46 protein-coding genes (2 of these 46 cut by a window edge) are annotated in these 57,671 nt (G+C 66.8%); 8 read left to right on the plus strand and 38 right to left on the minus strand.

Translation table 11 applies throughout. The annotated features are described in order from the left end of the window. The 15 genes from ACGFNJ_RS14465 to eccA form a co-directional block, all read right to left on the minus strand. Positions 1–130: the 5' portion of a hypothetical protein gene (locus ACGFNJ_RS14465; protein ID WP_393447264.1), read on the minus strand. The gene continues 554 nt to the left of window position 1, outside the view; 130 of the gene's 684 nt are visible here — the first part of the coding sequence; its start codon is at positions 128–130; its stop codon lies beyond the left edge, outside the window. A 10-nt stretch (positions 131–140) separates the two neighbouring features. Further along, a complete protein-coding gene (locus ACGFNJ_RS14470) occupies positions 141–1,175 on the minus strand; it encodes a hypothetical protein (protein ID WP_393447266.1) in 1,035 nt (344 codons plus the stop codon). 66 nt (positions 1,176–1,241) lie between these two features. Beyond that, positions 1,242–1,616: a helix-turn-helix domain-containing protein gene (locus ACGFNJ_RS14475; RefSeq protein ID WP_393447268.1), complete on the minus strand. Its 375-nt coding sequence runs from the start codon at positions 1,614–1,616 to the stop codon at positions 1,242–1,244. Between the two features lie 11 nt (positions 1,617–1,627). Next, positions 1,628–3,331 (minus strand): type VII secretion protein EccE, encoded by a 1,704-nt coding sequence (gene eccE / locus ACGFNJ_RS14480; protein WP_393447270.1) that lies wholly within the window; start codon positions 3,329–3,331, stop codon positions 1,628–1,630. Further along, a complete protein-coding gene (gene mycP / locus ACGFNJ_RS14485) occupies positions 3,328–4,683 on the minus strand; it encodes a type VII secretion-associated serine protease mycosin (RefSeq protein ID WP_393447272.1) in 1,356 nt (451 codons plus the stop codon). The genes eccE and mycP overlap by 4 nt, the downstream gene beginning before the upstream one ends. After that, on the minus strand, positions 4,683–6,194 hold the full coding sequence (eccD, locus tag ACGFNJ_RS14490) for a type VII secretion integral membrane protein EccD (RefSeq protein WP_393447274.1): 1,512 nt from the start codon (positions 6,192–6,194) through the stop codon (positions 4,683–4,685). The genes mycP and eccD overlap by 1 nt, the downstream gene beginning before the upstream one ends. Further along, positions 6,191–7,537 carry an AAA family ATPase gene (locus tag ACGFNJ_RS14495; protein ID WP_393447276.1) on the minus strand — a complete coding sequence of 449 codons (1,347 nt, stop codon included), beginning with the start codon at positions 7,535–7,537 and terminating at the stop codon, positions 6,191–6,193. Before ACGFNJ_RS14495 ends, eccD begins: the two co-directional genes overlap by 4 nt. A gap of 29 nt (positions 7,538–7,566) precedes the next feature. Then, on the minus strand, positions 7,567–8,397 hold the full coding sequence (locus tag ACGFNJ_RS14500) for an ESX secretion-associated protein EspG (protein WP_393447278.1): 831 nt from the start codon (positions 8,395–8,397) through the stop codon (positions 7,567–7,569). A gap of 55 nt (positions 8,398–8,452) precedes the next feature. Further along, positions 8,453–8,749, minus strand: a complete 297-nt coding sequence (locus ACGFNJ_RS14505; protein ID WP_393447280.1) for a WXG100 family type VII secretion target — start codon at positions 8,747–8,749, stop codon at positions 8,453–8,455. A gap of 44 nt (positions 8,750–8,793) precedes the next feature. Then, the gene (locus ACGFNJ_RS14510) at positions 8,794–9,123 is read right to left on the minus strand and encodes a hypothetical protein (protein WP_393447282.1); all 330 of its coding nucleotides are present in this window, start codon (positions 9,121–9,123) and stop codon (positions 8,794–8,796) included. A gap of 61 nt (positions 9,124–9,184) precedes the next feature. Then, a complete protein-coding gene (locus ACGFNJ_RS14515) occupies positions 9,185–10,489 on the minus strand; it encodes a PPE domain-containing protein (protein WP_393447284.1) in 1,305 nt (434 codons plus the stop codon). 27 nt (positions 10,490–10,516) lie between these two features. Beyond that, positions 10,517–10,837: a hypothetical protein gene (locus tag ACGFNJ_RS14520; protein ID WP_393447286.1), complete on the minus strand. Its 321-nt coding sequence runs from the start codon at positions 10,835–10,837 to the stop codon at positions 10,517–10,519. A 122-nt stretch (positions 10,838–10,959) separates the two neighbouring features. After that, entirely contained in the window at positions 10,960–14,976 is a 4,017-nt protein-coding gene (eccCa, locus tag ACGFNJ_RS14525) for a type VII secretion protein EccCa (RefSeq protein WP_393447288.1), read from the minus strand. Next, on the minus strand, positions 14,973–16,529 hold the full coding sequence (gene eccB, locus ACGFNJ_RS14530; RefSeq protein ID WP_393447290.1) for a type VII secretion protein EccB: 1,557 nt from the start codon (positions 16,527–16,529) through the stop codon (positions 14,973–14,975). The genes eccCa and eccB overlap by 4 nt, the downstream gene beginning before the upstream one ends. 24 nt (positions 16,530–16,553) lie before the next feature. Further along, positions 16,554–18,308, minus strand: a complete 1,755-nt coding sequence (gene eccA / locus ACGFNJ_RS14535) for a type VII secretion AAA-ATPase EccA (protein WP_393447292.1) — start codon at positions 18,306–18,308, stop codon at positions 16,554–16,556. 646 nt (positions 18,309–18,954) lie between these two features. Here eccA and ACGFNJ_RS14540 point away from each other — a divergent pair. Then, positions 18,955–20,193: a hypothetical protein gene (locus ACGFNJ_RS14540; RefSeq protein ID WP_393447294.1), complete on the plus strand. Its 1,239-nt coding sequence runs from the start codon at positions 18,955–18,957 to the stop codon at positions 20,191–20,193. 43 nt (positions 20,194–20,236) lie between these two features. Here ACGFNJ_RS14540 and ACGFNJ_RS14545 read toward each other — a convergent pair whose 3' ends face one another. Both ACGFNJ_RS14545 and ACGFNJ_RS14550 read right to left on the minus strand, forming a co-directional pair. Beyond that, entirely contained in the window at positions 20,237–22,159 is a 1,923-nt protein-coding gene (locus tag ACGFNJ_RS14545) for a hypothetical protein (RefSeq protein WP_393447296.1), read from the minus strand. Positions 22,160–22,165: 6 nt separating this feature from the next. Further along, a complete protein-coding gene (locus tag ACGFNJ_RS14550; RefSeq protein ID WP_393447298.1) occupies positions 22,166–23,140 on the minus strand; it encodes a C40 family peptidase in 975 nt (324 codons plus the stop codon). Between the two features lie 216 nt (positions 23,141–23,356). Here ACGFNJ_RS14550 and ACGFNJ_RS14555 point away from each other — a divergent pair, with 216 nt between their 5' ends. After that, the gene (locus tag ACGFNJ_RS14555) at positions 23,357–24,325 is read left to right on the plus strand and encodes a hypothetical protein (RefSeq protein WP_393447300.1); all 969 of its coding nucleotides are present in this window, start codon (positions 23,357–23,359) and stop codon (positions 24,323–24,325) included. A 281-nt stretch (positions 24,326–24,606) separates the two neighbouring features. On the opposite strand, the gene ACGFNJ_RS14560 is transcribed toward ACGFNJ_RS14555, so the two are convergent. From ACGFNJ_RS14560 to ACGFNJ_RS14605, 10 genes are all read right to left on the minus strand, one after another. Then, on the minus strand, positions 24,607–26,481 hold the full coding sequence (locus ACGFNJ_RS14560) for a hypothetical protein (protein ID WP_393447302.1): 1,875 nt from the start codon (positions 26,479–26,481) through the stop codon (positions 24,607–24,609). A 233-nt stretch (positions 26,482–26,714) separates the two neighbouring features. Continuing rightward, positions 26,715–28,598, minus strand: a complete 1,884-nt coding sequence (locus ACGFNJ_RS14565) for a type VII secretion target (RefSeq protein WP_393447304.1) — start codon at positions 28,596–28,598, stop codon at positions 26,715–26,717. A 63-nt stretch (positions 28,599–28,661) separates the two neighbouring features. Beyond that, entirely contained in the window at positions 28,662–31,052 is a 2,391-nt protein-coding gene (locus ACGFNJ_RS14570; RefSeq protein WP_393447306.1) for a hypothetical protein, read from the minus strand. 5 nt (positions 31,053–31,057) lie between these two features. Continuing rightward, positions 31,058–31,366: a hypothetical protein gene (locus tag ACGFNJ_RS14575; RefSeq protein WP_393447309.1), complete on the minus strand. Its 309-nt coding sequence runs from the start codon at positions 31,364–31,366 to the stop codon at positions 31,058–31,060. A 32-nt stretch (positions 31,367–31,398) separates the two neighbouring features. After that, positions 31,399–31,752: a hypothetical protein gene (locus tag ACGFNJ_RS14580; RefSeq protein ID WP_393447311.1), complete on the minus strand. Its 354-nt coding sequence runs from the start codon at positions 31,750–31,752 to the stop codon at positions 31,399–31,401. Continuing rightward, positions 31,749–32,483, minus strand: a complete 735-nt coding sequence (locus ACGFNJ_RS14585) for a hypothetical protein (protein ID WP_393447313.1) — start codon at positions 32,481–32,483, stop codon at positions 31,749–31,751. The genes ACGFNJ_RS14580 and ACGFNJ_RS14585 overlap by 4 nt, the downstream gene beginning before the upstream one ends. After that, positions 32,480–32,827: a hypothetical protein gene (locus ACGFNJ_RS14590; RefSeq protein WP_393447315.1), complete on the minus strand. Its 348-nt coding sequence runs from the start codon at positions 32,825–32,827 to the stop codon at positions 32,480–32,482. Before ACGFNJ_RS14590 ends, ACGFNJ_RS14585 begins: the two co-directional genes overlap by 4 nt. Then, complete coding sequence (locus tag ACGFNJ_RS14595) at positions 32,824–34,314, minus strand: PPE domain-containing protein (RefSeq protein ID WP_393447317.1); 1,491 nt, start codon at positions 34,312–34,314, stop codon at positions 32,824–32,826. The genes ACGFNJ_RS14590 and ACGFNJ_RS14595 overlap by 4 nt, the downstream gene beginning before the upstream one ends. 23 nt (positions 34,315–34,337) lie before the next feature. Further along, the gene (locus tag ACGFNJ_RS14600) at positions 34,338–35,903 is read right to left on the minus strand and encodes a hypothetical protein (RefSeq protein ID WP_393447319.1); all 1,566 of its coding nucleotides are present in this window, start codon (positions 35,901–35,903) and stop codon (positions 34,338–34,340) included. Between the two features lie 41 nt (positions 35,904–35,944). Beyond that, a complete protein-coding gene (locus tag ACGFNJ_RS14605) occupies positions 35,945–36,436 on the minus strand; it encodes a hypothetical protein (RefSeq protein WP_393447321.1) in 492 nt (163 codons plus the stop codon). A gap of 768 nt (positions 36,437–37,204) precedes the next feature. On the opposite strand from ACGFNJ_RS14605, the gene ACGFNJ_RS14610 reads away from it, so the two are divergent. Continuing rightward, positions 37,205–38,182 carry a C40 family peptidase gene (locus tag ACGFNJ_RS14610; RefSeq protein ID WP_393447323.1) on the plus strand — a complete coding sequence of 326 codons (978 nt, stop codon included), beginning with the start codon at positions 37,205–37,207 and terminating at the stop codon, positions 38,180–38,182. Between the two features lie 15 nt (positions 38,183–38,197). On the opposite strand, the gene ACGFNJ_RS14615 is transcribed toward ACGFNJ_RS14610, so the two are convergent. The 9 genes from ACGFNJ_RS14615 to ACGFNJ_RS14655 form a co-directional block, all read right to left on the minus strand. Beyond that, positions 38,198–38,920 carry a hypothetical protein gene (locus tag ACGFNJ_RS14615; RefSeq protein ID WP_393447325.1) on the minus strand — a complete coding sequence of 241 codons (723 nt, stop codon included), beginning with the start codon at positions 38,918–38,920 and terminating at the stop codon, positions 38,198–38,200. Between the two features lie 238 nt (positions 38,921–39,158). Then, on the minus strand, positions 39,159–41,672 hold the full coding sequence (locus ACGFNJ_RS14620; RefSeq protein ID WP_393447327.1) for a hypothetical protein: 2,514 nt from the start codon (positions 41,670–41,672) through the stop codon (positions 39,159–39,161). 26 nt (positions 41,673–41,698) lie between these two features. Next, a complete protein-coding gene (locus ACGFNJ_RS14625) occupies positions 41,699–44,230 on the minus strand; it encodes an ATP-binding protein (RefSeq protein WP_393447329.1) in 2,532 nt (843 codons plus the stop codon). Then, the gene (locus ACGFNJ_RS14630; RefSeq protein ID WP_393447331.1) at positions 44,227–44,754 is read right to left on the minus strand and encodes a hypothetical protein; all 528 of its coding nucleotides are present in this window, start codon (positions 44,752–44,754) and stop codon (positions 44,227–44,229) included. The genes ACGFNJ_RS14625 and ACGFNJ_RS14630 overlap by 4 nt, the downstream gene beginning before the upstream one ends. After that, a complete protein-coding gene (locus tag ACGFNJ_RS14635; protein ID WP_393447333.1) occupies positions 44,751–45,014 on the minus strand; it encodes a hypothetical protein in 264 nt (87 codons plus the stop codon). Before ACGFNJ_RS14635 ends, ACGFNJ_RS14630 begins: the two co-directional genes overlap by 4 nt. A gap of 22 nt (positions 45,015–45,036) precedes the next feature. Further along, positions 45,037–45,957: a conjugal transfer protein gene (locus ACGFNJ_RS14640; RefSeq protein ID WP_393447335.1), complete on the minus strand. Its 921-nt coding sequence runs from the start codon at positions 45,955–45,957 to the stop codon at positions 45,037–45,039. A 153-nt stretch (positions 45,958–46,110) separates the two neighbouring features. Next, positions 46,111–47,238 (minus strand): GAF domain-containing protein, encoded by a 1,128-nt coding sequence (locus ACGFNJ_RS14645; protein ID WP_393447337.1) that lies wholly within the window; start codon positions 47,236–47,238, stop codon positions 46,111–46,113. A gap of 113 nt (positions 47,239–47,351) precedes the next feature. Beyond that, positions 47,352–48,242 carry an ROK family protein gene (locus ACGFNJ_RS14650; protein ID WP_393447339.1) on the minus strand — a complete coding sequence of 297 codons (891 nt, stop codon included), beginning with the start codon at positions 48,240–48,242 and terminating at the stop codon, positions 47,352–47,354. A gap of 63 nt (positions 48,243–48,305) precedes the next feature. Beyond that, positions 48,306–48,785: a hypothetical protein gene (locus tag ACGFNJ_RS14655; RefSeq protein ID WP_393447341.1), complete on the minus strand. Its 480-nt coding sequence runs from the start codon at positions 48,783–48,785 to the stop codon at positions 48,306–48,308. A gap of 268 nt (positions 48,786–49,053) precedes the next feature. Here ACGFNJ_RS14655 and ACGFNJ_RS14660 point away from each other — a divergent pair, with 268 nt between their 5' ends. After that, positions 49,054–49,761 carry a MerR family transcriptional regulator gene (locus ACGFNJ_RS14660; protein ID WP_393447343.1) on the plus strand — a complete coding sequence of 236 codons (708 nt, stop codon included), beginning with the start codon at positions 49,054–49,056 and terminating at the stop codon, positions 49,759–49,761. Between the two features lie 50 nt (positions 49,762–49,811). Here ACGFNJ_RS14660 and ACGFNJ_RS14665 read toward each other — a convergent pair whose 3' ends face one another. Then, complete coding sequence (locus tag ACGFNJ_RS14665; RefSeq protein ID WP_393447345.1) at positions 49,812–50,789, minus strand: bacteriocin fulvocin C-related protein; 978 nt, start codon at positions 50,787–50,789, stop codon at positions 49,812–49,814. 330 nt (positions 50,790–51,119) lie between these two features. Here ACGFNJ_RS14665 and ACGFNJ_RS14670 point away from each other — a divergent pair, with 330 nt between their 5' ends. The 3 genes from ACGFNJ_RS14670 to ACGFNJ_RS14680 are packed head-to-tail and all read left to right on the plus strand — an operon-like array spanning position 51,120 to position 54,016. Further along, a complete protein-coding gene (locus tag ACGFNJ_RS14670) occupies positions 51,120–52,175 on the plus strand; it encodes a Rieske 2Fe-2S domain-containing protein (protein WP_393447348.1) in 1,056 nt (351 codons plus the stop codon). Further along, positions 52,172–53,575, plus strand: coding sequence for a cytochrome P450 (locus ACGFNJ_RS14675; RefSeq protein ID WP_393447350.1), 1,404 nt, complete (start codon positions 52,172–52,174; stop codon positions 53,573–53,575). Before ACGFNJ_RS14670 ends, ACGFNJ_RS14675 begins: the two co-directional genes overlap by 4 nt. A gap of 9 nt (positions 53,576–53,584) precedes the next feature. Beyond that, complete coding sequence (locus tag ACGFNJ_RS14680; RefSeq protein ID WP_393447352.1) at positions 53,585–54,016, plus strand: SRPBCC family protein; 432 nt, start codon at positions 53,585–53,587, stop codon at positions 54,014–54,016. Between the two features lie 3 nt (positions 54,017–54,019). Here ACGFNJ_RS14680 and ACGFNJ_RS14685 read toward each other — a convergent pair whose 3' ends face one another. Next, entirely contained in the window at positions 54,020–55,219 is a 1,200-nt protein-coding gene (locus ACGFNJ_RS14685; protein WP_393447354.1) for a cytochrome P450, read from the minus strand. Positions 55,220–55,420: 201 nt separating this feature from the next. Here ACGFNJ_RS14685 and ACGFNJ_RS14690 point away from each other — a divergent pair, with 201 nt between their 5' ends. Next, positions 55,421–57,671, plus strand: the 5' portion of a protein-coding gene (locus tag ACGFNJ_RS14690) for an ATP-binding protein (protein WP_393447356.1). Its footprint extends 353 nt past the window's final position; only the first 2,251 of its 2,604 coding nucleotides appear in the window; it begins with the start codon at positions 55,421–55,423; its stop codon lies beyond the right edge, outside the window.

A 57,671-nucleotide genomic window follows, 5' to 3' on the forward strand; every position in this document is an offset into this window, starting at 1 on the left:
CGGACACCACCGGTCCCGACGCGGCGGCCAGCAGCTTCTCGGCAGCCTTCAGCGGTCCACCGCAGTGCGTGCACCTGGACTCGGCACCGGTGTTGCGGTGCGAGCAGTACTGACAGACCAGGTGCGACATGGGCGGCCTGCTAACGTCCGGTGATCATGATCGAGGAGATGGCGACCGTGTTGACGGTCGGGTCACCCTTCGAGGCGAGGACCGTCAGCACGATCTGCGAGGCGCGCACCGGTGGATCCAGCTTCGTGACGACCAGCGTGCGCTGATCGAGGGTCTGCTGGGTGTAGGTGGTGGTCTTGGGATCGGCGAACTGATACGAAACCCGGCTCACCGTACGGTATTTGGACCACTTGTCGACGCCGTCCGCGCTGACGCTGTCCCAGCCGGGCACGATGCCGATCGAATCGATCAGATATTCCTTGTCCAGCTCGATCGTCAGCACCTGACCGTCGATCTTGAACGCGCGCTCGCACGACCAGGCCTTACCCTGCTGTCCCCCGAACGCGTCCATGCCCGGCGTGCTGCCCGCCGGGCACTTCGACACCGCGGACTTGACCGGGAGGAGCGAACTCGCGGTGCCCGCGCCCGACGGCGACGGCGCCGAGGTCACCGGCGCCGCTGTCGGCGTGACGACCGGCAACTGCGCTGCCTCCTGTTTCTCCTTGCCGCCACTGGTCACAAGCACGATGACGAGCAGCAGCGCGAGCACACCGGCCACCGCCAGTGCGACCTTCGGCTTCCGCAGCTGGGTGAGCAGCCGCTGCGCCGACGCCTGGGTCGAGCCGAGACGGCTCGCCTGCTGCTGCGGCTGTTGGGGTGGCTGCGGCCCTGGCTGAGTGGTCGTACTGCGGACCGCCTCGACGAGATCGGGATCGGGATCGAAGTTCGGCTCGAACGGCGCACCGGGGGGAGTGCCGTTGAGCAGTGCGATGATCCGATCGCTTGCCCTCGGCTCGCCGCCCGGCCGTTGCCGCAGTGGCGGCGGCGGCGCCATCGGCTCGGTGCTCGACCCCTCGGGCAACACAGGATCTGGTGCGCTCGCCGCCTCCGGTTCGACCGGCGCGGACTCCGTCGGCGCCGGTGCCCCCGCGGGCTCGGTCAGCAGAGCTTCGAGGACCGCGCCGCGATGACGGAGAAAGATGTCCCCCTGGTCCTGCTCTGACATACCCCGGATCGTACGAGGATCCGAACGCGCACCGTTGCGGCCGATTCCCACCGACGGGAACAGCGTTCAGCGCGCCCAGCTGTCCGTGTTCCGCTCCGAGACCGTCACGAAATACTCTGGCGGAACATTGAATACGCGCGCCAACGCGATGATCAGATCGAGCCGGGGTATCGCCTCACCGTTGATGAGGCGATACAAGCCGGACTGCGATACCGGGACGTCGGGGTGGGCGAGCTCGAGATGTTGCGCGAGCGAATACAGCGTCAACGAGCGCGCGGAACCGTCCTCGGTCGACACCACCGATTCCGCGATCAGCTCGGCGAGGCGTTGCGAGAAGATCGCCGCCGCCTCTTGCCTCGGTGTGAGTTCTTCGTCGCCGTCCTGGTGTTCGACAACGTCGCCTGCACCCGACTGGGGGTCCAATGACACAGTGGTAGACATTACCCATCCCTTCAGCTCGCGCGATGCCCGCCGGACGGCAATTCGGTCCGCGGCGGCCCTGCGCCGTTGGACCCTTGCTGCTCTGCCGCGCCGTAATAGCGCGTCTCGCCCCAAGGCTCGATCAGATTCACCCGCACCGTCCGCATCGGGATACTGACGTCGACGGTCGTCGCGTTGACCTGGTCGATCGCCAGATCCACCGAGCGCTGGCGCGGACCACCCGGATCACTGATGGTGACGGTGGTCTGGGCACCGGAGGCGTGCGGCGGCAGATTGTCGAACACGGTGATCGTCGCGGGCGAAGATTCCTGGTCCGCGGCACCGGTGCGCGGGTCGACGGCCATCCGCAACGAATTCGGATCACCGACCGCGGCGACCAACTGCGACCAGCGCTGCGGGCGCGTCGAGTGCACCTCGACATCCGCGCCGACGACCATGGCGCGCAAGACGAGTTGCTGCGCCACCGGCAGCATGGCGTGCACGTCGACGGTGCGCCGCCGCGGGTTGTAACGCGCGGGATCGAACAACGGCAAGGCCAGGGTGTGTCGCGGCTGTCCGCTGATGGCGCCGAGGATCTGGCCGTTGGGTCCGATCGCGACCGTGAGGTCGGCGCAGAGTTCGGTCCAGGACAGTTCCTTGTGCGCGCGGCCGAAGGGCAGCGCGTGTGCGGTGGCGCCCGAGGGCAGGGTGGCCAGCAGCGCGGTGGATTGCCGTCCGGTAAGCGGCCGGAGGAACTCGGGTGGCTCGGTGGTCACTTCCGGTCCGACGTAGCGGGCGATGGCCCGCGGTTCGGCGGTGGCGCCGGTCAGGCTCACCGCCAGCGTCGTCCAGCCGCGATGCCAGGACCAGCACTCGTCGAGTCCGGCGCCGTCGAGCCGGGACCAATCGACCTGGAAGCTCGTCACGAAACGGCCCGGCGCCGAGGATTCCAGGCAGCTCCACTTCTCCCGCAGATCGGACAGTTCCACGCCGAGGTGCAGCATCCGGCTCGCCTCCACCAACGCGGCCGCGGGCAGCGCGTGTGCGGCGATGCCGCTCTCGCGCAGCCTGCCCGCGATGCGGTGTGCCGCGGTGGCCAGCGCCTTCGGCGCCATCTGCTCGACCGTTCCTCTACGGCTCAACACGGCGAGGTTGCGCTCCTGATCGAGCCGGACCACCAGCCAGGTCAGGCGGTGCCCGACCACCGGATGCGCACCGATCAATTGGTCGTAGAGCATGCTGTAGCTGCCGGTGGGCCTGACCCGCTGGCCGGTGGTCACGATGTCGATGTCGATGGCGACGCCGTAGTGATCGAGCATCGGCAGCAGCGCCGCGATCGGGATCGTGTCCTCGGTGTACACGCTTTTCTCGGCGATCACCGTCGGCAGGTCCAGGTTGGGCGCGAGCTGAATCATCGCGACCAAGGTGGTGCCCGAGATCTTGATACCGCATGTCCCCGCAGCGACTTCCACGTCGCCGACCTGCGCCGTGGCCGTGCGCGCCGCCGCCCGTGCGGTGCGGCCGAATCGGTACTCGATCCAGTCGAGCAGCCAGCGCGCGCCGGTGCGGCTGTTGACCTGGACGATGACCACGGTCAACAACCCTCCGACCAGCACTGCCGCGACCCACCATGGTGTACGCGCCCACACTCCGGACAGCGCGAGGCTGCCGCCGATCACGATCACGGCGACGGGTCCCCGTTCGATCGCACCGGTCTCGACCTTCGGAAGCTTCACCGTCGCCTCCGGAGCGCCGCACTGCCGTAGCTCGCGCCGAGACCGAGCAGCACCGCGCTGCAGATGACCACCGTCGCGGTCAGCGGGGGCCGAATGTCTTTGGCGCGCGGCGGTTCCGGCATCGTCAGTACGCCGGCGCCGGTCAAGCCCGCCGGCGGCTGCGGCGGCGTGCGAAAGCCGAGGGCGGCGACGGGATCGATCACCCCGGCGCCGACGACGTTGTCGATGCCGCGCGCAGGCGCGTGCGCGCTGCTGGTCAAACGGGCGCTGATCTCGGCAGCGGTTTCGTTGGGAAAGCGCGAACGCAGCAGCGCCGCAACGCCACTGACGTAGGCCGCGGCGAAGGACGCGCCGCCGACCGGCACCAGTTTGCCCGGCTCACCGACGCCGTTGATCAGGCCGCCGCCACCGGGGCCGAGCGATTCGATGCCGGTGCCTGGCGCGGCCACCGAAACCCACGGCCCGGTCACCGATTCCGGCATCGGGGCGCCGTTCGCGGTGGTGAAGCCGACGGTCAGCACCTCGGGGGCGAACCACCCAGGCGTGACAATGGTTTTGACGTCGCGCCAGTTGCGTGGGTCGTCCGGCCGGGTCGGGTCGATCCCCGGATTCTGTTCGCAGCGTTGGCCACCGGTGTTCCCCGCACCCGCGACGATCAGGGCGCCGCGCACGTGCACGGCATAGCCGATCGCCGCGGACAGCGTCGATTGGTCGATGCCCGCGCCCGCGGGCACGCAGACCGGCAGCGAGGCCGTGATCACCCCGGCGCCGAGGTTGGCGGCGTGCGTGATGGCACGGGCCAGCGCCCGGATATCAACAGCAAGCCGCTGGTTTTCGTCCGAGATCGACTGTTCGAAGGAGAACGCGCCCGAGCGGAATCGGATCGACAGGATCCTGGCGTCCGGCGCGACGCCGGTGAAACCGTCCGCCGGATCGGCACTCGCGCCGATGATGCCTGCGACGAGCGTCCCGTGCGCATCGCAATCGGACAGCCCATCGCCACCGGCGGTGACGTAGTCACCGCCGCCGACGAGATCGCGCAGGCGCGGATTCGCACTCACCCCGGTATCGATCACCGCGACGGTGACCCCGCCGCCTCGACTCAACGATCTGGCTTGGGCCAGATCGAGCGCCAGTTCGGGGGGTGGCGTGCGGGACAGGTCGCTGTCGGGCAGCACACCGGTCGCCACGCAAGCCTTGTCCTGTTTCGTCGGCGACTCCGGTCCGGGCGCGCCATCGGGCGGCGGCGCACCGACCACCACCTCGGGCGGCACGACGGCCGCCGCGGGCGCAGCCCCTACCGCGAGCACCATGCCCGCCAGTGCCGTCGCGACAGCACGGCCAATGCTCATCAGATCGCCCGCATCGCGGTGTACACGCCCATGATCCACAGGGAGATGACCGGAACAACAAGGATGAAAAGGTATTCGATCAAGTCGGTCACCCGCCGGGTCACCGGTGAGAGCCGCTTGCCTGGCAACGTCACCGCCGCGACGCAACCCGCGCCTGCCACCAGCGCGACGACGAAGACAACGACCAGCCGGGCGAACGGGCTCGTGTACACACCGACAAGCACAGCGGCCGTGCCGATCACGGTGACGGCGGCACCGGACACCAACGCGATCGCCTGCATCCGATCCGGATGCCAGCGCGCCCGCATCGCGAGCAGACCGGTCACCGCGCTCGACAGCACGATCTCCCGGATACCGCCTGGCCCAGCGGCCGCGGCAGCGACGGTGGCGACCGAAAGCACGGTGGCGATCGCGGCGATCAAACCGCGCAGGCTCGTCACCGCAAGCCTGGCGCGGCTCTCGATGCCACCGCCGACGCGCTCCTGCTCGCCGTCGTCGGGTCGCTCGGCCCCGGATTCGGCGTCGAAGATATCGGTGAGCGTGGTCGGCGCGACCTCGGTGCCGGGGTCGGGCAGATCGGGCGGGCGAATCCGCGCGATCACCACCGCGAGCCGCGCCGCGCTCGTCAGCAGCACCAGCGCGACAAGCACCGCAGCGCCTGCCACTTGGCGCGGCGAAACGTTCAGGTAGGTCAAGGGAATCGCGGCGGCTGCCGTCAGCGCGCCGAGCACGGTGATCGCCATCAGCGTGGCGATGCCGAGCCCGGTCACCCGCATCATGACGGCGGCGGCGATCGCGGCGACCACCGCGCCTGCGGCCAGGTTCGCCGCGGCGAACGGGCCTGGCACATCGTAGGCGGGCGGCACCAGCATCGCGCCGCCAGCGAACAGCAGCGGAATCGAGGCCACCGTCAAGCCGAGACAGATCCGGCCCTCGGCCGCGCGGCGCCGCGCCACGACGGCCGCGACCACGCAGGCCATGCCAAAGGCCAACGCGGGCAACGCACACCACAGCACCGAGCCGGTCATGGTCCACGACCAGGACAGCAGCACCGCGATCGCGACCGCGCCCGCGGCCAATGCGGTCAACCCGGTGATCGCCGCGGTGGTCTCGTCGTACTCGGCGAATTCGCGCTCGTTGATCAGCGCGAGCGCATCGGTGATGTCCTCGACGACCGGCGTGAAAACCTCCGCGGAGGCCACGGTCGACAGCATCAGCACGGTGCCGTCGGTGACGTCGTGATCGGCCAGGCTGCGCCACCGCGGCATCGGCGATTCGCCGGGCCGCGCCAGGCTCCACTGCCCGCTCGGCGGGGTGAAGTCGACGTCCTCGTCCTCGATGACCCGGGAAAGCACGGCCAGCAGATCGTCGATGAAGGTCTCGATGGTGAATCGCGTCGGCACCACGACATCGACCTGATAGGTGGACACCATGACGGCGATCCGCGCCCGCGCCACCTCCGCCGATGTCTGGGGCGCCGGAGTCGGGGTCGGTGCGATCGCCGTGCTCATGCCCACCCTCCTCGGTCATTGCCCCCCGCAAGGTAGGCCGGGAACCCGTCGGCCAAGCCCGCGGCGAGCTCTTCGAAGGCAAGCATGGTGTCCTTGTCCAGTAGCCGGAGGTCGACCTCGCCGCCCTCGGCCAGATGCGGGTCGTAGGGCAGCTGGAAGGTCGGGCGCTGCGCGGTGGCGAAGAGTTTCTCGATCGCCTCGACCTCGACGATCGGCTTGCTCCGCTGCGGCTGCACGATCGCGATCACCGAGGTGGCGACCAGATGGTGCATGCCGTGCGAGTTCAGCCAATTGAGGGTGGCCACCGCACCTTTCACGCCACCGACGGTGGCGGGCGTGACCACCACCATCGCCGAACTCGACAGCAGCGCGGCCCCGGTCGCGGAATCCATCAGGCCGGTGCCGCAGTCGACGAGCATCAAGTTGTAGTGCTTGCGCAGAATGTCGACGGCGCTGCGGTACTCCTGTCCGGTCAGCGCCTCGTTGGCCTCGGTGGTCCACGGCGAAGCGAGGGTGGCCAGGTCGGCCGAGTTGACCGATGCGAAGAATTGCACCGCGGAAAAGGCGTCCAGGTTCGAGGACTGCACGAGGTCGCGCAAAGTCAGGCCGTAGGGGTGCGGGGCGGTGCGGGTCGGCAGGTCGCCGAAGTCCGGATTGGCATCGATCGCGATCACGCGATCCGGTCGCAACGCGGCGAAGGTCGACGCGAGTGCGGCCGTGGTGGTGGTCCGGCCGACGCCGCCTTTCACGCTCACCACCGCGATCTGATACGTCGCGGTGAGCTGGCGGCGAATGCGGGTGCGCCGGTCCTCGGTGCGTTGTTCGGCCGGGGAAAGGCCGAGATTGAAGCCGACTTTGTTGAGCGCGCCGCGCATTCCGGCGCTGGACTTCAGCTTGGCTCGGTTGGCAGCGGTGATCTCGGCGAGGAAATCCATCGAAGTCAGCGTGGCGGGCAGGACTTCGACTCCCGGCGCGAGTTCGGTCTCGTGCCCTTGGGTCCATACCTGAGGGCCGGACCTGGCGACCTGCTGTCCGGTCGACGCGTCGTGGGTAGTTGCGGCCCGCCACTGCTCGAAGGCCTGGTGCGGCGGCGGAACCGATTGTCGCGCAGGCGTGTTCGTGCTCGGCGGCGCCGGGTCTCCCGACGGCGCGGGCTGCACCTCTGGCGCAACGGCCGGACCGCCCTGCGGTGGCTGCCCGATCACAGGAGCGCTCGCCTCATGGGCGAACCCTGGCGTCGGCGCTTGGTTCGGGGAACTTTCGTCCGAGGAGAAATAAGCGTCATAACCACTGCGCGACGGCGCGGATTCGACCGCATGCCCATTCGTGCCCTGTCGGCTCATTTGGTCGTCCTTTCCTGCTCCACGGACGTTCATCGAATTCTGCTGGCGCCGTGCCAGCTTCGGCTCGGCAACAGGTCGATCAGCGCCGCGATGCCCGCCGCGAGCGCGGCGTCGTCGCCGGGCGCGTAGGTCGACCTGACCTCACCGTCCATGGCGACGCTCGGCGTCACCACGATCCGCCCGAAGGCGGTGTCCAACACGCTCAGGCACACCTCCGTTTCCACCGAGCCGCCGTCCCAGTGTTCGGCGAGTACTACCTCTGCGCGCCGATGTATCTCATCGAGCGCCCTGGTGAGCGCCGCCGCGGTCTGCGGCCCTGCACCCAATTCGACAAGGGCCGAGCGCCGTTCGTCCGGATCGGCGGGCACCTCGGTGAACTGTGCCAGCGTCGCGGTCATCGGCGTGAAACGCAGTGGCGGACAAGGCCCCAACGCCGCGGCCAAGGCGGCCGACACCGGATCCGAGCCGCCGTGCTCGTGGAACACGGGTTGGATGACGATCTCGTCGTCATGCCGCACCGCCAGCACATGCTGGTCGCCACCACGCACCAGCGACAGCCGCAGCATGGACTGCGCATCGCCGCCGTGGCCGGTAGCCACGACCCGAGCGGACAGCTCGATATCGGGCCGGTACAGGCACCACAGCCAGCGCTCCACCGCCCTGTGCACGCGGCCGTCCGTGATGACGCCGATCTCGACGAGTTCGGCCGTAACGGCCGCGCGCACCCGGTCCCGGTCCTCGAGCCGAAAGATGTTCGGCAACAAGGCAAGCACCGTAGGGTAGGAGTCGATGCCGACGATGTCTTTCAACAACAGAGCGGCATCGACGTTCAGGTCGATCGCGACGGGGTCGGACTTCACACCTGCACCAAAGTTGGAAACCGATTTCAGATGGCCATGTCCCGTTCCAGCATCCTTAGTGATGGTTGAAAAGCTGGGCGGCGCCGAGATCGGTCTGGTGAAAATCCTGAGACGCGGCCGCGACCGCATTCTTCAGCGCGACCATCGACGCTTTCAAATCCGTCGAATCCTGCGTCCACTTGTTCATATCACCTTGGTACCCAGTGGCGCCAGCACCTTTGAAATCCTCCAGAAGCTTTTGTTTGTTCTGGTCTGCTTCCAAAATCTTGCCATCGACAAGGTTTGTCACTGTGGCGAATTCTGAGAGCGCCGCCTCGATTCGAGCATGATCAACTATAATTGGACCAGTCATTGCATTTTCCTTTCAGCTACGCCGGGAACGATATCCGCGACGATCTAGAATCCGGTGTTGACGATGGAGACACCGCTGACGGCGTTGACCTGCGCGCCAGAAGTGGCATCCTGACTATCCACCCGGGTCGCGGTCACACCGAGATTGGTGGCTATTCCGGACATAGTCCCCGTCAACTTGCGGCCGGCGGCATCATTCTGCGCGAACGCCTTCTGCGTATTCGCTCCGGTAATCGGAGTGTTCAGTATCGGACGCAGCTCATCAGCAATGCGGACAATCCGGGCGAGCAATCCGTTCAGCTCTCCGGAAATCTGCTCGGTCTTCGCCCCGGTCGACCTTATTTCGGTCGTATCACCTTGGAGTGTGTATGCCATTTTGATCTTCCTTCCAGATCGGTCTCAACTTCGGCCTCGGTGCACAATCACCGTGGACGTTCTATGGCCGAAACTCGGCATCATCGTCGGGCCCGAGGACACCGAGCAGCATCGATTCCGCCGCCACCGCTTCGATGCCGTCCTCGTCGTCGTATTCGAGGACGCCGAAGGCAGGCGCCTGTTCGAGCGTGGGCACTTCGTACTGCATGCCGGGCACGAACACTCGTCCCGGACCGCGCTCGGTGTCCTCGTGCCGCCGGAGCAATTGCCCGACAGGCGCGGTGGCGCCGGTCGGCGCCATCGGCGGCGCGAAAGGCGCGCCGGCCGGTGGCGGCGTTGCGGCGCCAAAGGCAGTGCCTGGACCCGATGGCCAACTCGGCGGCATCCGGAACCCGGTCGAGGCACCCGACATCGAGCCGAGCCCGCCACGGATCATGCCGAGGGCGGACATGCCGCCCGCGCCGCCGTTCAAGCTGGCGAGGGTTGTGGAGTAGGGCGAGGTGCCGAAGAATCCTTGCTGTGGCGATCCCCCGTCGACCCCGCTCGTGCCGGGATCGGCCAGTGTGTCAGTTGGCGACATCGTGGCCTGGTTCCCGTCCGGAATCGCCTGCTGGGCAAGAGACTCCGGTGACGTTGCCGAATCGGTGAGCGATTCGGCCGCCTTGGACACCGGATCCGCGGCACCGTTCGCGGCATCGTTGACCGCTTGATTGGCGACTTGCTCGGCCGCGGAGTTCGCGGCATTCGTCGCGTCGGTCAGGGCGTTGCCGAGTCCAGCCGGATCGCCGAGCCCAGCCATGCCGAGGTGCGGCGCGCCCATACCGCCTGGCATGACGATATGCGGCGGCGGCGCAGGCGGCGGAATGGTCGCCATCGCGCCCATCACTTGGCTCGCATAGCCATTCATGACCGCAGCCGTTTGCAACCACAAAAGGTAATACACGGTCTCGTTCACCGCGATGGCCGGGGAATTCTGCCCCATCGTATTGGTCACCGTGAGGCCGGCGAAGGCCACCCGGTTCGCCATGATGATCGGCAGCGTCGCCGCGGCGTAGGTCCGTGCCGCCGAATAGGCAGCGGCCACTGTTGTCGCCGCAGCAGCCACCTGACCTGCGACCGAGGACTGCTGCCGCAACCAGTTCGCGTGTCGGTGAAACGCGGCCTGCGCCTTGTCCGACGACTCGCTGTGCCACGAATTTCCCAGGCTTCTGGTGGAGCCATCGGAACCGCCTGCGGCCGCGACGAGGGCGTCGGCCATATTGGCGTACGCGGCGGCGGTGGCGTTCATCGGGAGCTCGCCGGGACCAGACAGCAATCTGATACAGGCGATTTCCGGCAACGTGGCACCGAGTTCGAACGGAAGCATGGCGGCTTGACCCTTAGCCCTCGTGCCCTAAGCCGGTAGCGTCGAGGCCGCGGCGGCGATGGCTGGGCCACCGGCCACGTCGGTGGCGGTGTACGAGGCGGCGACCGGAGTCAGCACCTGAGAACCGGTAGCCAAATGAGCGATGCCCGGGGCGGTCGTCATGCCGAAGAAGCCCGGCTGATAGCCCTGGAGAAATCCTGCGGCCCAGGCGCTCACGACGTCGGCGGCTGCCGGCACGGGCACAGCCGCGACCTGCATGGCACCCGTTGTTGCCGATAAGCTCGCCGCGTTCGCGGCTTGCTGCGCACCGATAATGGGGAGCTGCTCTGGATAGATTTCGAAAGACATGAGGATCGTCCTATCGACTCGCGCCAGCTCGTAATGAGCGATACAAAAGGAACGTTAAGCTATTCCCAGCAGTGGAAAGACTTCCTGACGGCCAGCGCATGGCAGCCTGTCCCACCTGCTCGTCAACCGGTGACCGGTGACCACGCCGCCTGGACGAGATCGCGCCGGGAGAGCAGCGGCTCGACGAAGATGCCCCGGCCGACCGGTTGCTTGGTCGCCTTGACCTCGCCGATCAGCATGCCGTCGAACTTCGAGCCGTCCATGATCAGACCCGACGAATTGAGGTTCTTGACCTGACCGAGCACATTGTCGTACAGCGCCGAATCAGCCTGTGCGATATTGCGCGCCACGATGATGTGCAGACCCGTATCCCGGCCGTCCACGATGATGTCCTTGATCGCGTCGAGCGGGTTGGCCATGCCACGCTGCACCACCATGTGGTAGTCGTCGATGACCACGAAGATCTCCGGACCGCTCCACCAGGAGCGCTCCTTGAGCTGCTGCGAGGTCACCCCGTCGGGGGGTCGCCTGGTGCGCATCTTCGCCGCGAATGCGGGCAGGCCCTCCACGACGTCACGCTCGCTGGTCAAGTAGCCGATCAACAGTTCATCCGGGACCACGTCCAGATGGGTACGGCGGTAGTCGACGAGCAAGACCCTCGCTTGCTCAGGGGTGAACTGAGTTCCGATCGATTCCAACATCGCAGCGAGCACTGTCGATTTTCCGCACCCGGACGTACCGAGGACGACAAAGTGCGGCGAGACACCGAAATCGATGGCAGCGGCGCCGAGATCGGACTCGCGCATGCCGAACGGGACCACCAGCCGCTCGGCCGCAGTCACCGGTTCGGGCAGTTGTGCCCGAATCTCTGCCAAGGCGACCTGCGCGGGCAGCAGTCGCACCTCAGGCGCGCGACGGCCGCGGTAGGTCTGCCCGATCTGCTCGATCGCGGCCGACAAACCCGCACCGGCAGAATCGGGTTCACCGTTGCCATCGATCCGCGGCAATGCGGTGAGCATGTGTAGCGCCTCGGTGGAGATACACCGTCCAGGACGATCCGCGGGAATCGCCGCGACGACGCTGCGGTGCTGCATGAAGACAGTGTCGGTGAGATCGCCGAGGCGCATCTCCAGCCGCGTCTGCACCAGGTCCTTGATCGCTGGTCGCACCGCCGCCCAGCGCGAACTGCTGAGCACGAGGTGGATACCGTAGTTGAGGCCTTGCACCGCAAGGGTTTCCAGCACCGGCATGTATTCGTCGTAGAACGGCCCGCTCACCGCGAAGCCGAGATCCCAGCCGTCGATGACGAGGAAGACATCGCCGAACAGATCGCCACGGGCGGCGAGTTCCGCGGATTCGTGAGCCGAGCCACGCCGACGCCGGAATTCGCGCATAGTGTCGACGCCGAGTTCGGCGAACAGCGCCTGCCGGTGCGCCAGGAGATTCGTGATGAGGGCGAAGGTGCGCCGAATCCGGTCGATATCGCGAGCCGAAGCGACCGATCCCACATGAGGGAGCTTGCGCAGACTCGAGAGACCACCGGAAAAATCGAGGCAGTAGAACTGCACCTGTTCAGGAGTGTGTGTCAGAGCAGCCGACAAGACCAAAGTCTGCAGGGCCGTTGATTTCCCGGACTGCGGTCCACCGACGACCGCGATATGTCCACCCGCCCCGGACATGTCGACCGTCCACACATCCTGGCGTTGCTGGCGCGGCTTGTCCACGATGGCCAGCGGCAGCTGCAGCATGCCCGGCGTCACCGTGGAGACCAGCGCGTCCAGTGTCGGCGGCACGATCAGCGGCGGCAGCCACATCTTGTGCGCGGGGCGTCCGTGTCCGGCGAATTGCTGCAGCGCGGTCTCCATCACGGTCACCGGATCGGCCTCCGGCGCCTCCGGGGCCACCGTCGGCTCCGGCTCGACCCGTTGCGCGGGCCGCACGTCGATGACCTGCCCGGCGGTGAACGCCTGAGGCGGCTTGTACCCGCCGCCGACCCGGCGCGCGCGCTGGGCGCTGACCGCAGCGACCTGCACCGGCGGTGCGTACGGCGAACCGACGTAGGCGGCCTGGAAGCGCTGTAGCTCACCGGCACCGACTCGCAGGTAGCCCGAGCCGGGCTTCTTCGGCAGGTGGTAGGCGTCCGCGGTGCCGATGGCATCACGGGAGTCACTGGTTTGATTGGTGCGCAACGCGATTCGATACGACAGGTGCGCCTCCAGCTCACCCATCCGGTTGGCGGGCACCTTCTGCGAGGACAGCAGCAGATGGATCCGCAGCGAACGACCGAGCCTGCCGATGGCCACGAACAACTTCGCGAAATTCGGGTACTGCTCCAGCAATTCGGCGAACTCGTCGAGGATGATCAACAGCGTCGGCAGCGGTGGCAGCTGGGCCCCTTGCTCGCGAGCCCGCTCATAGTCGGCAACGCTGGCGAAGTTGCCCGCATCGCGCAGAATCCGTTGCCGCCGCGCCATTTCGCCGTTGATCACGTCCTCCATGCGGGTGACGAGATCGGCCTCCTCCTCCATGTTCGTCACCACCGCGGTCACGTGCGACAGCCGGTCGAAGCCGAGGAAGGTCGCGCCACCCTTGAAGTCGACGAGCAGCAGGTTCAACACGTCCGGCGAATGCGTGGCGACGGCCGAAAGCACAAGCGTCCGTAGGAATTCCGACTTGCCAGAACCCGTGGCGCCGATGCACATGCCGTGCGGGCCCATGCCCTCCTCGGCCGATTCCTTGATGTCGACATAGACGACGCTGCCTGCCGGATCGTGCCCGAACGGGATGTTCAACCGGGACCGATCGGCGTCGCGCAGCCGCGGCCAGCGGCGCTCGACCAGGATATGGCCGGGATCGGCGATGCCGACCATCTCCTCCCATGACGTGCCGCCCTTGGCCTGTTCCGCGGCAACGGCTTCCACCACGGTGGACAGCCGATACGGCGACACGCCGCGGGCCACCGCGGTCACCGCGGGGATGGTCATGGTGTCGGCGACGCCGACCCGCCGCTTGCCCCGCGAGGTCACCTCGTGCAGCGAACTGTCTTCGTCCACCACGAATTTCAGCGCACGCGGCAAGGTCTGCTCCGCGGGCCCGAGGCGCAACCAGGTGCAGCCGTCGATACCCGAGATATCGCGGTCGGTTCCGGCTCCGCCGATCTCGACGATCAGCAGAAAATGCTTGCGGTCGAGCGAGGGTTCCGAATTCGCCGAGAACGGACCGCGATTGAGCCCGGCAAGCACCTTGGCCCGCAGTTCCGCGACGGTGCGGTACACCATCCTGCTCGGTCCGATCGCATCGGTGTCACTGGCGTGCTGGGTGTGTGGCAGCCATTTCAGCCAGGACCATTGCGGCGCATCAGGATCCGCGAGCACCGCGGCCACCGCCACCTGATCCGGCCCGTGCAACACCACTGCCTCGGCGACCATCGCCCGCACCAGACCCGCCACCGCCTCGGCGTCGCCGTCGATCCCGACCTGCGGCGCCGACAGCAGATTGATGGCGACCGGCATGCCGCCGACGGTGGAGTACGCCTTCGCGAACTTCGTCAGCTCGACCACGCCGACCGGGTCGAGATCGGACGTCGGCGCCGCCTCCGGCACGATCACCCTGACCTGATTCGGAATCCGGCCGCGGCCCACCCGCACCCGCAGGAACTGCGGGCTGGCGACCTGCACCTCCCACATCCGCTTGCCGCCGATCAGCCTGGCCAACCCGGCCGGGCCGGGATGGGTGTGGCTCAGGTACTCGTGCAGCTCGATCTCGGCTTCCCGCACCGTCTTCCGGTTGTCGGCGACACTGCGCAGGTAGTCCTTGCGTTCCTCGTTGAGGTCGGCGGCCCCACCGCCGCCACCGGCGCCGCCGAACATCGAGCCGCCCATCATGCCCGCCATCGAGACCATCATCATGATCGGGAAGAACAGCATCATCGGCGACATCGCCCCGCCGCCGCGGAACATCATCACCACCATGCCGACCATGGCCGCGACCATGACCACCGGCATGATCATCTTGATCCGCGACGCGGGCACCGGCTTCTGCAGTTCGGTCGGCGGTTCCAGTCGCAACTCGGTGACAGCGGGCGCTTTCGGGCCGCGCTCCATGCGGGCGGGCCGGACGAATCGGCGGGTGCTTGTCACTTGGCCTCACCGCCGAGCCCGGCGACGAGCTTGTTGGACGGGATACCGTCGTGCACCACCCTGGCGTCACGCTGGGACAGCGTCGGCCCGACCGCGAACAGCGAGACGATGCTCCATGGCGCCGCAACGGGTGTGCGCAGCCCGAGCGCCGCGAGCGTCGGATCGGTGCCGGACTGGTTCTGCTCGGTCTCGATCCCGTAGCGGACGCCGCTGTCGGAGATCCAATACAGCGATTCACGCCGCGACGAGGTCGGGTCGGCACCGGTCACCTGCACGAAGCGACCCGTATTCCGTGGCAGATACGCCGAATCGGCGGTGCCACCCCGCGATATCGGCGCGGTCACCGAATCGACAACGCGATCCTGCTCCTCCGCCTGCAAGGGCAGCTGCCTGCCGACGAGCAGTTCGGTCACGGCGTTCTGTTCGGTCCCGGTGCGCGACCAGTGATAGCAGGTCACCCCGGAGCGGGCCGGATCGACGAGCTTGACCGGGTCGGCCGGAAAGGCCTCGGTCCCCGGCCAGGAGCCGGGCCGCAGATTCGCCGCGATCACATCGGGGCCGACAATGCGGCTCGACGCCGTACCGTGCGAATCGGCGTTGCGCAGCATCGCGGCCACCACCGAATTCACCTGCACCACACCGGATTGCGAGACCACATAGTAGGAGGTACCGCGATCGGGGGTGGACACCGTCAGCACCGAGCCGACGGGCGCGCTCGGCCCGGACCGCAGCAACGCCGCCTCGCCCGCACCCGGTATCACCGGCACGCGGATCGGTGGCACCTCGGGGATCGCGCCGATCAGACCCTTGGACACCGAGACAATGGCCGCCGTCGGGTCGATGCCGAGTGCGAGCACCGCAGGCGAATCGCGCAGGTCGATCGACGCGCGCACCACCCCTTTTGCCGCGTCGGCGTACACCAGCCACGTCGTCGAGCTGTCCCGGAACAATCTGGCTTCACCGGGAGCCAGCTCACGGATCGCGTCGCCGTCGGTGGTGAGCGGGCCGCCGATCGCGGTGGTGCGCACCGGCGACAGCGTGACGGTCGGCAGCCCGGTCGTCGGGCTCACCGGCGCGGCCGCACCGAGTTTCGCGGTGTCGCACACCGTCCACGACGATCTCCGGTCGCCCGAATCGACAATGCTGCCCGGCGCACCGGGGATGCCGACCCATGGCCCGCGCGGGAACTTCGCGAGTTCGGCGCGCGACACCCGCACCGGATTCTCCGCCGAGCCGACCACCAGTCGCGCCGAGGTCAGGTTCAACGCGGGGAACATCCGGTCACCGACGCGAACGAACAGCGCGCCGGTATCGGATTCGGCGACGATCTTCGAGTTCGCGATCTTCTTGTCCGGCTTGAAGAATCCGAGCACCGCCGCACCGGCGATGCCGACACAGGCGAGCGCGATCCCGATGGACAACGCGGTGGACCGGCCGCGCGCCGGGTCGTCCATCATGGAGGCGTCGCGGCGCACCAGCGCGTGCTCGATCCGACGCAGCAGGAACCGCCAACCAGAGACCTGGTGTTTGGTCACTACTCGAAAGCGCGCCACCGGTTTTCGTTCCTTCCGCCAGACCTACGTGGTCCGCGCCAGCCCCTCTAGCGCGGTGGTGATGTCGAAGGCGTCGATGGTCATCAGCTCTTGATCCGACATCGACCCGATATCCAGGTTTTCCCTGGTGAAGCGATAGTCGCGCTCGGCCTCGGCCGCCTCGACGACGTTGCGCACGAAACGACCGTTGCCTGCGAGGTCGATCAGGCGCCGGCCGTTCTTGCGCCGCTCCGCCAAGTCGGCGCATCGGGTCCGCAGCACCTCGCGCGCATCCTCGGAGAGGATCGAATCCTTTTTCTGTGCAATGTGATCGGCGATCTGGACGAGCTCGTCGGGGTCGTAACTGGCGAACCGGATCCGTTTGGTGAACCGAGACGCGAGTCCCTCGTTGGAGCCGAGGAATCGATCGATCTCGTCGTCGTACCCGGCGATGACCACCACCAGTTTGTCGCGGTCGTTCTCCATCCGCGCCAGCAAGGTGTCGACCGCCTCCTTACCGAAGGCGTCACCGCCCGAAAGTCCCTCTTGGATCAGGGTGTAGGCCTCGTCGATGAACAGCACCCCGCCCAGCGCCGAATCGATCAGCGCGTTGGTTTTGGGCGCGGTATGGCCGAGATGGGTGCCGACCATGTCGTTGCGCGACACCTCGATCACGTCGGCATTGTCGACGACGCCGAGACCGGCGAAGATCTTGGCGATCACCCGCGCGATGGTGGTCTTACCGGTGCCGGGCGGGCCCGAGAAGATCAGGTGCTGCGACTTGGAATCCACGGCGAGTCCACGCTTGACCCGGACCTGATCCATCAGCACGCCGGACTTCAGCCGATCGACCTGCTCCTTGACCGAATCCATGCCGATCTGCGCGCGTAGCAGTTCGGACGCCTCGGCCAGCAGAGTTTCCCGCTCGGCGCGCGCGGCGGTGGCGGCCACCTCGGCCGGATCGTCGCCGGACTTGGGGTCCCACTTGTCGGTGCGCGAGGAGATGACCTCGGCCGGGGTGATCTCGAGCTGATAGGTCTTGTCCCGGACCGCGCGCTGCCATTGCGGGCGGTCCTGCCACAGTCCCGACCCTTGCAGGCCCTTGAGGACCTTCTCGGCAACCTCGTGATCCCCGTTCTGCCGCAGCAACATTCCCAGCAGGAAGTGCGCGTCCGCCCAGATGTAGGACAGGTTGCCCGACGAGGCCTCCTCCACGATCCGTTGCGCGCGCGGCAGCGCTTCGCCGGATCGACCGAGATGGGCCAGCGACTGGGCCGACATCAACTCTGCCGCGATATCGAGCAACCCGTCCTCGAGCACCGGTTTGGCGGTGCGCATGGCGAGCACTTCGGTCCACTGGCTGGTGCGGAAAAACAGTGACATGCGCACGAATTCGGCGACGTCGTCGCGCGGCACGTCCTCGATGATCGCGGCGGCCTCGCGCCACTCGCCCGCCGACGCGTAGGAGCAGGCCTGGGCGATGGCGATCTGATCGCGATCGGCCATCGCGGCGCGCAGGCCGTACATGCCGATCTCGACCTGGCACCACAATGCACGATCGACGAGTCCCGCGCGCTGCTGATCGCGGTACAGATTGTGCACCGATCGGTAGGCGCCGTAGATCACCTCGGCGGTGACTTCGCCGGACATCGCGCGCCCTAGCCAGGCATCGCACATGTCGGGATCAAGATTGGTGGCCGCCAGGAAGGCGGCTGCCGCGTGCTCGTCGTTGCGTACCCCACCGGCGACCAATCCCAGACTTTGCACACCCGTGTAGAACGCGTCCTCAGCCGCTGTCAACTCGGACTTCCCTTCAGACGATCTCGGGCTTGACCATAGCTGTCCGACGAGGGCGAACGGACCAGGCCATTCCCAGCAGAGGGAAGGATTGCGGAGCCGTTCACGAGGGCGAATCCGGTAGCTAATGTGACGTTATTTACCGGGCCGTTATTTATATTACCGCCAACTAGAGGTATAGTAGATCTCGTCGGCGGTTCCCTGAAGGCTCTGGCCGCCGACCTTCCCTAGTGCGGCGACTGACCACATGCCTCGGTCAGTCGCCGCACTTTCGTGGTTGGATCGACCCCGCCGAGCGACCCAAGTTCCCATTGTGCGACCGGGTTGCACGCAGCGTCCCCCCAGCAGTGGGGACACGGGGCCGACCATCGGCAGCCGAATTCCCGCACCGGCGCGACGATCTCACCCCTCGCTGGACGCGCGATCTATTTACCGTTATTTACCAGGACGCTATTGATCGTGCCGTTGTATATAGTTAAAGTTGACCTCGGGAAGGCGGTATCCTCATCCCCGCCCTCCCCTCTCAGTGACGACCAACCTGGAGCGGAGTGGTCGTCATGTGCCCGGGCAGAGGATCGTTGTCAACCCACCCCCTCGACGCGGTCCTCTGCCTGTGGCGATCGAACATCTTGTCGCGTTAGAGGAGCGTATGCCCGAGCCACGTGCTATCCGCCCGCTCACCTCCAGCGAACGGACGTTCGTCCGCCTCGGCACGGTGGTCGGCTACTCGGCGTTGGTACGCGGCGACCTAGATCCATGGCTGCTCGCTCAGGCATACGAGGTCCTCACCCGCAGCTACCCGGCGCTCACCGCCCGCCTGCAGTCGGTCGGTCACGACGTCGTGCTCGTCGAAACCCCGGGCCCGCACCACGGCGTCACGGTCCGCGCGGGCGACACCGACGACCCACTGGCCGGCGCCCGCATTGATCCGCAGTACGCGTTGTCCGGGTTGCACATTGTGAAGAACGCCGAACGCACCGCGGTGACGCTGCTCGTGCATCACGCCATTGCGGACGGCAGGCACGCACTGGCCATGGTGGCCGACTTCTGGTCCTGCTACACCGATCTCGTGGCAGGCAGCGCGGTCACCAACGGGCCGTATGCGTTTCCGACTTCGTTCGAGGCGCTCTCGGAAGCGCGCGGCATCGCACCGATGTCCGACGAATCACCGACCGCGACAAGGCTTGCCGTCGTGCGTCCGGCACCGACCGTGCCGAAACCGCCGACGGTGTGCTCGGCGCGGCTTCGACTCGACAGCGCGGACACCTCGGCACTGATCACGTTCGGCCATCGCCGCGGACTGACCGTCAACGCCATGCTGTCGGCCGCGATCCTGCGCACCGAGGCGGCGATCCAGCGCGTTCCGGTCACCACGCTGACCTATTTCTATCCCGTGGACATGCGCACCCGCATGCTGCCTACCGTCGAAAAGACCACGGCGACAAACGTGCTCGGCTACGCGATCTACGAGCCTGCGCGTGCCCGCCAGGCCCTGGTCGGCCTGGCGCGGGCGGTGCACCATCGATTGCGCGCCGGGCTGCTCGACGGCAGCGTGCACCGGGCAGGCCTGCGTTTTCCGGCCGCCCTCGAAGCCGGGATCGCCGGGACCGGACCGAGCCGGGTAGTTTCCTCGACCAACTGGGGCGTGCTGTCCGAGCCGCGCCACCCGTCGGGGCTCGAAATCGTGGACTTCCGTGGCATATTCGGGAAGGCGGCAGCGCAGCACGCACCGGTTGCCGCAGCCGAGCGTGAAGTCGCGAACTACGTCATCATCACCTTCCGCGGCCGATTGAGCATCGAGGTGACCGTGGTCGGGGCCGCCGACGACAAATCGGCGGCCCGGCGAGTGGCGACCATGGAGGACGAGCTCGCGTACCTGATCGGATAGTCGGCGGGCACGCGAGCCGCGGATCACCCGGGTTCGACGCCGATCATCGGCGCAGGCCCTCCGACACGGTCACCGCAGAACGGGCCAGAGCCGCAGCAGTCGATTCGTCTCCGCCGGTGCGGTTTTCGGGTCCTTCGGACTCAGCCGGTTCCCCCGACTCTTCGGGTCCCCTGGACTTCGCCGGCGCATCAGACCTTTCCGGCGCATCAGACTTTTCCGGCCCCTTGGACCGCGCCGACCTCTCAGACCCACCCGACTTCGCTGGTGCATCGGACTTTTCGGGCCCCTCAGACCGCGCCGGTCCATCAGAATGCTTCGGCACGTTGATCTTTGCCGACGCATCGGACTTCGGCGGTCCCTCAGACCTTGCCGGTGCGCTGACCTTTGCTGGTACATCGACGTTTTCGGGTGCGTCGCCCCCAGCGGTCTTACCGCCGCCTGGCGCAAACACCTTCGCCGCGTCGGGTTCGCGATCGGGCTTCGACCACGGGGTGCGGCCCGATCCGGCATCGGAGGGCGCGGTGACCGGTGGCGGGGTCGGCGTCTTCGCGGCCTTGCCCTTCGATGTCGGCCTGACCGCGCGGGCCCATGGCGTAGCAGGACCGGACGCACCACGACCGCCCGGCGATTGCGGTGCACCCTGTTGCGGCGAGCCCTGTTGTGATGCACCGTGTTGCGGCGCGGTGTGGGCTGTGCTGTCGACAGCGCCCGGCGTTCGACCACCTGCATCAACGGACTGAACGAATTGTCCACCAATGACATTCGGCGTGCCAGCGCCGACGGGGGTGGTGAGTGGTCCGATGGCGTGTTCACCCTGCGAAAGGGACCCGGAATGATCCGGCCTTGTCGAGCCTCCGGTCGGCGCATCCTCGCCAGACCCGAGACCGCGGCCGGTCGCCGACTCGTCAACCGCGCCGGACACCAACGGCTGACGATCGGACAGCCCCGGCCCGACTGGCGAACCACTGTGCGCCGCAGCAGATTCCATATTCGGTCCGAGCCCGGCGGGCGCTGCCGTGTGCGGGGAGCCCGCGGCGGATTCGGCGGGGCGTGCGTCGCTGCCCAGGTGTGTGAGATCAGGCGACCGTTCGCCGATCGGCGCCACGTCGGTGTCGATCGACGCCCGCGGCAGCTCGGGGCTGCTGTTCAGCAGTGCAGCCATATCGGGAACGTTGAGCAACGGCAGATCGAGCGGCAAGCGCAGCGGCGGGCCGGACACAGCGTCGGGCGAGACGACTGGGACGTCCGCACCGCTATACATCGAGAAGTCCAGGGTCGCCACCGAATCGGCGAAGGTGGCGGCATGCTGCAGGATGTCGTCGGCATGGGCGTCGAGGACGCCTGCGTAGCGAAGGACCTCATCGGGTTCGATGTACAAAGCCTGCTTGGACGAACTGTCCGGCACGTCCAAGATATCGCTGGCCGCGTTGTACGCCAGTCCCTTGATCATGTCGTCGATCGCCTTCTCGAACGGCTCGAGCGCCTTGGAGACGACCTCGGCCAGGACGTACGCCACCACGGACTGTTCCACCTGAGTAGTGATTTTGCGTGCCGCCATCGAGAGCAAGGGGGCCAGCGGGCCTCCGCCTGGAGTGACGAGCACCGCCAGATAAGTACCCGCCAGCGCGGCGATTTCGGCGATCGCCACCACTTTGATCAGACTGATGGCATTGGCCGCCATTTCCAATGCCCGCGCGACCATCCGGCACGCCTGATCGAGGTCGGCCATGTGGGTGCTGCTCATCCGGCCCCAACTGGACAGCAACGCCGAATACGAGTGTCCGGAATAGACGGAGCCCATGTCGGTGATGGTGCCGGTCGCTGCCTCGTGGGTGTTCGCGACATTCTGAGCGAAGGTGCGCACATGCTCCGCGAGCTTGAGTACGTCGTCCTCGTTCACGTCCGGCCACGGCACGCCCATCATGTTGAGGACGAACGCTACCTCTTGCGGAAGATCGATGGCCACCCCTGGCTACACCTGTCTTCCGTTGCCGGACCCCAACACTCGAACGACCACGGCATCGGCGGGCATCTGCGACCATTTGACCGGAACACCGAAAGTCGGCGCCTCGATGACCATGCCGCCGCCCGCGGCGAGCTGTACGTGCTCCGGCCCCTTCCTACTCCACGAGCTGGCCGGGAACACGAGATCACCGGGTTGCACATCCTGCGGATGCACCCGAACTCCGCTGTGTATCTGGTCGTAGGTGGTGCGCGGCAGGATCACCTCACCGTTCGTGGCCTGGGCGATCGCGTACCTGGTCAATCCGGAACAATCGAAACCGTCGCCGGTAGGACCGTTCAAATTTCCGCCGCCCCAGACGTATTTCGTGCCGAGATAGGCCTCGGCGGCGCTGACGGCCGCTCCCCCCACGGTGCCGTCGGAGGGGATCGGAGGGCGGCGACGAGGCCGCTGCGGTGAACCGAGCCGCGGCCGGTTGCGGCTGCGTGCTCTGCTAGTGCTTACGGCCCGGCGCGGCGCGGGTATCACTGCTTTCGGCACGGCAGGCGGCATGATCCGCGCCGCCTGCCGCTGTGCCGCGGCCACATCGGCATTCACCTGTTTGGTGGCGTTACCGATGGTGCTCTGCGCGGCGGCGAGCAGTGCGGGCCCGGTGAAACGGGAATCACCGATCGAAGCGATGGCCTGGACCCTGGAGTCGAAATCGGCGATGTGATGGGCCAGTTTGCCGCGGCCGGTGGCGGTGCCGTCGCCGGTCGAACCGACCGCAGTGTGGACGACACCGTCCCGGTCCGCTTGCGACGCGGCGACGGCGGCCTGCATGTCCAGCCGACCGGCATAGTTATTGACGTTGACACCTGTCATCGACGCCAGGTCGGCGGTGCGGGACTCGGACTGGGTTGCCGACACGTCGGCAAGGGCTGGTTGCCCGGACCCGTAGAGCCCGAGCATCGTTCGCAGCAGAGCCTGCAGGTCGCCAGTCACGTCCGGCGACATTCGGCCGTCTCGCTCGTGCGCATCACGAAAGCCTCCAGATTCCGGTCTACATATTGTGCGGCCAGTGAAAAGTCACCGCTTCCCAATTCTGGGGACCAAACAAGAAACCGGACGGCATCCATGCATTGAACGCCGGATTCTGCTTCCCATTATCGGGAAGCAACGACAATCGAATGAGGAAATTCCGGGAGGTGGATATCGGCAATGGTGACTAATCCGACCACCGCTGCCGATCCTGCTGGTGCGCAGACGCTGTTCAGCGGAAACAGCGCGTCGAGCGCCTGCACGGTGTACACACCGAAAGGTGCATCGCCAAGGCTGGTGCAGTTCACCGAAAGTTGTTCAGCCGCCATTCAACGTGCGGTCGCACTGTGGGGCCGCGCACAACCGAGCCCACCGCCACGCGCCGCGCAACTGCTTCCGGCGACGGCTTACCAGAACCCCGGGGACGGCGAGTCGACCATCGAATATCTCGACGCACTCGCGAATGCGGGCGCCCGCCGCACCGCGCTGCTCGGCATGGACCAGCAGGTCGCGACCACCTCGGTCGTCGTCGCCGGTGGCGGGGACCAGGCACTACGCGACATTCAGAAATACGTCGCCGACCTCAACGCCGCACTCCTGGCCGCCGAGCCCGGGCTGGTTGCCGCGGGCACCGCTCAGGCCCGTGCCGCGCTCGAGGCGCCGCTCATGACGCAGATCGCCGCCACGGTGCAGAAGGTGTTCCAACGGGTTTCGTCGACCTACCGAATGAACACCCAGATCGCGGGGGACTCGAATACGAAGGACAGCAGGCCGGGCCTGCTCGGCGACATGTCGGGGGCAGGCGGTGCTTCGGGGGCAGGCGGTGCCGGCGGCGGTCCCGACATCCTGTCGTCGCTGCTTCCGCTGCTCGCGATGATCCCGATGGCCGCGACTCCGTTGCTGTCGATGGTGCCTGAATTGCTGAAGCAACACGAGAACGCACAAGCCGAGGCCGACAAGAAGGGTGCGCAATACAAACCCGGAGATCCGGCCGCCCCGAATGCTCCGAAGTCGGCTGATCCTGCTGCGCCGCATACGGATTCCGCACCATCGCCCGCACCGGGCACCGACAAGACGGGCGCTCCGCCAATACCGGGCGATCAACCACGCCGCGCGAATCAACCCGCCCAACCTGACGTGCGTGCCTGAAGTATCCGGTGCCGCAACCCTGCGAGCAGGCTCGATCGGTCACCCGATACCACATGCGCGATTTCGCCGCCGGACCGCGCACCGATCCGTAATCGGTGTGCCGATCCGCGAAATCCGCCCTACGGGTGCAGGATTCGCACGCAATGTGTGAGATCGAACCTGCCGATCCGGATTCGTACCCCGAGACGTGAGATCGAATCTGCCGATGTGGGGTTCGCGTACCGAATGCGTGGATCGAGTCTGCCAATGCGCGGAAGCTGTTGCGCTCCTGCGCGATTCGGTCACTTACGCGGCGGCGGGGTCGGTGCGGCAGGCGCCGACGGCGGGGCAGGCGTAGGCGGTGCGACGGCGTTGATGTTCGGCGGAGCGGTCGGCTTCTTCGCCGGTTCCTCGTCGCCGTCGACACCCGCCGGGTGGAAGAATCCGGCGAATTCATACGGCCCACCACCTGCGGCGGGCGGATTCTGCAAGTCCAGCGGTATCAGTTTGCCGTGCGTGACCAATTGGATGGTATCGCCGTTCACCACCACGATGCCCGAAAGCTTTTCTCCGGTAGTTGCATTCGTCCATTGCACAACATCGCCGGTCGCGGGAGTCCCGTCGACCTTCGTCCACGGCTTGTCCGCGGTCTCCTGCCCCGAGGTGTTCGAGTAGGCGTCGCGCGCGTCAATTCCGTTCGGGTCGTTGAATTCTTTGTTCACCGCGAGTGCCACCGCTTCGGGAACATTCTGTTTCACGTTCTCCACCTTCATCTCCACCATGGGCTTCCGTCCCGCGGGCGGTGGTGGCGGTGGGGTGGCAGGCGCAGTAGTGACCGGCCCCTGGGGAGCGGTGTCGCTCACGGGCGCGCCGGGCGGCGCCTCGCCCGGATTTCCGGGATTCGGTTGGTTCGGATCGTTCGGGTTGGGTTTGCGCTGTTGCTCGGGATTCTGCGGGCGCAAATTGCTCATCAACTGCTGCAACATGATCGGCAGCATCGGAAGCATACCCATCAACGCCTGGAGCGGATTCGCCCCTTGGCCACCGGGAGGCACGCCACCGTTCCCGTTCGGCGAAGGGGCCGAGGATGCTCCGCTGAGCTCTTTGAGCAACGCATCGAGGCCCGCCGTCGGCTTCTTCGTCGGGTCCGCACCGGGGGCCAGGTCCTGGAACAGGGGCTTCATGTCCTGAAGTGGCGCAGTGGAACTGAGGAAATCAGTCACGGAGGGCAAGGGCGCGTTTCCGGTCCCCGGGTCGCTGCCGGTGCTGCCGGGAGGCACGTTCTTGTTCACCTCCCGCTGCTTCTCGGCGATGAAAGCGTTGGCGGCGTCCAGTTCCTTCTTGGCATTACCGACCGCCTGATAGAGCAGGTCGACCGCCGCGGACGCCGCGGCGGGCTTCATCTCCTTGCCGGTGATCACCGCCTCGGGGTCGAGGTGACTCAGCTTGTCGTTCAGCTCGTCGATGATCCCGTCGAGCTTGCCCCGAGTCTCACCGATCTTCTGCGGTATCTGGTCCAAGGAAAGCACCTGAATCTGCGCATTACCCTGTTGCAGCTGATTCTTCACACCGACGATGTAATCGCCCTTCTTCGAATACTGTTCGACCAGTTTCCCGGTATTTTTCTCCTTGCGTGGATCAAGCAAGCCTTGGCCGGTCATCATCTTGAACAGCTCATCGGTGTCGCCCTGCTTGAGTGCGCCGATTGTGTCGTAGCTCTTCCGGAAGAAGGCAGTGACCGCCTCGCATAACGACCTCAACCATGGCGGCGAGCCAGTCGGGACGTGGACAGTGGGGGCACCGTAGTGCTTCTTGCCATCCGCCGCCGCGATGACGTGAATCTCTTTGCCCGCTTTGTCGAGAATGACAAGCTTGCCTTTGTCGGTCAGCTGCAGGCTGCCGACGTTCTCGAGTTTCAGACCGTTCTGCCAGATCGAGTAGCCACCGTACGGACCGCTGACACTGATATCGAGGGCCCCGTCCGACCGGAAGAACAGCGAGCCGCCCTTGCCGTTGGTGGCCGTATCCCAGATGCGGCCATCGGGACCTGACAGCACCAGGTTCCCGTCCACCATCTTCAGGCTGTAGTCGCCATTCTTCAGCCCGTCGGCAGGCAGGGCATTGCCCGCAGTCAGTTTTGTCGGGTCGCTCGGAGCTAGCGCAACCGCCGCCGCCACCCCCGCCGTCGCCGGGGGCGGCGGCGGTTGCGGTGCCTGTCCCGTCTGCGTCGTAGGCGTCTGCGTCGTTGTCGTCGCAGGTGGGGGTGGTGGCGGTGCTGTCCCGGTCGTCGTCACGGACGGCGGTGCCGAGGTAGTCGTCGCAGGTGGCGGCGGTGCCGAAGTGGTCGTCGCAGGTGGCGGCGGTGCCGAAGTGGTCGTCGCCAGTGGCGGATTGGTGGTTCCCGTCTCCGTCATTCAGCTCGGCTTCCGTTCGGCGGAGTCACCACGGGCGCGCTGATCACTCCCGCTGGCGGCCCCGCGGTGACGCCGGGCGCGGTGACCGCGCCTACGTCGACCGCAACGCGGGTGTCCCGCGCGGTCTCGGCCGCGGCCACTGCCACGGGCAGCTCGACGAACTTCGTGTGCCCGACGATCTGTTCGTGCGCGTACACGGCATCACGCAGGGTTTGCCGGGTCGGCTCGGCGGCGAGCATGAGCACCAGCTCATTGCATCGACGCTCGAATACCAAGGCGCGCAATGCCGAAGCCTCGTCGTCGATCCGCAACGCGCCGACGTCGACTCGGCCGACATCCACCCGCAGCGACAGCATCGAGGCCATCAACAAACCGTCCGCGTCGCGCAGGTCCTCCCACAACTGGTGTGGCACCGGCTGTTCGGCTTGCGCCAACCCCAGGATCTGCTCGCGCAGCCGCCGCGCCTCGAGCGCCTCCACGGCGGGCGCACCGGCACGTCCCACCCTGGCGTGCGCGTCGTAGGCGAGTTCGGTGCGCCGCGCCCTCAGCGCCGAATCTGAGATAGACGCAGCGAGTTTCAGTGAATCGACGGTTCCAGCAATGCCGAGCCGGTCGGACATGTCCACGGCCGGTTGGCGCAGATCCGCGATGTCGGCGGGGCCGACCATGCCCTCGACGGCGACCTCGGGCAGCTGAGCACGCAAGCCCGGATCGATGGGGCCCGACGAGGCCAGCGCCGACAGGGCGGCATTGGCCTTCGGTCCCCACACCACGCCGAACTCCACCAATACTCGCGCCGGATCGGCAATGCCTTCCCACGGCGATCCGCTTGTCTCGCCGAGCATCTCGTCCCACAACCACGGAGTGGACACCTCGCGGGGCAGGTACAAGCCCGCGGGCAGCCACCCTCGGCCCTCGTTCGAGGTGATGAAGACGCCGACGCCCTCCGGCCCGCGCATCACCGAGACCGCGAACGCCATGCCGACCTCGGCATCCACCGCGGCCAGCACACTCTGCAGCAGTGTTCGGGCAACGATCAGATCGTCGTTTGTCCCGTTGCCGAGCACGTAGTCCGGCTCGGCAGCCTTGTCCCTTGCCTGCGCCACCGCGGCGGCGAACGGTGTCGGCACCGGCATCGGTGGAACCATCGGAGGCTGCCCATTTGCCGTTGCGGCCGTTGACGATCGGTCGTCCCCGAAGAAGCCACCGACACCGCCGACGCCACCGGGCGCGGAGGTGACCGGAGGGGGCAGCACCGTGCTCGACGCCGCACTGCCCGGCACTGCGGGTGCGGTGGAGGACAAGGGTGCCGAGGTTCCGTTGGCCGAGGTTCCGTTGGCCGAACTCGCGGCGACGTGGGAATCCGGTGTTCCGGAATCCGGCAGCCCACTCGGCCGGCCATTCGCCGGTCCCGCTCCCGTCGGTGCACCGTTCGAGCTGCCAGGTGCACCCGTTGCCGCCGGTGCGTCGCCCGGTCGGCCACCGGGGGCAGGCGCTGTGTTCGGCGGTACGGGCCCGCCGCCGTTGAGCGGAAGTGGGCCGAGATGCGGCGCCCCATTGCTGTCAGGCCCGTCGAGCGAGCGTTTGACATTCGCGCCGGCATCTTGGTCGGTACGCTCGAAAGTGTCGGCGGAGTGGCGCAAATTCTCCGCGATACGTGTGTGCTCCGCCGCGAGCTGCAGACCGGCGCGCTCGCGTGCTTCGTAGTAGTTGAGCAGTGCCTTGTGTACCGGATCGGCGATCGTGCCGTAGTTTTGCGGAAAGGCCTTGAGCCACTCCTCGGGTTGTTTCGCCCATTCTTTGGTGTCGGCCGCGACCCGGTCGTGCTGGCTAGCCAGCTGACGCAGGACCGCAGGGTCGATGTCGATGTTTTCCGGCATGTCCCATCAGATCCTTTCCCACCGCCGACGCACTCATTGTCTGCCCTTCCCACTGGTGGGCGGTCAGCGTTCCCGCCGGGTGCTGATCACCCGGCGTGGCCGTCGGCGATTCGCCTCGGCCGATTCCGCAGTGTCGACAAACAATGGGTGCCCGAGAATTTGGGCGTGCGCGTATACGGCGTCACGCATGTGCTGCAGATTCGACGCATTCGCCGAAAGCAGCACCAGTTCGTTGCAGCGCCGTTCGAATACCAGGTCGCGCACGACCGATGTCCCTGATTCGGAAAGACCGGCTCGCTCGGACCGCAACTCCCCCAACAACACACCGGTCACATCGACGTGGCCCGCGAGCGCGGACGCGGCGAGCAAATCGTCGGTATCGCGGAGCTCGGCCCACCATTCTTCCGGTACCGGAGCAGCTTTCTGGATGGTGCGCAGAATGCGCGCACGCAGTGCCGGGGCCCCCAGCGCTGCCGCCTGATCGGCCGCGGCCCTGCCCACCCGGATGTGCGCGTCCTTGGCCAGGGTGAACACGCGCGCGCCGATCAGCTCCTGCGGTACCGCGGCGGCGCGATCCTGCAGCTGCCGCGAGCCGACCACGCCGAGCCGGTCGCGCAGTTCCGGTCCAGGCTCGGCCAGTGTGCTCACGGTCGCCGCACGCACCGGACTCACCACGGAAACACCGGGCAACTGTTCGAGCAGGCGCCCATCGACCGGCGCGGAGGATGCCAATGCCGTGAGCCGACCGCCGAACTTGCGGCCCCAGGCAAGGCCGAACTCGGCCAGTATCCGTGCGGGATCCGCCACCGCCTCCCAGGGGGCATCGTCGGTCAGTGCCCACACCCATGGCGTCGAGACTGCCTTCGGCAGGAAGATGCCCGCCGGGATCCAGCCTCGGCCCTCGTTCGATGTCGCGCAGGCGCTGACGCCGCCGGAGTGCCGCAGCACCGCCACCGCCCAGCGCAGCCACGGCGCGATGGGCTCGCTGACCGCGAGCACGTCCGCGAGCAATGTCCGGGCCAACTGCAGATCCCCGTCGACGCGCTCGCCGACCATGAATGTGGGAGCCGCCGCGGCGGCCATCGCGGCCGCTACCGCACCGCGCATCGTATCGGCGCCATCGGTTGTCCCTGGCAGCAGTGGATCCCGGTGTGCCGGTGGGACTTTGGACTGCCCGCGGGCGCCTGAACCGGGGGTGCTCGCGTCCGCCGTCACGTTCGCGCCTAGTGCCCTCGGATCCACCGAGGGTGCTCGCTGGTCGGCGAGCGGGGCGGACAGGCGACCGGGTCGGTCGGCTGAACCGACAGACACCGGTGCCGCGGTAGCACTTCCAGGGGAAGCGGGCGAACCTGCCTGCGGCAGGAACGGGAGGGCCGCCGCGATCGGGACCGCACCAGCGGCGGTTCCCACCGCTGGAGTCGCACCAACGGTGGGCTGTACCGACGCGCTGTCGTCCTGATCACCCGGTACCGGCGTGTCCGTATTGCGCTCGGTAGCACGGGATTCCAGAACGCCGCCGGGCGAGCGCGACGTGGCTGACGCTTCGCTGTCGCCTGCGGCAGGGTGATGGACCGGCGCGGCGCCGCTGTCGGCGCTCGCTTCGGCCCGATGCGCACCGACTTCCGGTGCGCCGCCCGCGCCTGCGGGTCCGGTCGAATGCACCGGTACTGCGTGGGGCGTGCCGACCGGCGTGCTCTCGGACGGATGGCCGTCGACCATCCATGGCCCGAACACCGCGGGCGCGGTAATCCGATCGCGCGCTTCGCCGTTCGGCGACGCGAGCGAGGGTGGCCCAGACTCGATCAACCCCAGCGGGTCACTCTGTTGCGACACTTCATCATTCGGGCCACCTGCTTTGGGCGGCCGGTCGACGGCATGAGTCTGCGGACCGGGCAACGGCTTTCGATTGTCCCACGGGCCCGGCTGCCCCAGCGTGTCCGAGACGACGTCGAGGGTGGGCAGCCCCACCGGACCGATCGCGCTCAGCGCACCGCGCACCACATCGCGAACCTCGGCACGTGCGGCGGCCACGATGCCCGCGATCGCCGCGGCAGGATCGGCTGTGTCGCCTGATCCGCGCTCGTCGTCGGCAGCCGCACTCACCTCGGCGATCCGGCCGGTGGCCGCGGCGACGATGTCGAGGATCCGATTGCGAGTTCGCGCAACGAGATCCGCGAACTCCTCGAAGGCGACCGCGGTCGCGACCAGCGCCTCGGCGAAGGACTGCGGATCGGGCTGCAGCAACCGCATCTGATCCTTGACCGACTGGAGCCCCGCACTCGCACGGACGTGCTGATCGAAGGCATTCCTGGCTTGTTCGGCGGCGCCGACATCCAGCGTGGCGGCAGCCGACCGCGCGGCAGCGGCCATGCCGCGCCATTCGGCGGGAGCGATCATCGGCCAGTTGTCACCCACGATCTCGGTCCAGTAGGGACTCTGGCGCTCGGGTTCCATAAGCCTCAGTTCGATTCGGATCCAGCGATGCGCACGCCACCCACCGCGTCCACATCCTCGAGGGCGCGCACGGTGACCAGCGCGCGGCGGTAAACGGCCGCCGCGCGAGCGCCGCTCACCGCGAGCGCCTTTTCGAAGCTGGCCCTGACCCACGCAGCGCGATCCACCAGGGCGTCGTCTATCGCAGAACCGGGATGTTCGCGCGGCGTCAGCGCCTGCGCGGCTCGGGCGACCTGCCCATTCGCGGCGCCGATCGCGCCGGTGAAGCGGCTCGCCGCCGCGAGCACCTCGGACGGGTCGTCCATATCCAGCATGATGGGTCCTGCCTGCCTGGGATTGCCTCGGCTCAAGGCGTATTCGCGCCGAACTCGGCCTGTTCCATTGCCCGGTACGACGTTTCGGTCGGCAGATCGAACGCGTCGATGGTGGACGGCAGCGTGCCCTTGTACGCCATCTCGGCGCGCAGCCCGACCCGCGATTTCGCGTGCGCGAGCCGAGCCAGCCGCAACAGTTCGGCGGCCAGCCAGGCATCGCCGTTGTCCCTGCCCTCGTCGGTGATGTGCAACCCGACTATTTCGCCGTCACGGTTGCAGGCAACACCGGCGGTGTGGTCGGGATTGAATACCTCGTAGACCATGGCGCGCCAGTCCGGCTCGTCGGCGCCGGGGGTATCCGGATCGAGGGGATCGATGTCACTCATGTCGTACTCTCCGAAAGCTTTTCGTCGGGCGCGGATACGCGGTCGGGCCTCGGTTGATTGCTCGACGCCTCCTCCTGCGGTGCCTGGAGCCTGGCGGCCAATGCCGCCCACGCGTCATCGGTGATGCGCATGATCTGGCGCAACTGCCAGAACCGCGCGCCGAGATACAGCTCGCCGCCGTTCTCGGTGAGGTCGAGATGGTCGATCTCGTCCGTGGCCGGGTTCAAGCACACGGTGGTGACCGGCGGGTGCTTGTCGTCGACGTTGAGGACGGTCGAACCGCTACCGGGAATGAAAGTTTGCTTGCAGCGCGGACTTCCGGCGATCACCAGGTCGGCGCTGTTGGTGGTCAGCGAGATATCCGGGTTGAGCAGCAGTTGCATGGCCCAAGCGCGCGCGGCCATTTCGGGGCGATCGCCGTGAATGGCGATGCGGCGCAACTCGCTGAGATCGACGACCAGGACCGATTCGGCTGTGGTCACGCCGACGATCGTCAGGCGCTTGGGGGTGCCGACCGGAAAGGGCAGATCGTCCGCGGCCAGCGTCGCCACATCCGCGCCGATCTCGCCGCCGGTGTCCGGATGCGCGGACACGGTGCCCGTTGCCACGTCGATGGTGTACGCGACAAGCGGATTCAACGCCCGCGCGCCGATCCCCGCCAACCGGACCAGGCCTTCCTCGTGCAGCCACCGCACCGTGTCGGCGACGGTGACGCCGCCCGATTCGGTCATGGCTGCTGCCCGGATGTTGCCGTGGCAGTAAAGAATTCGGCCGGATCGGTCGGGACGGTGTCCATGATCACCTGGTATTGGCGGGCGGCGTCGGCGGTGCTCTCCCTGATGGCCGCCATGATCTCGGTGACCAGTTCCGCGCTGGTGTAGCGATCGACCGTGCCCGGTGCCAGATACAGGTTGAGCAGCCTGCCCATGGCATCCACCTCGGGAATGATCGCGCCGTCCAGCCCAGGCCTGCGGGCCCGGATACCGTCGATCCGCTCCCGTAGCTCGGCGATTCGATGCCGCAGATCCCTGGCGGCGTCGAGCGCCGCCTGCACGTCGGGGTGGATATCGTTCATGCCTGACCTCCGGATTGCGAGGGATTCTGTGCGGGCGCCGGGGTCGCCGGGGTGACGGTCGGCGCGATCTTCGGCCGCTCCCCGATCACCGGCTCGGTATGCGGTGTGTCGTCGACGTACATCAGTCGGTCGGGATGCCAGGCCACCACCCGGTTGCGTTCGTTGCCGCCGCCGGGTTGCCCCATCCCAGGAGCCATCGGCATGTACGGCATCATCGGTGAGGACATCCCGGGATTCGCGCCGCGGATCGGAGATCCGGCCAGCGGCTCGATCACCGGCGCGCGCGGCATCGGGTTCGAGGTCGCGCTCTGGGTGCCTGCGGACGTGACCGTCGGCATTGCCGCGACGTTGAACTGTTCACTGGTCGAGCTCGGGTCGGGAAAGCCCGCACTGGTGTCTGTGGGCGCGCCTGAATCGGAAAAGCTCGGCGTGCCCGCGCTCGAATAGTCCGGCAGGCCGTAGTCGGAGTAGTTATACGGGTCGGACGCGTACTCGGATTCCGGGTTCGCCAGCTGACTCAATGGTGCCGCCCCCGACAGTGCGCTCATCATCGTCGGTAGCAGCGAATTGAGCATGCTCATGTCACCGGCGCCACCATTGCCGTTGGCCGCCGCCACGTTCGACGCGGCGGCGGTTCTGGCCGCCGCCTCGGGTGCATCGGCCTCGACCGTGGCCGAATAGCCGGTAACGGTCTCGGCCGAGCGCAGTTTCTGTTCCTGGAATTCGGCGAGCGCCTTCTGGATACGCACCTCGTCCTTGGACCGCATCGCGGCGACGAGTTCCTTGCGCGTGGCTTTGATCTCTTGCGGCGTAGGGTGTTTGGCTTTCGCGGTGCCGAATGCCCTGCCGTAGTTGTCGACGTCGTCGGCGAGCGACCCGAGCCCGGCCGTCAGCTGCGCCAGCTGGCTGCGATACTTTTCCAGCACCGCGGCCGCCTTGGTGCCGGTCGGAGTCCAATTCTGCATCGCGCCCGCGGCGCCGCTGACCTGCGTGCCGATGCCGAGTTCCAGCACGCCCGCGAAAGTCCGCAGCGCATCGGCGTATCCGGCCGCAGGGCCTGGCCCGGGGCCAGCGCGCAATTGCTCGGCGAAGATCAGCGGGTCGACCGCGACGCTCCCGGTCGGCGGCGTCGCGCCGGGCGGGCGCCGCAGTGCGAGCGGCGTGATGGCGCCGACCGGATTGGTGACCAGCGACCCGCCACGACCGCCGATGGTCCTGCCATTCTCGTCGTCGACCTGCGTGTATGCCTGGGCGGAAGCGCCGATATCACTGGCAGTGCGCTGGATTCGGTCGAGCAGTGTGAGCACACCGTTGTACAGCGCCGCGGCTTGGGCATTGAGCCGCGGCACCGTCGCCTGGGAGATCGGGTCGGCGCCAGCGGGCGGCACCCACCCGTTCGGCAGCACCCCGCCCGCCGCCCGTGCGACCTCCGCCAATTGAGAAGCGGCCGTGACCAGTTCACCTGGGTCGACGTTCAGCCCTGCCATGGCAGCCTCCTCTCACACTTCGCTCACGCGGTGGTCACGGCAGGCACCGCGACGCCCGGGTCCACCATCGACGTGTTCGAGCCCTTCGCCGCGGCCAGCTCGATGCCCGCCGGATGGGCGAACCCGAGGAACTCGCCGAACGCGGTGGTTTCCTTGGCCATCAAGTCGGCGAGCGGCTTCTTCTCGCCGTTGACGATGGCTTCCACCGTGCCGCCCTGGTCGGGCGGGAACACCACGAGCAGCGCGGTGCGCTTGTCCCACATGACGACATCGCCGGTCATCAACTCGTTGGGATCGACGCGCTTCCCGATCTGCTTGTCGTCGGTCCACTTGGCCTTCGTCTTCTCGTAGGCGTGCATCGCGCCTGCACCGCTCGTGTCGGCAAACGCCACCCTGAGCGCGTCGTAGACCGTCTGCGACACCTCTTGCGAGCGTGTGTCGGGCGCGGGGTAGTCGAAGATCCATTTGCCGTCGGCGTTGGGACCCTTCGCTGGCGTCGTGCCGGGATGCCCGTTGGATGTGTTCGGCGTCGAGGACGTGTTCGAGATCTGCTGAGCGGTCGTCGGCGTGCCGGGTTTGGCCGGTTGCTGCTGAGCCGGTGGTGCGGCAGCCTGCTGTTGCTTGGGAGGCGCAGGCGGGGGCTGGTCGTAGCGTCGCGGATCGGGTGGCCGCTGGTTCATGAAGGGATCGGCCAGCTGCCGCTGGTTCATGGCATTCACCAGCGGCCCGAGCATGCCGCCCATCCCGCCCATGCCCATGTCGGAGCCGAACGGTGACATCGGCGGGTTGGATTGGGGCGGTGGCGCATTGCGGGCCTGATTCTGGAGGTTGTCGATCGCCCGGTTGACTTTGTCCAACGCCTCAGAATTGCTGGGCGGCTTGGTAGTCGGGTCGTCCAGCCCCGGAATACGCGGGGGTTGTTGGAAGCTCGGCTGTTGCGACGGTGGCTGCGCCGTCGGAATCTGCGGCAGCTGCTGTGGTGGTTGCTGCGGCGGCTGCTGTTGTGGGGGTGGTTGCTGCACCTGGGGTGATTGCTGCGGCGGGTTGAGCGTGGGATTGGGGTTACCGGTCGGGTTGACCTGCGGCATCCTGCCGACCAGGCCAGCGACGACGCCTCTCGCCTTGTCCATCGCCTTGGATCCCTCATCGAGGGCTTCGGCGACGTAGCCAAGGATGTAGTCGTCCTCTTTCTTGGGCGGATTAGGCGGCTTCTCCGCGCTGGCGTTCATCCGCACGATCAACGTATCGATGCTCCGCACGCCCTCCGTGTTCTGTTCGCGCAATTGGCGGAGCACGGGCAACAGTTCCTCGCCCTTCTGATTCAGCGCAAAGAAGGCGTCCCTCAGTTTTGAGGCTGCCGTCTCGTAAGCCTCAAAATTGGAATGACCACCCTTGACTTCGGGAGGCTGCTGCTTAGTGGGCGGGTCGGTCTGCGAACCAGGGCCGAACGCGGTGTGCCATCCGCGAAATATAGGCAACAATTGCTCGAGGAACTCCTCGGTATTCCGACCGTAGTGCAGCTCCGGATTATCGGGGAATTGCTCTTCTATCTTCGTCCGGTCAGGGATGCGAATCGTACGCATTTCCACGCCGCCACACCTCCTTCCGAGTCACTACGCAGCACTGGCGACTACACGAGGTCTCGCACCGGGATAACCACCGGATTAGGTTTGTCTTCTCCGCGAATCGCGTCCCCGACCAGGAGTCCGGCACCGGCGCCGATACCCTTGCCTATCTCGCCAGGATTCGCGAGAATCTGCCCTGTACGGACGAAGAGTTCCGACGACCAATCGGAGGCCCTGGTGGGTTTGAAACCCAGCTTGATCGTGTCCGTGCTCAGGTTGCTGAGGCTGGGAATCACCTTCCCGCCGAGCTTGCCGACGAGCTTGCCGACCACACCACCGGCCATTCCACCAAGCAACCCCTCGGCCGCACCCATCCCCGCCGTTTCCGCGAAATCTTGGAAACTATGGATGTCACCATCCAGCGCCTCATCAATCAAATTTCCCACAGCTCCACCGAGCATACGACCGCCGGGACCGAACACGGTGCCAACTACAGGCAAAGCGAATTCGGCCACGTCGCCGACGACGTCCAAGAAGCCATCCCAAAAGCCGCCCATCAGAACTCCTCTCCGTGCACCCGAGGCATCGCCGCCGTCGGGTCACCGGCCGGGCGGCCACATCGACTACGGCGCTGTGCCTGCCACGGGCTCGTCATGCCCAATATTGTCGAGGATTCCCAACGATGGGAACGGATGTGCGAGCGGCACCGGTCAGGATGATCGGTATCAGAAATACGTCTGTCGAATGGCCTGTGACCACCGAGTTCGGCCGAACGATCCGGGCAGGAGCAGGAGGAGGCACCCGATGAGCCCGCACCGCTCCACACGGCGAACAATCGGCGCCACTGCCGCAGCACCGGCGGTACGGAAATGACCTCCCCTGAGCAACTTTGGCTGGTGGACCCCGAGCCACCGGCCACCGAAGAGGGTCATGGCGACGGGGACGCCGAAGGCAACAAGGAAGCGAAGAAGTCAGGGACTACCGAACGACCGCGCGTCGCCGGACCTGGCCAAGGCACGCCAAACGGAACCACTCCGGGACAGCAAGGGGCAGGCACGAATCCGCCCGCCCCCACCACACCGGGTACGACACCCGCACCGCCAGGTAGCGCCCCTGGTCCCGCCGCGCCCCTTGTCGCACCAACCGCGCCCGGCGCAAAGGATTCCGCCCCGGCTGGACCTGCGATCGCCGCGGCGCCGGACGGTACCCCACCGCCCGACGCTCCCCCACCGCCGCCGCCCGCGCCGCCACCCACGCCCGCGATCCAGCTGCCGGATGCGGAGACGATCGCGCAGTGGGCGCCGGTCGCGCTAGGGGCGGGCACCATGGCGATGGCGGCGCTGCCGATGATCGGTCAGGCGCTCGCCGGGCTGGCGGGCGGCGGTGCAGGGAACGGCAATCCGGCTGGCGCGGCGAGTCAGATCAGCAATTCCGGTCTGACTCCCGAGGCACAGCGTGCGATGCAGGTCTTGAAACTATTGGCCGCGGCTTATGGCGACGGCCCCACCGACGACCCTCGAATCGCCCAGTTACGCAAGGAACTCGGCATCAGCGAGATGGGCGGCGGCAAGACGGCCGACGCAATCAAGGCAGACGAACTCTGGAAAAGCAACTTCGTCAACGCTTTCAACACTCTCGACAACCAACTGGCGAACTACATCACCCGCCTCGCAGGCAACAACCAGGTCGACAAACAGGCGATGGAGAAGTTGATCCGCGAGGTCAACGTGGCGCTGGCCGAGGTCGGCACCCAGGCCTACACCAAGGCCGGACACGAGCGGGTCCACCAAATCCTCACCGCCGCACTGCAAAAGGCGCACACGATCGTTTCAGCCACGAACGGCAACGCCAGCGAGACCGCCGCGGCGATCAACCTGCTCAGCAACCAGTATCTGCACAACATCGCGGGCCAGCAGGCCCAGCAGGCCACCGCTGGGGCGACACCGGCCGCAGAGCGAGCGATTGCGGTCGCGAGGTCGAAGGTCGGCAAGGCCGACTACGTGTGGGCCGCTGAGGGTCCCGACCAGTTCGACTGCTCCGGCCTCACACAATATTCGGCGGGCCAGGCGGGTGTGAAGATTCCGCGCACCGCCTCACAGCAGTACAACCAGCTGCCCAAGGTGGCCCCCCAGGATATCCGCCCAGGCGACTTGATCTTTCCTGCCAAGCAGTTCAACAACGGCGACCCGCAGCACGTTCTCATGTACATCGGTGGCGGCCGCTGCATCGAGGCGCCCCAGCCGGGACAGAAGGTCCAGGAGACTGGACTGCCTCCCAGCTTTTACGCCAGCCGCTGGACGTAACCGCAGGTGCCCTCGTCAGCTACGACGACCGCCGAGCACCCGCTTCACCCGGACATCGTCCGCGGTCGGCATCGCCTGCCGGACATAGCGTCCCGACTCCTCGGTGAGGATTTCGGCCGCGTCCAACGCGAGGCCGACCCTGGTCGGCGCGAAATCGCCGGAGTCACGGTAATCCCAGAACACCAGGTCACCGGCTGATGCTGCCGACGGCTCGACGCGTTGTCCGCAAGCGCCTTGGCCAGCAAGGTCATTCGGCAGCTGGACGACGACCGGTACGGCGTTCGGATCGAGCGGTTGGCCGCACCAGCTCGGAGCGGTTTCGGTGGGCGTGACCACACCAACGGACCCCGTCTTGACGCAATATCCGGTCACCGCCGCAGTCGAGGCACGGTAAATGATGTCTTGCGTCATTTCTTGGGCACTGGCGGAACCTCCTGTGGTTCCGGACGATTCGGCCGAACCTGGATAGCCGAGGGCCAGTTCCCTGGCACAATCGACAGCTTGCCCCGAGTTGCTCGTTCGCAACGGCGGATCCTGCGGTGGCGCGATCCGCATGGCCGAGAAGCACGCGCGATACCACGGCGGCGTCTTGGTGTCGTCGGCCGCAACGGTCGCTGCGGCAAGCGGATTCACGGTCGGCCACGTCGAGGTGGCGGCGGCCTGGGCGGACGTCTGGCTGACCTGGGCAGTGGTGCTGCTCTTGCCGGTCGTCGTGCCTGCGGGCTCGTCCCGCAGCACGTTTTCACACTGGCTGTGCACATACTCTTTGGCAGTGGAATTCTGAGTCGCCATAGCTGTCAACAAAGTCAACGGAATCGATAAACCGCAGAAGACCAACACGACAAGAAGAACGATCAGGCCTGTCTGTCCGGATTTTTCCGATGCAGAATTCTTGCCGCGTGGCAAAATCCGCCGCAATGCCGAGCGCGCCAGCATTTGCGTGATGATCGAGCGAAACAGCAACAAGAGCGCACCTCTAGGTCGACGTCCGTAACCGCAACAAATCCTGAACCTCGTCCATCCCCGGCCCGTACGAACTGGCGCCCAGATTGTTCACGAAGTCTGGCCTGGTTGGGGTGTTGTGCGCAGTCGTGGGGATATCGTGCTGCCAGTGGCTCGTGCTGACGGCGGCCCAGATCTTTTCCCTCGCCACACGCAGCAGATGGGGATCCGTCGGAGTCCACACTGCCGCGTCTACCGCATCCCGCACCGCGTTGGCCTCACTTTCCGAAATCGCGTGTATCATTCGCAATGCCGAAATCGAGCTGAGGCTATGAAGCTCGGAGGCCACGCCGCCGCTGTTCGCGGCGCTGTGCATAACAAGCGGATCCTCGCCATCTGCGATGCGCTGTAGGTGCCGCATGGTACGTCGCGAACGGATGGGATCGTCCGGATCTATAAACCTGTTCACAAGGTCCTGTTCACTCTGGCTGAGCCGAGTCATCGAACGATTTTCGCGATACGGTCGGTGCATTTCATACGACATTTGCTGCAATGCGGAGTAGTCGGCGGCGACTTTTTTCACCGGCTGGAGGGCAGGGCCATAATCCCGCAATTCGGACGCCGAATCCTGAGCGAGTGCGAGTGCGGATACCACTTTCGCCATGTGTGGATTGGCCCCTGGATTTGGATCGGCGTCGTCCGCGACACGTCCCGCTGCCTTCTGCGCATACATCATCATCTCCCCGTCGGTCCACTCCTCGAGACTGTGGAATGCGCCACCGACATGGTCCCTTGGCAACCCGGCGTCATTGAGAGCCGTCAGAATCGCCGCCGCGCCACGAGGAGTGTTCGGACCGCCTGGTGCATTCTCCATGGCTTGGCGAGCGACGATCGTGTGCATTGAACGATCCGCTGGGCCCTGCGCCCCCCAACCGCGGGCACCGCCCATCCCCGCTTGTGTCTCCCGTTCCATCGCACTGAGATCCGCTCGTCGCTGCAGACCCGCGTAGGGACGCAACGGGTTTCGCCGTCCACCGAACATCCATTCCGTGAGTGGCGAACCGCCGATGACAGACAAAGCCCCGAGCGCACCGAGGAACGCATGTCCCGGAGAATGCATCGAATGCCCCAGCCCGACCATCCCCATACCGCCGCCACCACCACCGCCACCGCCGCCCGGCGAGGCGAAAACGCCACCAGACTCGATCGACTGCCCGATCCGGTTGGCCACCGCTTCGCTGGTGGCGTTCATCCGCTCGACCATCCGTCTCACCTGCACCGTGCCGACGATCATGACGATCGAGCAAAGAACGAGTACCAGCAGCACATCGTCATCGTTGGCCTGCTCCATCAAGCGGCCGAGGAAGGACATATAGAAGGCGAGCTGGACGATATGCGTGACCATCCGCATAAAGGCCATACCGGTGTCGACGCCTCGGCGCACCATCGAAATCTGGGGTTGCCCGGCGATGAACCCGCCCATGGGCAGATCCCAGACCAACAGCACGATTCCGTTATATATCGCGTCCGCCAGCGCCATGAACACCCGGAACGAGAAGACCACCCCGAACCACATCGCCGCGATACTCACGAAGAACAGGAAGAAACCGAGCCCGATCTGACCGACGCCCGGATTGTCGGCAGCCCACCGCGCCGAAGTGTCACCGCAGTTCGTCAGGCCCTCCTTCACCTGACTTGCACTCTGGTTGAGCGTCCCGTTCGTGAACGCGGTCTTGCAAAGCGGCCGATTGTCGACGACATGACCAAAATTCCAGACCTGTAGCAGCCGCCGAGTGTTATCAGCCTGCTGGCTCTGCAGGGCCTGGGTCATGGCGGCCGGATTCGGATCATCCTCCCCGAGGACTGCGAGCGCGAGCACAACCCCGAGATCGCGCCCCTCCGCGATGGCGCCGTGCGAGGAGACCACTTCCTGCAGGGGACGTACCATCACGATCGGCCCGCCGACCCCAACGATGACCATGACGACTACCTGCATCGCCGCCCTGGCCGGCTTGCCGCGCACGATGAAAATGCCGACGAATACCGCACCGATCGCGGTGCCGGCCAGGAACATTGCGCCCACCGGCAGTTGCTGGAACAGGCTGTCGGACGCCCCCGCCATGGCGGCGCCTGCTCGATCCGCCCACGAAAAGCTGATGGTGGTGCCGATGATCCAGTTACCGAAGCCGATGATCTCGCGCCAGCCGGCGAACTGGAGGCTGAGCACCAGAGCCATCGCCGTATTCCACGGGCTCAGGATGCCGCCCTGATCGGTGACGAACATGTAGTACGACACCGGAACTCCCGAGGAATCCCGGAGGTCCGTCCAGCCCACTGCGCTGTACGCGGTGCCGCCGAGGCTGCTGCCCGACTGTGCAGTGACCACCGCCCCCAGGAGTCCTGGAAAGACGAACAGGACAATCAACATGCCCAACACCCAGGCGGTCCGGTGCCTCGGGCGGGTCGCGGTGATCCAGCTCCGGCACCGCCGCCCCATCATGGTCGGTTGCCACTGCGCCGGATCCCACGATGCCACGGCCGTCGTCATCCTGGCGAGCGCAGCCCTGCGCCGCATCAGGTCACCGCCTCGCGCTGTTTGGCGAGGGTGCCCTCACCGCTCGGCGACGACGGTGTGCTGGTGATCGCCTCCGCGCGATCCGGTCTGGCGGGGCCGAGCACCTTGCCGCGGCCGATCCGGTTCAACGCGTCTCGCATGAACATCTCGCCACGACGCTGGATCGGCACCTGACGACCCGGACCGCTTGGCGGTGAGGTCTCCTCCCGCAAAATCTGCAGCAGGAACGGCGCCTCGTCCAGGTCGACGCCGAGCCATTCCAGGCTGTTGCGCGCCAACGTCTCGTCGCGCTGGCGGAACACGAATCGATTGGGAATCAGATTGTGTGCCGCGCCTTGGAAATCCGCGCCGGGATCATGGGAAGCCAAGCCGATGGCGGCCAGGTGCTTGCGGCCGTCCCTGCTGAAGTCCGAGGTGACCGCCGCGCCGACTTGGGTCTGCGTGAAGTGGTGCGCTTCGTCCCCCACCAGCAGCCCGAATCGGCCGTTGTCGGAAAGGAACGCTTCGCGAGCCGCTACACCGACCAACTCATAGAGCGCCGTGCCCAGCCGCTTGGTCAACGGCAACCGGTTGTACAGGTGTGGCGATGTCAGTTCCTCCGCCGTCGGCAACGCCAGTTTGTGCGTGCGCACGACGGTCGCGGACGCGGTGAGCCGCAGCGGCGGCAGCGTCGCATCGAACAGCACCGGCACCCGCTCGACTACGGTGCCGAGCCGAGCGGCCAGATCGGCGTAGTCCTGGTCGTGCACCTGCGTGTCGCGCAGTCGGCGGACCACGTCATAGAAGCCGCGCAGGCTCTGAATGCCGTTCTCGGCAATGCTTTTGGCGGTGAGCAAGTTGCTCGCCGTAGCACCGGGACCAGACGTCGGCGACAGATCGAGCAGCGGAAGAATCGAATCGAGCGTCCGTTCGCCCGCGATCCTCGGCTCGAACAAGCGCAGCGGGTCCAGCGATACCTTCGGCTCGGCCAGGTCGATCACCACCGCGTTGTCGATGGACGCGGCGAAGTGCGCCCACTCCCCCACCTGACTGCGATCGATGGCCAGAAATTGCCCGCCCATGTCGTGTACGAGCACCGCCATGAGCTTCAAGAAATAGGACTTGCCCGAGCCGAGTTCGCCAGTGACCGCGAACGAGGCGGACAGGTCGTGCAACGCCGCTTCCATGATGCCGAAATGGATCGGCTCGAAGTTGCCGGACAACAGGTTCACGCCGATGATCGGTCCGCTGTCATCGCCGACCTCCGCGGTGGTGAACGGGACGAAACCGGCCCACATGTCCGAGGGCACGATGTGGGCGAAATCGTCGAACGCCCGGCGCGGCGGGCACCCGGGCAGCAGCATCGACCACAGGTCGACCTGAGCGCCGATCGGGGAGGTCAGGTCGATCTGGAAGCGCTTGTAGCGGCGCTTGAGGGTGTTGACCGCCTCGAGGGTGGCATCACGCGAGATGCCGCCCACCGCAATGACAGTGGTGAAGGAGACCTCCGACTCGCCGCCGTTCACCTCGAAATGCTGGTTGTACTCGCCGAGCATCTTCGCCTTGGCCATCAAGGTGTTCTGCGCGAAGGACACCTCCTGGTCGCGCTGGTCCATCTGCTCGCCGAGCCTGCGCAGGTTCTGCTCGTTCGACTTGAGCACCTGCTCGGCGGGTCTGGTCGACACCCGGATACCCCAGTCCACCGTAGCGTTGTCCAACCCCTCCAGCACACTGAGAAACTCACTGCCCCCGGGAAAGGTCATGCCCCCGTAGGGAAATGAGTTGGGTGTGAGCATCGACTGATAGGAAACGCCATAGGTGTAGTCCGGCTGCACCACCTTGATGACCGGCACGAAGGAGGGCCGGATCCGCCGCGAACTGTCGGTCTGTGCGCCCTCGTCGAGGGCCGCCGAGCGGAACACCGCCGCGGTCGCCTCATCGAGCACCCCCGCGGTGGTCGGCGCGACAGGATCGGCGACCGAACCACGGGAAAGGTAGTGCTCCCATAGCCATTGGAACAATGCGGCCGGCACCGGAACCGGATCGAAGTCGCCACCGATGCGCGACAACGTCTCGTTCGCCTTCTCCAGGTATTCATCCAGATCGGCGCGCGACAGGGCGGCGGCATCGATCGTCGTGGTGCTGCCGCGCCACATCCGCGACAGCGCCGATATCCCGGAGTTGCTGGCGCCCACCGGAATCGAGAGCAGATAGAGCCGCGTCAACGGCCTGATGTCGCGAATCCGCTCGAAGGAGCCAACCACCTCGATCGCGTAGTCCTCGCAATCGTCCAGGTCCACTCCTTCGACCATTTTGGTCAGCACATCAATCGTGTTGAGCCCGGCCTGGATTCCGAGCAGCAGCGCGCCGCCTGGCAGATTGTTGATCAGCGCATGGTGGGCCTGCTTCACCTCCATCTTGTCGCTCGACCTGCGCAGTCCGTAGCCGAGCGGGTTGATGAAGTAGGTCGCGGTCACCAGGCCGGAGTGGGTGAACTGCAGATTCCCGCGGACCGCCGCGGTGGGTTGAATATCGCGCTCGAACAAGGTCATTCACGTCCTTCCGCACCGCTGCCGTTTCCGTTGCTCGCGATCCGCGTCTGCAGCTCGGCTCCGCTGCCCGTGCCGAGGAGGGCGAGCAGTGGCTCGGAGGGCACGGCTTTCGTTGCGCGGGCAGTGTCGGTATCCGGGAGCAGCAGCACGACCGACTCCTCGATGAACAATGTCTGGCGCGCCGACTGCGCGTCGATCGGCACGCCGGAAGCGGAAACCGGTCTGCGCACGAAGGTCACGCGCAACAGCCACAGCATCCGCGAGACCATCCTGACCCCGGTGTAGGGCACCAGGCCGAGCAGGAAGACGATGCCGACGGTCCCGAGGATGCCGACCACGAACGTGACGGCCGGGTTGACCGGCAGGTTCATCGCGAGAATCGCGGTGAGCAGCAACAACCCCGCCAATGCGCCGATCTGCGGCAAGGTATAAGGCCCGAACGGCAACTTCTGCCCGTTCTGTGCCTTGCCGATCATCGTGGGAACACGTTTGATCGGCGTGAATACCTTGATTACCTGGCTCACTGGCCATAACCACCGATGGGGTACTCCGGAACGATCGTGCCGACGTCGTAGCGCGCGTAGTTGATCAGCGACGGCAGCACCCAGATCGCCACGCCCGCGAAAACAGCACCTGCGAGTATCATGGCGGTCCGCCCGAGTGAGAGCTTATCGCGAGCGCCAGAGCTCACCAGCACGCCGATCGCGATCAGCACGATCACGAACAGCCCACCGACCCTGGCAAAGTTCGTCAAGGTGGATAAAAAGCTGATTGTGTAATTCATTGGGGACCAACCCCTCTCATATCTACTTCTGAGTTGCCGGTGGAACCTGGACCGTCGTAGTAGTCGTGGTGGTCGTCGCGGGGGCGACGGGGCCGCGAGCATCCCCCGCCCCGACCTCGGCGAGCGGATTCGCCAGCGCCGGAATCGGTTCCATCGTGCGCACCTGCCACTGCCCGCCGTTGCGCGCCAGCGTCAGCGGGTAGGCCATGGCAGGTAGCGCGGCCGTCGCGTCGCCCTTCGGTGTGACGGTCGCGAGCACCCGCGCCACGTCACCGCTCGCACCGCAGTCCCTGCTGTCCGACAGCACTGCCACCGCGTCGATTCCGGTGAGCGGCGCAGGCTGCAGCGCGACGATGCCCGAATTCGGCACGGTATATCGGCTCACGTCACCGGAGCCGGCGAGCAGCGCACCGAGGAACCCCGAAGCGACTTGCGCCAGTGGCGATTCCGGCCCGCACGAGCCGCTGTAGGCGAGCGCGAGATCGATGCCCTTGCCCGGCGGGGCCACCGCGGCGGGCAACGCGAGCGCCCGAGGTCGCCCGCCCGCCAAGGACACCGCAACCCGGAAGTATTGCCTGGCATCGCTTGCCGTGACGATGCCCGCTTTGCCGATCCGAACCGACACCGTCACCGACCAGACGTCGATACTCCGGTTCGTCACGGCGCGCGACACGTAAACGACCATGGGGTCAGCGACCTGTCGAGACACCGTCGGCAAGCTGACATGCTGTGCGGTGCCGACATATTCGCTGAGCCGCTCCTGTTGCCCGTTGTTCGCGGTCAGGTAGGTCACCACGAATTGCTGGGCGAACGCTCCCGCCAGCTGGGCGCGCCCCACCGCGCCGACGGCGGCCGTATCCGTGGGTGGCGGCTGCGGTGGGGTGAAGAAGTCGAGGACGGCGTGGCCGCCGCCGAGCACCGCGAGCACGGCCAAGACCGCCATCACGATATTGTCGCGGCGGCGCCGCACGGCCATTCGGCGAAGGAGTGCCTCGCTCGAATTCGCCGGTTCAGCCGCTTTAGTCTTCACTCTCGAAATGGTAGAGAGCAGCGGGACTTCCAGTTTGTCAGCAGTTCCCACGCCTGGGAGGACGGATCAATAGGCGGCAATTCGTTTCCGGCGGCCCGCGAGCCGATGCCGAAGCTGGTCGTCATAACCGATCGGCGTCGACCTCGGCACCGATTCCTCGGGCGACTCCGGCAAGGAAACATCGTCACGGAGATGCACCGCCTGCCCGATCGCCAGTTGTGTGCTCGCGTAGCCGGGGTAGGGGTAGAGCAGCAGCGACGTCATCGTGTATCCGCCGCTGTAGTTGAGGGTTCGTACGGTCACGCCCACGGTGTCGCCGGTGTGCAGCCTGCCGCCGAGTTGCATGATCCGCTCGCGATCATCGGGATGGAAGACATCGATGGGCCGGAACAGGTAGTCCCACCGGATCCACGGCGCCGGATCGGTCAGCCAATGCGAGATGCTTGCGTGCTCGAGCTGGAGCACCGCCAGGTGCGTGCCCGCCCTGCGGTGCGCCTCGCGCAGCCCGGTCCGTTCCAGGGTCGGCCACTCCGCTGCCACGTTGTCGGAGGTGATGTCCTCAACCAACAGCCAAGCGCCCCTTGTCCGTTGGTCGTCACGAGCGCGCATGGTGATCCGCCACTGCGCCGCGCGCCCCTGCTCCGGCGTGATGGTCACGTCGAATTGCAGCTTGTCGCCGGGTTTGGGGCCGTAGAGCAGATCGAGGACCTCGGTGTGCCGGTCGAAGGCCGACATCCGATGGAACAGTTCGGCAATCGAGGTCCGCGGCGCGTACTCCTCCGGCGAAAGACCGCTCAACTGTGTGATGCCGCTCGGCTGCTGCATCGTCTGGGTTTCGAGGTCCCAGATGACACCGACGGCGGGCCGCGGCGACGGAACCGGCGTGGTGGCGGGTGCGAGCCACATGCGCACCGCGTGCACATCACCCGCCGGACCGAGGATCGGCCGGATCAGCAACCGATGCGGGCCGGAGCGGGTCGGGATGGTCAGGTCGACGACCTTGGCCTGATCCCGCGCCTCGACGAGGGTCTCGATGAGCTGCGCGGTGCTGATGCCGTCGTAGAGGGCGGGCGACTTGGCGAGCAGCCGCTGAATCGTCCGGTGCAGGCCGGCGAAGTCACGCGGTGCGTCGCCCACCGACGCCATCGACATGGCCTCCGGCGCCAAAACCTCGATCGTCGCCCACTCTGTCACTGCGCCACACTTCGCACTGCCGTACCAGCCGTTCCGTTCTATTCGGCACCCAACTTTGTTCCGAAGAACAATGTACCGTTAGATAGCGGCGCACTCAATGGGATGTTTGCCCGCTAGCCGCGCGGCGTCAACGCAAGCAGTCCGGCACCGGCCAACCCGCCGAGATCGCCGAGCGTCGACGGCACGACCCGCAGGCCAGGCAGATAACTGAGCTGGGCATGGGCCGCGACTGTGGCACTGAGCGGCTCCCACAGCGCGGGCCCCGCCGCCGCCATCGTGCCGCCGACCACGGCGAGGTCGAGATCGAGCAGCGCGGCCGTCGAAACGATCGCCAGACCGAGCGCGGTGCCTGCCCGGCCGAGCGCGGCGGCGGCGACCTCGTCCTTCACCCGGGCGGCAGCGACCAGCTCGTCGACCGACGAGCCGCCCCACCCTCGGCCCTGCGCCCAGCGCACCGCGGCGGCGCCACCGGCGACCGCCTCGAGACAGCCGCGATTGCCACAGGCACACGGCTCGTCATACCCAGGAACCAGCACGTGACCGATGTTGCCCGCGTTGCCGGTCCGGCCGACAACGACGAACCCGCCGACCGTGATGCCGCCGCTGATCCGGTCCGAGACCGTCAACGCCAGCGCATCCATCGCCTCCTTGGTCGCGCCGAGGTTCCGCTCGGCGATGGCCGAGCAGACACCGTCGATCGCCAGATACACCGAGGCACCGGGAAAAGCCGCCTCAGCTGCCGCGACGATCCCGAAACCCGTTCGCCACTCGGCGATTTCGGCGGGTGCGACCACCCCGGCCGCCATGTCGATCGGACCGGCGCAGGCGATGCCGAGGGCAGTGATCTCCCTCCCCTCGGCGACCTCCTTCAGCAGCGCAAGGCACCGATCCCACGCCCCGTCGGCGGGTATCGGCACCTCACGCACGTCGTCGGCGTCGACGTCCTGGGCCACCCTGGCCGCCGCGAAACGGGTCGGACCGATCTGCAAGGCCAGCGCTGTCATGGTTGTACCACCAGAATTCCGTTCGATGCCAAGAGGTTTCGAGGCCGGGTGCCGCGACCCGGCTCAGAGATCGCCGGTTCCCGTCGGTTCCAGCGGGCGGCCGAGAATGAGATGGCGATGCGGCGCGACGGGCGCCGGTTCGCTGCGGATCGGCCGCGCTCCGTTGCGGATGATCCGCAGCGGCCGGTTCCGATCAATCGGCAGCGGCCGGTAGCGATCCAGGTCGTCGACGACCCTGCCGGAGTTGTCGTATCCCACGCCTGCCCAGATCAGCGCCCGCGGGGCGTCGCCGCGCGCGATCAGCGTCTGCGCGAACTCCTGACATTGGGACAACAGCGGGCAGCTGTGACAGATCCGGACCGCGACCTTCCAGCGGATCGGGGTGCCGACGTCGAGGTCCCAGTCGTCGGACATGCCTTCACACGCCGGTCGCGCGGCGGTCTTGGGGGGAAAGGTCTCGGCCGGAATGGTCGAGACGGTCGCCAGGGTCGTGACGCTGGCGGACGCGCCGCTGAAGGGCGCGGGAATGGGGGTAGTGCTCATGGCCGTCTCCGAGGAATGCCGCGGGCACGCCAACTTTCGATGCGCGTACCCAGTGGTCGGGCGGGCATCAGGGCTGCTCAACAGTCCCCGGAAACCGGCAGTCATTACCGGTACTGGGGAGAGTAATCGACCGGTGCGGCCACGGCAAGGATCATTCCGTTAAACGACGGCACGTTATCCAAGACGTTACCTGGTCGTTACGCTGTATAGCGTCTCATTATCCCACGTGACATTTTCCTACGGGTCAAACTTGTGGTTTCCTTATGTCATGGCTGTAGATGTCGAGTACACCATCGACGAACTGGCACGGGCAGCCGACACCACCGTCCGCAGCGTCCGCGTCTATCACGAGCGTGGGCTGCTGCCGTCACCAGAAGTGCGCGGACGGGTCGGCTACTACGACCACGATCACCTCAATCGGCTGGAAACGATCAGCAGGCTGCTGAGCCGGGGGATGAAGCTCAACGGGATCAAGGAGTTGCTCGCGGCCTGGGACCGCGGCGACGGACTGGCCGAGGTCCTCGGCGTGCCCGAGCAACCCGCCGCGGCGACGGCCGCACCCGTACAGGAGTATCCCGATCCCGAGCTCCCCGAGTACGCCAAGCAGGCGCTGGCAGCCAACGCCGACCCCGTCGACACCTACCGGCTGAACAACCCAAGGTGCGGCGACCTCGCCGCCCGCCTCGTCGAGGCAGGGCTCGCGCCGAGCGACGCCTTTCACCTGGTAGAACGCCTTCGCGCGGACTGCGACCGGATCGCCGATCGCTACGCCGAGCAGGTGTACGGGCCGCTCGCCGTCGAGGCATACACGCAATCCGGCGGCGAGGTCAAAGACCGCACCAAGCTGGAGATGGACTTGGCTATCGCGCGCTTGATCGCGGCACGTGCGGCCGACGAGCTGATCGATCAGGCCTTCGCCAGGCACGCCGATCAGATCGTTGCGAACTCGTCGCACGGCTCTGCGCCACCAGCCTGACCCGGGCAGCGATCGTCACTTCTGCCGGTAGGCGGGCTACCGGATGAGGCTTATCGACACAGCCCCGCGCACGGCTCGTTCCAGAACCAGCCGCAGCCGTCACTGAGGTAGTTGCAGTTGTCACGGCCCGGCTGGTTGTGGCAGGTGTACCGACCGCAGTAGTCGTGCTGAAAGGCGCATTCACAGTCGCGGTAGCGGGCGACCTCCGTGGTCGCCGCTTCGATCGGGCCGAGCATCCCGAAGGCCTGATACACCTCGTGCGCGCCGAGTGCCGCCACTGCCGACTGATGCACGTCTTCGGCCTGCCGCAGCTGCGCGACGCCCTGCGTGGTGAACACCGATGCACGCGCGGCAAGTGCCGCGGCGCGGTCGAGGACGTCGAGTTGCTCGGTCGTCAAATGCGGACGGGCGCTACGGTATTCGCGCAGATGCGCGGACCACAATGCGCTACGGACAGCCGGCGCGGATGCCTGATAGATCGCTCGCCGGTACGCGAGCGGGTAGGCGATCACCTCGGCGTAGCCGCACGGTAAGTTCGCGCGGTTGGCCCACACCCACGCCTGCGCGGATTGCTCGCCCTTCGTCGCGAAGGCGGGCGTATTGCCGGTGAAGACCAGGCCTGCCGCGACACCGACGCCTGCGGCGAGCCGGAAGAAGCGCGCCCGGCTGACGACATCGGGTGCGGCGCCCGGCAATTCGCCTGCCTTGCCTGCCGCCTGTCGCGACAGCCGCCCCAGCGCGGACATCACCCGCAGCGTCGCCGCAGGCCCGAGCACCCGCGCAAGTCGCCACCCGAGCGCAGGGCCGGTCCACGCCCGCACCCGCGGGCCGACCACTCGTAATAGTGTTGGCGCCCAGTCGATTTCCCGGCCGAGGGCCTGATCGCGCCAGCGCCGCACCTCAGCGTTGGCCAGCGGAAGCACCTCGAGTTTTCCGTCGCACGCACGCGCGACCGCGCCGGAGATCTCCCGGCAGGTACCACAGGACGCGTCGAAGGCCAGCACCCACCGTTCCGAATCTTTGTTCACAGTTCTCTCCTCATTATTTCCGGATTCGGCCGTACCGGCCCCACCATCGGCCTACCGTCGCCGAATAGGTAGACGAGACACATCCGTAGTACCGAAACGGGAAACCTTTATCGGCGCTTCCTATTCGCAGGCACGGAAGGCGCATTCCGGAAAAGTGCAGCTGCCACCATATATCGATCAACACTTAAGCAGTTCTCCGAATAGGGTGATCCCCGTAGGGATATCACCTATTTCAAGTACCGATTGAACGGTCCGCTGACCCCGAGGTACGTTTCGGCACGCCGGTAGCCCGGCCGCGGCGGCGAATCCCGAAGAGCCGCGGCGCGATCGATGATCGATGGAAGTCAATCCATGCTGCGTATCGAATTACCCGACAAGCGACGACGGTCCCTCGGCGCGCCACTGGCGGCACGAGAACTGGCCGACGCGCCGCCCCCGTATCCGTATGGCTGGTTCGCCGTGGCGTTTTCCGGTGAGCTGCGCCCAGGGCGACTGATGACGCGGACGTTCATGAACCGCGAGATCGTCCTGTTCCGCACCGCCGCGGGGACGGCACGGGCCGCCGAGGCGTACTGCCCGCATCTCGGCGCCCATCTCGGGCACGGCGGCACCGTGGTCGGCGAGGAACTGCGGTGCCCGTTTCACGGATTCCGCTATGCGGTGTCCGGCCGCTGCTCGTATTCGCCGTACGGCGCACCGCCACCGGCGGCTCGGCTCGGCCTGCTCGAATTACGCGAGCTCTGCGGCGTGCTCATGGTGTGGCACGGCCCGGCGGGCGAGGAACCATGGGAGATCGAACCACCCGAGGATCAGTCACGGTGGCGGCCGCTGCGCACCAAACGCATGCGGCTGCACAGTCATCCGCAGGAGGTGACCGAAAACAGCGTCGACTTCGGTCATTTCAGCGTGTTGCACGGGTTCCGTGACGCACGCATCGTCGAACCACTTTCGGTCGACGGCCCGCGCTTGCGCACCAGCTACGCGTTCACCAGACCGTTTCCGGTGATCGGCGGCATCGGCACCGAAATCCATATCCGGGTCGATGGTTTGGGGTTCTCGGTGGTGGAACTGTCGGTCAAGGCAGGCTGGTCCATCCGGCAATTGGTGCTCACCACCCCGACCGGCGTGCGCGACGTCGACGTCTTCGTCGGCACCTCGGTGCGCAGCAGGGCACGCGGGCCGATCGGCAAGGCCACTTTGACGCCGCTGGAAATGCTGATCGAGCGCGGCGTGCTGCGGATGGTCGTCGTCGAATTGCTGCGAGATCGCCAGATCTGGGATCACAAAAAGTATTTGGGCAAGCCTGCCATCGCCGCGGGCGACGGCCCCATCGCCGCCTATCGAACCTGGGCACGGCAGTTCTACCCCGAGGAGACACCACGATGAGTGCGACGAAACGCTTGGCCATCGTCGCGGCCGCCGCCACCGGCGCGGCCGCGGCGACCGAGTACTGGTTCCGCAGGCCCGTGCCGACTCCGCCTGGCACCCAGGCTGTTCCGCTCGCCTGGGCGGGCGCGGATCGACTTCCGGTCGTCGGCGTGCTCACCCGGCTGCGGTCGGTGATCACCGATCCGGTCGGCCTGGTCGTCCGCAACCGGGCGCGCTACGGCGACATGTTCACCCTGCGGGTGCCGAGCATCTACGACTTCACCTTCCTGCTGGACGGCGACCACTACCGGCGGGTCATGAGCCTGCCCACCGACCACGCGGGCGTCGGCCAGGTCCTGCACCGGGTGCCGACGGTCGGCTACTGGTTCCCGCGCGAACAGGCCGGTCCGGAAACGCTGCAAGAGCTGATCCTGCTCGGCCGCAAGCTGATGGCCGAAATGCTGCCGGGGGCCAGCGTGCGGCGCACGCCGGACACCGTCCCCGATATCGTCGAACGCCATGCGGTGGACTGGCCGCGGCGCGTCGATCTGACCGAGGTCATCCACCCGATCGTCTACGAGGTGACGGGTCGCTACTTCGTCGGCGACGAGCTGTGGGACACCTTCGGCCCGCGCCTCACCGAGTACTACCGCCACATCAGCGACGGCATCGACATTCCGCGAACCACCTTGTCCATCACGCCGTTTCATTACCTGATGCCCGAGTACCGGGCCACCCGCAAGCTCTATCGTCTGGTCCGCGACGAACTGCCCGCCTTCGGCGCGTCGAGCTCGCCGCTGCTGCGGGCCATCGACAACGCGCGGCTCGGCGGCCGACCGTTGACGCCGGCGGATCGGCGCTGGATGTTCATGTACGTGCTGTGGAACGCCATGGCCTATCCCGGCACTTACACCTACTGGACCCTGGTCGACATTCTGACCCGACCGGAATTGGCCGCGCAGCTGCGGTCGATGCCGGATCCCGCGGCCAGGCACGAACTGCTCAGCCGCTGCCTGAACGAAACGGTGCGGCTGTATCCGGTGTCCTCGCTCATCCGCTACCTCGACAAACCCTACGAGTTCGAGCACAACGGCACGAGGTACCACATCCCGGCCGGACAGGCCGTCGGCCTGTTTCCCGGCACCATGAACCGGGATCCGGACCGGGTGCCCGACGCCCCGGACGCTTACGACCCCGACCGCTACCTGCGCGAGCCGTCACCGACGGTCGCCACCTTCGGGCGCGGCGCATTCGGCTGTGTCGCACAGCGTTTCAGTGAGACCGTCACCGCCGCGGTGCTCGACGAGGTGCTCCAGCGCTATTCCGTGCGGTTACCCGACGTGCTGCCCGCGCGCCGGACCAGGGTGCACCAGACGTATCCGGGCAGCCCGACGCTTGCCGAGCTGGTCGGCCGGTAGCGGGCTCGCATGCGGACGATCGACACCGCGACAACCATCGCGGCCACCCCAGCCCGGGTATGGGCGGTGCTCACCGACTTCGCCGCCTATCCCGCATGGAATCCCTTCTTCGTCGCCGTCGACGGCATCGCCGAGCCGGGCGCCGCGTTGGCGCTGCACACGAAATTCTCGAATCGGTTCGCCGCCAAGGTTTTTCCGGTGACCGTTGACATCATGGACGATCAGCGACATCTGCGATGGGGCGGCGGGCTAGCCGTCCCGCGCCTCGCCGACGGCAAGCACGGCTTCCTCCTGACCCCGACCGAAACAGGCACGCACCTGCGGCATTACGAGCACCTGCGCGGCATTGTCATCCCGCTCGCCGGACCACTGCTCGCCATGCTCGAGCGGCGCTACGTCCAACTCAACCAGGCGCTCAAGGAGCGAGCCGAATCGGGGTAAGCGCTACGCCCCGTTCGAGTCCGGCAGCGCGATCACCATCTCGCGCAACACATAACCCGTCAGCACCTCGTCGAAGGTCACCCGCGGCGTCGCCTTCATGGAGACGCCGTCCATGGCGAACAGCCTGCTGAGGAAGATGTCGGTCTCCAGGATCGCGATGTGCGCGCCAGGGCATCGGTGCGGACCTGCCCCGAACGAGAGACCGGCCTCCGCGGTGCCGGGAGCCACCGCTCGGCCAGGGCAGAGGGTCATCGGCCGCTCCCCCATCACCGCGGGATCGACATTGACCGCGCCGAGCACGACGTCGACCCGTTCGCCTGGCGGTATGACGACCGGCCCGTCCGGACCGGGCACTTCGATCGCCGCGGTGGTGCGGCGCCGCAACGAACCGACCACAGGTTCGAGGCGAAGGATCTCGTGCAGCAACGCGATCCGCTCCGGTTCGGCCGCCTCCCGATACCGCTGCCGCAACGACTCGTCGGTAAACAGATGCCAGGCGGCGACATTGACGAATTCCCTGGTCGTGATCATCCCGGCCGCCGCATAGGTCAGGCATTCACCCAGCATCTCGGGCTCGGTCCAGCCCTCGGCCAGCAGATGCGAGATCAGATCATCGCGTGGTTCCTTGCGCCGCAGCCGGACCGCGGGCCGCACATCGCACCAGTAGACGCGCAGCCAATTCGAACCCAGCCTGCCCAGCCAGTAGAGGCCGTGCCAGCTGGTCAACCCTGGCCGACCGACCCGTTCGGGAAAGAATCGTTCGAGCCGCCGCTGAATTCCGGTGCCGCCACGCACCCCGACCACGGCCGCCGCCACCTCGATGGCCATGCTGAAGCTGAGATCCGACAGCACGCACGACCCGGCCCGGCGCAGCGTGTCGATCTGCGCATCGGCGACCCGGACCATCAGGTCGCGATAGTGCTCGTCGACCCAGCGCGGGGCGAAGTAGCGCGCGGTCTCGCGTCGATGGTCCCGATGCTCGACGCCGTCCTGGAAGACCACCGGCTTGCGAATCCGCTTGGGCAGCATGGCGACTGTTTCGATGCCGAGCCCGTCCTGCACGGTGTGACCGGCGCGCAGCAGCGCGACCCCCGGCGCGTATCCGTTGATCCGCCACACACCGTCCGCGCCGCGCGCCACCGGGCAGGCCGCGTCGACCTCGCCGCGATCGACCTTGCGAGCGCTCGGCTCGGTTCCGACCATGGGATCTCACTCTCGCGCGCACTGTGTCGCTCCCCATGGTCTCCCGTGCCCGGCCGCCGTGCCATCGGGCGCTCCGGCACTAATCGGTCGAGCGGCTACTTAGGTAGCTCATACGGGGTTGACCGGTGGTCCCGTGTTCTCCGTACTGGGGACCCCGTTTTCAGACCTACGCTGCACCCTTAAGTCATTGGAGGTCATGACATGGTTACCAGTGCTGACTCAGGGACATGGGGCGTACAACGAATCGGCGCTCCCCCTGTCGCGAAATACGGATTCGTAGGACGTGAACGCGAGCTGGATGAGCTGTGCAGCCTCCTCCTAGGCCAGGCGCGGCTGATCACCCTGACCGGTCCCGGCGGGATCGGCAAGACCCGGCTGGCCTCGGAGGCCGTGCAGCGGATCCAAAAGGCCCGCCGTACCCCGATTTTCTGGGTCAGGCTCGCGCACCTGCCCGGCGGTTCGGCGGCGGGCGCGGTGGCCGAGGAACTCGTGCGCACCGTGGTGGCCACCGAATCCGCCGGTGACCCCACCTGGCAGGAGCTGCTCGACACGCTGACGCGCGCCGACGCGGTCGGTCGCCAACTGCAAACCGTCCTGGTGCTCGACAATTGCGAGCACGTGCTCGCCGCAGCGGGCGAGGTGACCGCGGAGTTGCTCGACGAGGTGCCCGGCCTGACCGTCCTCGCGACAAGCAGGGAGCCTATCGCCTGGACCGACGAGCGCCTGGTCACCGTGCCGCCGTTGTCGAAACATCAAGCGCTGGAACTGTTTCACAAACGCGCCGAGCTGACCGGGCACACCGTCGACGGCAGCGAGACCGCGCTGGCAGGCCGGATCTGCGAGCATGTGCATCGCAACCCGCTGTTCGTCCAGTTGGCGGCGGGCCGGTTGATCAGGCAGCCCTTGCCCGCCATCCTGCGCGAGCTGACCGGCACCGTCGACGACCAGCGGATGCGTTGGGCGCACGGCGCGCGCGTGGGGGCCGACCCGCGCCATCGCAGTGTCGAGGAGGCCATCGCGTGGTCCTATGACCTGTGTCAGGAGCAGGAACGTGTGCTGCTGGAGCGGATGTCGGTGTTCACCGCGGGATCCGACTCGAACCCGGTGGAGGCGACCAGCTTTCGCTCGACCAGCGGCGGCGTCGACCTGTCCGCGGTGCGCGCGATCTGCGCGGACGACCCGGACGCGGGCACGGCGGTGCTGCTTGCGGACGAGGACATCGAAGACCTGCTGTTCCGGCTGGTCGACCAGTCACTGGTCTCGGTCGAGCGCACCGCGAACACCGTCCGCTACTTCCTGCTGGAGACCACCAGGGTCTTCGCGCAGCAGCGGCTGCTCCAGCGCTCGCGCACCGAGCCCGACGTGCTTGCCGCCCGTCATCGCAAGTACTTCCGTGATCGGGTCGTCTATGCCGCGACCCACTGGGCAGGCCCCGAGGAGCAGGAACTGCTCGACTGGGCACGCGCCGAGTGGGACAACATTGTCGCCGCGATCGAAAGCAGCCTCGCCACCCCGGATTCGGCCGTCCTCGGCGTGGAGATCGCCACCGGGCTGATCACGTTGCGCGCACCGTTCTTCCGTGGGACGCCGTGGGAGATGCGGCGATGGGCCGAGCGCGCGCTCACCGCTGCCGGTGGCGTCAGCGGACCACCCGACGATCTCGGCATCACCGCGGGTGCGATGGTTTCCTGGATGTGCCTGTGCCAGGGCAGCAATGACACCGCGGCACGACTGCTCGACGACTGTGTCGCGGCGGCGACCGGGCGCACCGACCCGGCATGGCGGCAGGCGGCGCGCACGGATCTCGAGCTGCCCGCGGCGGTAGACTTCGCCTGGGGCGCCGAACTCTTTCTGGTGCACCGGGATTCGCGGGCCATCGGGATACTGGCGGACGCCAAACGGAAATGGCACCTGCACGGCGACCGGACCTGTGCGTTGCTCGCCGAGATGGGTCAGGCACAGGCGGCGGGCCTGCTCGGCGCGCCGTCGCAGGCCGTCGACACCGCGCGCCGTCACCTCGACAACGCGAAGGCCTCCGGTGCGACCGGGGCACAGGCCGCCGCGGAACTGACCCTCGCCATTGCGCTCACCAGGCACGGCGATCCCAATCAAGCACTGGCACTGAGCCGTTCAGCGCTCGCCTATCAGATGCGGCAACTCGACTCCTGGGGTGCGCTGCTCTCGGTGCACGTGCGCGCGTGGGCGCTGGCGCGCATCCTGGCCGATCTCGTCGCGGATGCGACCCCGCACCGCGACCGAACGCGGACGCTGGCCACCGAAATCGCGCACCTCGTCGGCGGCGCGACAACCTCGAGCGCGGACATCGAGGCCGATGTCGACAAACTCGTTCCGTTCGCCGACGAAACCCGGCGGGCGATCGCCACCGCCCGCGGCGTGCTCGGCGCGGAACGCTATGACGCCGCGGCGGCCGAGGGCGCCGCGCTGCGCCCCG

Source organism: Nocardia sp. NPDC049149, from assembly GCF_043197455.1.
Lineage (GTDB): Bacteria > Actinomycetota > Actinomycetes > Mycobacteriales > Mycobacteriaceae > Nocardia.

What these genes read in the sequence shown, in the direction of transcription:
- ACGFNJ_RS14470 (WP_393447266.1), bottom strand. Translation starts at nt 1,175, where the DNA reads ATGTCAGAGCAGGACCAGGGGGACATCTTTCTCCGTCATCGCGGCGCG.
- ACGFNJ_RS14475 (WP_393447268.1), bottom strand. Translation starts at nt 1,616, where the DNA reads ATGTCTACCACTGTGTCATTGGACCCCCAGTCGGGTGCAGGCGACGTT.
- mycP (WP_393447272.1), bottom strand. Translation starts at nt 4,683, where the DNA reads ATGAGCATTGGCCGTGCTGTCGCGACGGCACTGGCGGGCATGGTGCTC.
- eccD (WP_393447274.1), bottom strand. Translation starts at nt 6,194, where the DNA reads ATGAGCACGGCGATCGCACCGACCCCGACTCCGGCGCCCCAGACATCG.
- ACGFNJ_RS14495 (WP_393447276.1), bottom strand. Translation starts at nt 7,537, where the DNA reads ATGAGCCGACAGGGCACGAATGGGCATGCGGTCGAATCCGCGCCGTCG.
- ACGFNJ_RS14505 (WP_393447280.1), bottom strand. Translation starts at nt 8,749, where the DNA reads ATGACTGGTCCAATTATAGTTGATCATGCTCGAATCGAGGCGGCGCTC.
- ACGFNJ_RS14510 (WP_393447282.1), bottom strand. Translation starts at nt 9,123, where the DNA reads ATGGCATACACACTCCAAGGTGATACGACCGAAATAAGGTCGACCGGG.
- ACGFNJ_RS14515 (WP_393447284.1), bottom strand. Translation starts at nt 10,489, where the DNA reads ATGCTTCCGTTCGAACTCGGTGCCACGTTGCCGGAAATCGCCTGTATC.
- ACGFNJ_RS14520 (WP_393447286.1), bottom strand. Translation starts at nt 10,837, where the DNA reads ATGTCTTTCGAAATCTATCCAGAGCAGCTCCCCATTATCGGTGCGCAG.
- ACGFNJ_RS14540 (WP_393447294.1), top strand. Translation starts at nt 18,955, where the DNA reads ATGCCCGAGCCACGTGCTATCCGCCCGCTCACCTCCAGCGAACGGACG.
- ACGFNJ_RS14555 (WP_393447300.1), top strand. Translation starts at nt 23,357, where the DNA reads ATGGTGACTAATCCGACCACCGCTGCCGATCCTGCTGGTGCGCAGACG.
- ACGFNJ_RS14565 (WP_393447304.1), bottom strand. Translation starts at nt 28,598, where the DNA reads ATGCCGGAAAACATCGACATCGACCCTGCGGTCCTGCGTCAGCTGGCT.
- ACGFNJ_RS14570 (WP_393447306.1), bottom strand. Translation starts at nt 31,052, where the DNA reads ATGGAACCCGAGCGCCAGAGTCCCTACTGGACCGAGATCGTGGGTGAC.
- ACGFNJ_RS14575 (WP_393447309.1), bottom strand. Translation starts at nt 31,366, where the DNA reads ATGCTGGATATGGACGACCCGTCCGAGGTGCTCGCGGCGGCGAGCCGC.
- ACGFNJ_RS14580 (WP_393447311.1), bottom strand. Translation starts at nt 31,752, where the DNA reads ATGAGTGACATCGATCCCCTCGATCCGGATACCCCCGGCGCCGACGAG.
- ACGFNJ_RS14585 (WP_393447313.1), bottom strand. Translation starts at nt 32,483, where the DNA reads ATGACCGAATCGGGCGGCGTCACCGTCGCCGACACGGTGCGGTGGCTG.
- ACGFNJ_RS14590 (WP_393447315.1), bottom strand. Translation starts at nt 32,827, where the DNA reads ATGAACGATATCCACCCCGACGTGCAGGCGGCGCTCGACGCCGCCAGG.
- ACGFNJ_RS14595 (WP_393447317.1), bottom strand. Translation starts at nt 34,314, where the DNA reads ATGGCAGGGCTGAACGTCGACCCAGGTGAACTGGTCACGGCCGCTTCT.
- ACGFNJ_RS14605 (WP_393447321.1), bottom strand. Translation starts at nt 36,436, where the DNA reads ATGGGCGGCTTTTGGGATGGCTTCTTGGACGTCGTCGGCGACGTGGCC.
- ACGFNJ_RS14610 (WP_393447323.1), top strand. Translation starts at nt 37,205, where the DNA reads ATGGCGATGGCGGCGCTGCCGATGATCGGTCAGGCGCTCGCCGGGCTG.
- ACGFNJ_RS14620 (WP_393447327.1), bottom strand. Translation starts at nt 41,672, where the DNA reads ATGACGACGGCCGTGGCATCGTGGGATCCGGCGCAGTGGCAACCGACC.
- ACGFNJ_RS14625 (WP_393447329.1), bottom strand. Translation starts at nt 44,230, where the DNA reads ATGACCTTGTTCGAGCGCGATATTCAACCCACCGCGGCGGTCCGCGGG.
- ACGFNJ_RS14635 (WP_393447333.1), bottom strand. Translation starts at nt 45,014, where the DNA reads ATGAATTACACAATCAGCTTTTTATCCACCTTGACGAACTTTGCCAGG.
- ACGFNJ_RS14640 (WP_393447335.1), bottom strand. Translation starts at nt 45,957, where the DNA reads ATGGCGGTCTTGGCCGTGCTCGCGGTGCTCGGCGGCGGCCACGCCGTC.
- ACGFNJ_RS14650 (WP_393447339.1), bottom strand. Translation starts at nt 48,242, where the DNA reads ATGACAGCGCTGGCCTTGCAGATCGGTCCGACCCGTTTCGCGGCGGCC.
- ACGFNJ_RS14655 (WP_393447341.1), bottom strand. Translation starts at nt 48,785, where the DNA reads ATGAGCACTACCCCCATTCCCGCGCCCTTCAGCGGCGCGTCCGCCAGC.
- ACGFNJ_RS14660 (WP_393447343.1), top strand. Translation starts at nt 49,054, where the DNA reads ATGGCTGTAGATGTCGAGTACACCATCGACGAACTGGCACGGGCAGCC.
- ACGFNJ_RS14670 (WP_393447348.1), top strand. Translation starts at nt 51,120, where the DNA reads ATGATCGATGGAAGTCAATCCATGCTGCGTATCGAATTACCCGACAAG.
- ACGFNJ_RS14675 (WP_393447350.1), top strand. Translation starts at nt 52,172, where the DNA reads ATGAGTGCGACGAAACGCTTGGCCATCGTCGCGGCCGCCGCCACCGGC.
- ACGFNJ_RS14680 (WP_393447352.1), top strand. Translation starts at nt 53,585, where the DNA reads ATGCGGACGATCGACACCGCGACAACCATCGCGGCCACCCCAGCCCGG.
- ACGFNJ_RS14685 (WP_393447354.1), bottom strand. Translation starts at nt 55,219, where the DNA reads ATGGTCGGAACCGAGCCGAGCGCTCGCAAGGTCGATCGCGGCGAGGTC.